Origin of the sequence: Hymenobacter artigasi (assembly GCF_012275535.1) — a bacterium.
Lineage (GTDB): Bacteria > Bacteroidota > Bacteroidia > Cytophagales > Hymenobacteraceae > Hymenobacter > Hymenobacter artigasi.
Genome location: NZ_JAAVTK010000026.1, coordinates 1 through 45935, shown reverse-complemented (window position 1 = coordinate 45935; position 45935 = coordinate 1). Strand labels below are relative to the sequence as shown.

Annotated in this window: 44 protein-coding genes and 1 pseudogene; 14 read left to right on the top strand and 31 right to left on the bottom strand. The window is 62.7% G+C overall.

The window, feature by feature from the left end:
* Positions 1–3091, top strand: a 3091-nt coding sequence (locus HBN54_RS22495; RefSeq protein ID WP_210428155.1) for an FG-GAP-like repeat-containing protein, incomplete at its 5' end; no start/stop codon positions are given.
* An 824-nt stretch (positions 3092–3915) separates the two neighbouring features.
* On the opposite strand, the gene HBN54_RS22490 is transcribed toward HBN54_RS22495, so the two are convergent.
* On the bottom strand, positions 3916–5187 hold the full coding sequence (locus HBN54_RS22490; RefSeq protein WP_168675488.1) for a DUF418 domain-containing protein: 1272 nt from the start codon (positions 5185–5187) through the stop codon (positions 3916–3918).
* A 270-nt stretch (positions 5188–5457) separates the two neighbouring features.
* Here HBN54_RS22490 and HBN54_RS24165 point away from each other — a divergent pair, with 270 nt between their 5' ends.
* Positions 5458–5787: an erythromycin esterase family protein gene (locus tag HBN54_RS24165; protein WP_168675487.1), complete on the top strand. Its 330-nt coding sequence runs from the start codon at positions 5458–5460 to the stop codon at positions 5785–5787.
* Positions 5788–5841: 54 nt separating this feature from the next.
* Here HBN54_RS24165 and HBN54_RS22480 read toward each other — a convergent pair whose 3' ends face one another.
* Entirely contained in the window at positions 5842–6108 is a 267-nt protein-coding gene (locus HBN54_RS22480; RefSeq protein WP_168675486.1) for a hypothetical protein, read from the bottom strand.
* Positions 6109–6322: 214 nt separating this feature from the next.
* Here HBN54_RS22480 and HBN54_RS22475 point away from each other — a divergent pair, with 214 nt between their 5' ends.
* Positions 6323–6892, top strand: a complete 570-nt coding sequence (locus HBN54_RS22475; protein WP_168675494.1) for a DUF547 domain-containing protein — start codon at positions 6323–6325, stop codon at positions 6890–6892.
* Positions 6893–6908: 16 nt separating this feature from the next.
* Here the strand turns inward: HBN54_RS22475 and HBN54_RS22470 are convergent, their stop codons facing one another.
* Complete coding sequence (locus tag HBN54_RS22470; protein ID WP_168675485.1) at positions 6909–7754, bottom strand: sterol desaturase family protein; 846 nt, start codon at positions 7752–7754, stop codon at positions 6909–6911.
* Between the two features lie 309 nt (positions 7755–8063).
* Complete coding sequence (locus HBN54_RS22465; RefSeq protein WP_317170268.1) at positions 8064–8645, bottom strand: TlpA family protein disulfide reductase; 582 nt, start codon at positions 8643–8645, stop codon at positions 8064–8066.
* A gap of 285 nt (positions 8646–8930) precedes the next feature.
* Between HBN54_RS22465 and HBN54_RS22460 the strand changes: the two genes are divergently transcribed.
* Complete coding sequence (locus tag HBN54_RS22460) at positions 8931–9683, top strand: TIGR04283 family arsenosugar biosynthesis glycosyltransferase (RefSeq protein ID WP_317170267.1); 753 nt, start codon at positions 8931–8933, stop codon at positions 9681–9683.
* Positions 9684–9826: 143 nt separating this feature from the next.
* Here the strand turns inward: HBN54_RS22460 and HBN54_RS22455 are convergent, their stop codons facing one another.
* Positions 9827–11182, bottom strand: coding sequence for a dihydrolipoyl dehydrogenase family protein (locus HBN54_RS22455; protein ID WP_235955669.1), 1356 nt, complete (start codon positions 11180–11182; stop codon positions 9827–9829).
* Positions 11183–11603: 421 nt separating this feature from the next.
* Here HBN54_RS22455 and HBN54_RS22450 point away from each other — a divergent pair, with 421 nt between their 5' ends.
* Together HBN54_RS22450 and HBN54_RS22445 are read left to right on the top strand one after the other, a co-directional pair.
* On the top strand, positions 11604–12203 hold the full coding sequence (locus tag HBN54_RS22450; protein ID WP_168675483.1) for a sigma-70 family RNA polymerase sigma factor: 600 nt from the start codon (positions 11604–11606) through the stop codon (positions 12201–12203).
* 25 nt (positions 12204–12228) lie between these two features.
* Positions 12229–12510, top strand: coding sequence for an anti-sigma factor family protein (locus HBN54_RS22445; protein ID WP_168675482.1), 282 nt, complete (start codon positions 12229–12231; stop codon positions 12508–12510).
* A 195-nt stretch (positions 12511–12705) separates the two neighbouring features.
* Here HBN54_RS22445 and HBN54_RS22440 read toward each other — a convergent pair whose 3' ends face one another.
* A complete protein-coding gene (locus HBN54_RS22440; RefSeq protein WP_168675481.1) occupies positions 12706–13263 on the bottom strand; it encodes a carboxymuconolactone decarboxylase family protein in 558 nt (185 codons plus the stop codon).
* A 211-nt stretch (positions 13264–13474) separates the two neighbouring features.
* Positions 13475–14419, bottom strand: a complete 945-nt coding sequence (locus HBN54_RS22435; RefSeq protein WP_210428154.1) for a helix-turn-helix domain-containing protein — start codon at positions 14417–14419, stop codon at positions 13475–13477.
* A 289-nt stretch (positions 14420–14708) separates the two neighbouring features.
* Between HBN54_RS22435 and HBN54_RS22425 the strand changes: the two genes are divergently transcribed.
* A complete protein-coding gene (locus HBN54_RS22425) occupies positions 14709–15392 on the top strand; it encodes a haloacid dehalogenase type II (RefSeq protein WP_168675479.1) in 684 nt (227 codons plus the stop codon).
* A gap of 142 nt (positions 15393–15534) precedes the next feature.
* On the opposite strand, the gene HBN54_RS22420 is transcribed toward HBN54_RS22425, so the two are convergent.
* Positions 15535–15978, bottom strand: a complete 444-nt coding sequence (locus HBN54_RS22420) for a DUF6789 family protein (protein WP_168675478.1) — start codon at positions 15976–15978, stop codon at positions 15535–15537.
* Positions 15979–16235: 257 nt separating this feature from the next.
* Positions 16236–17681 (bottom strand): dihydrolipoyl dehydrogenase family protein, encoded by a 1446-nt coding sequence (locus HBN54_RS22415; protein ID WP_168675477.1) that lies wholly within the window; start codon positions 17679–17681, stop codon positions 16236–16238.
* A gap of 361 nt (positions 17682–18042) precedes the next feature.
* On the opposite strand from HBN54_RS22415, the gene HBN54_RS22410 reads away from it, so the two are divergent.
* Positions 18043–18189, top strand: a complete 147-nt coding sequence (locus HBN54_RS22410) for a hypothetical protein (protein WP_168675476.1) — start codon at positions 18043–18045, stop codon at positions 18187–18189.
* A gap of 57 nt (positions 18190–18246) precedes the next feature.
* Here HBN54_RS22410 and HBN54_RS22405 read toward each other — a convergent pair whose 3' ends face one another.
* The 12 genes from HBN54_RS22405 to HBN54_RS22350 all read right to left on the bottom strand — a co-directional run bounded on the left by HBN54_RS22405 (position 18247) and on the right by HBN54_RS22350 (position 31019).
* On the bottom strand, positions 18247–18693 hold the full coding sequence (locus HBN54_RS22405; RefSeq protein ID WP_210428153.1) for a DUF6122 family protein: 447 nt from the start codon (positions 18691–18693) through the stop codon (positions 18247–18249).
* A gap of 611 nt (positions 18694–19304) precedes the next feature.
* A complete protein-coding gene (locus tag HBN54_RS22400) occupies positions 19305–21689 on the bottom strand; it encodes a multicopper oxidase domain-containing protein (RefSeq protein WP_168675475.1) in 2385 nt (794 codons plus the stop codon).
* Positions 21690–21695: 6 nt separating this feature from the next.
* Positions 21696–22793, bottom strand: a complete 1098-nt coding sequence (locus tag HBN54_RS22395) for a DUF2231 domain-containing protein (RefSeq protein WP_168675474.1) — start codon at positions 22791–22793, stop codon at positions 21696–21698.
* Positions 22794–23109: 316 nt separating this feature from the next.
* Positions 23110–23304: a hypothetical protein gene (locus tag HBN54_RS22390; protein ID WP_168675452.1), complete on the bottom strand. Its 195-nt coding sequence runs from the start codon at positions 23302–23304 to the stop codon at positions 23110–23112.
* Between the two features lie 265 nt (positions 23305–23569).
* Positions 23570–24697 carry a multicopper oxidase domain-containing protein gene (locus tag HBN54_RS22385; RefSeq protein ID WP_168675473.1) on the bottom strand — a complete coding sequence of 376 codons (1128 nt, stop codon included), beginning with the start codon at positions 24695–24697 and terminating at the stop codon, positions 23570–23572.
* A gap of 412 nt (positions 24698–25109) precedes the next feature.
* Positions 25110–25448, bottom strand: coding sequence for a VOC family protein (locus HBN54_RS22380; RefSeq protein ID WP_168675472.1), 339 nt, complete (start codon positions 25446–25448; stop codon positions 25110–25112).
* Between the two features lie 20 nt (positions 25449–25468).
* Positions 25469–27451, bottom strand: a complete 1983-nt coding sequence (locus HBN54_RS22375) for a heavy metal translocating P-type ATPase (protein ID WP_235955670.1) — start codon at positions 27449–27451, stop codon at positions 25469–25471.
* 321 nt (positions 27452–27772) lie between these two features.
* The gene (locus tag HBN54_RS22370; protein WP_168675471.1) at positions 27773–28123 is read right to left on the bottom strand and encodes a DUF6799 domain-containing protein; all 351 of its coding nucleotides are present in this window, start codon (positions 28121–28123) and stop codon (positions 27773–27775) included.
* A 338-nt stretch (positions 28124–28461) separates the two neighbouring features.
* Positions 28462–28671 carry a heavy-metal-associated domain-containing protein gene (locus HBN54_RS22365; protein ID WP_168675470.1) on the bottom strand — a complete coding sequence of 70 codons (210 nt, stop codon included), beginning with the start codon at positions 28669–28671 and terminating at the stop codon, positions 28462–28464.
* A 141-nt stretch (positions 28672–28812) separates the two neighbouring features.
* Positions 28813–29379 (bottom strand): hypothetical protein, encoded by a 567-nt coding sequence (locus HBN54_RS22360; protein ID WP_168675469.1) that lies wholly within the window; start codon positions 29377–29379, stop codon positions 28813–28815.
* 162 nt (positions 29380–29541) lie between these two features.
* Positions 29542–30282: a cupin domain-containing protein gene (locus HBN54_RS22355; RefSeq protein ID WP_235955668.1), complete on the bottom strand. Its 741-nt coding sequence runs from the start codon at positions 30280–30282 to the stop codon at positions 29542–29544.
* Between the two features lie 404 nt (positions 30283–30686).
* Complete coding sequence (locus HBN54_RS22350; RefSeq protein ID WP_168675468.1) at positions 30687–31019, bottom strand: four-helix bundle copper-binding protein; 333 nt, start codon at positions 31017–31019, stop codon at positions 30687–30689.
* A gap of 243 nt (positions 31020–31262) precedes the next feature.
* Between HBN54_RS22350 and HBN54_RS22345 the strand changes: the two genes are divergently transcribed.
* Positions 31263–31610, top strand: coding sequence for a hypothetical protein (locus HBN54_RS22345; protein ID WP_168675467.1), 348 nt, complete (start codon positions 31263–31265; stop codon positions 31608–31610).
* 103 nt (positions 31611–31713) lie between these two features.
* Here the strand turns inward: HBN54_RS22345 and HBN54_RS22340 are convergent, their stop codons facing one another.
* From HBN54_RS22340 to HBN54_RS22295, 10 genes are all read right to left on the bottom strand, one after another.
* Positions 31714–32307, bottom strand: coding sequence for a helix-turn-helix transcriptional regulator (locus HBN54_RS22340; protein WP_168675466.1), 594 nt, complete (start codon positions 32305–32307; stop codon positions 31714–31716).
* Between the two features lie 11 nt (positions 32308–32318).
* Entirely contained in the window at positions 32319–35615 is a 3297-nt protein-coding gene (locus tag HBN54_RS22335; protein ID WP_168675465.1) for an efflux RND transporter permease subunit, read from the bottom strand.
* A gap of 92 nt (positions 35616–35707) precedes the next feature.
* Complete coding sequence (locus HBN54_RS22330) at positions 35708–36199, bottom strand: YybH family protein (RefSeq protein WP_168675464.1); 492 nt, start codon at positions 36197–36199, stop codon at positions 35708–35710.
* Positions 36200–36220: 21 nt separating this feature from the next.
* Positions 36221–37369, bottom strand: a complete 1149-nt coding sequence (locus tag HBN54_RS22325; protein ID WP_168675463.1) for an efflux RND transporter periplasmic adaptor subunit — start codon at positions 37367–37369, stop codon at positions 36221–36223.
* On the bottom strand, positions 37353–37961 hold the full coding sequence (locus tag HBN54_RS22320; protein ID WP_168675462.1) for a hypothetical protein: 609 nt from the start codon (positions 37959–37961) through the stop codon (positions 37353–37355). Before HBN54_RS22320 ends, HBN54_RS22325 begins: the two co-directional genes overlap by 17 nt.
* Positions 37961–39202: a TolC family protein gene (locus HBN54_RS22315; protein WP_168675461.1), complete on the bottom strand. Its 1242-nt coding sequence runs from the start codon at positions 39200–39202 to the stop codon at positions 37961–37963. Before HBN54_RS22315 ends, HBN54_RS22320 begins: the two co-directional genes overlap by 1 nt.
* 102 nt (positions 39203–39304) lie before the next feature.
* Entirely contained in the window at positions 39305–39859 is a 555-nt protein-coding gene (locus HBN54_RS22310) for a heavy metal-binding domain-containing protein (RefSeq protein ID WP_168675460.1), read from the bottom strand.
* Between the two features lie 70 nt (positions 39860–39929).
* Positions 39930–40643 carry a DUF305 domain-containing protein gene (locus HBN54_RS22305; RefSeq protein WP_168675459.1) on the bottom strand — a complete coding sequence of 238 codons (714 nt, stop codon included), beginning with the start codon at positions 40641–40643 and terminating at the stop codon, positions 39930–39932.
* A 48-nt stretch (positions 40644–40691) separates the two neighbouring features.
* Positions 40692–41639, bottom strand: a complete 948-nt coding sequence (locus HBN54_RS22300) for a heavy metal-binding domain-containing protein (protein WP_168675458.1) — start codon at positions 41637–41639, stop codon at positions 40692–40694.
* A 311-nt stretch (positions 41640–41950) separates the two neighbouring features.
* Complete coding sequence (locus tag HBN54_RS22295; RefSeq protein WP_168675457.1) at positions 41951–42424, bottom strand: hypothetical protein; 474 nt, start codon at positions 42422–42424, stop codon at positions 41951–41953.
* A 342-nt stretch (positions 42425–42766) separates the two neighbouring features.
* Between HBN54_RS22295 and HBN54_RS24095 the strand changes: the two genes are divergently transcribed.
* From HBN54_RS24095 to HBN54_RS22270, 5 genes and pseudogenes are all read left to right on the top strand, one after another.
* Entirely contained in the window at positions 42767–42994 is a 228-nt protein-coding gene (locus tag HBN54_RS24095) for a P-type ATPase (protein ID WP_168675456.1), read from the top strand.
* On the top strand, positions 42948–43121 hold the full coding sequence (locus tag HBN54_RS22285; RefSeq protein WP_168675451.1) for a hypothetical protein: 174 nt from the start codon (positions 42948–42950) through the stop codon (positions 43119–43121). Before HBN54_RS24095 ends, HBN54_RS22285 begins: the two co-directional genes overlap by 47 nt.
* 91 nt (positions 43122–43212) lie before the next feature.
* Complete coding sequence (locus HBN54_RS22280) at positions 43213–43821, top strand: DUF305 domain-containing protein (RefSeq protein ID WP_168675455.1); 609 nt, start codon at positions 43213–43215, stop codon at positions 43819–43821.
* A 195-nt stretch (positions 43822–44016) separates the two neighbouring features.
* Entirely contained in the window at positions 44017–44652 is a 636-nt protein-coding gene (locus HBN54_RS22275; RefSeq protein WP_168675454.1) for a DUF305 domain-containing protein, read from the top strand.
* 178 nt (positions 44653–44830) lie between these two features.
* Positions 44831–45604: pseudogene (locus HBN54_RS22270) on the top strand (sigma-70 family RNA polymerase sigma factor); the annotation flags it as partial.
* Positions 45605–45935 lie beyond the last annotated feature (331 nt).

Here is a 45935-nt window from a genome sequence, read left to right as displayed (position 1 = left end):
CCCCGCTGCCACCGCCAATGACCAATTTGGCTTCAGCGTGGCGGGGGCGGGGGACGTGAACGGCGACGGCTACGCCGATGTGCTCGTCGGGGCCTTCGGCACGAGTAGCGGCAAGGGCAAGGCCTACCTCTACCTGGGCGGCAGCGCCGGGCTCGCCACCACCCCCGCCACCACCCTGACCGACCCCGCTGCCACCAACTATGACTACTTTGGCGCCAGCGTGGCGGGGGCGGGGGACGTGAACGGCGACGGCTACGCCGACGTGCTCGTCGGGGCCTACGGCACGAATAACAGCCAGGGCAAGGCCTACCTCTACCTGGGTGGCCGCGCCGGGCTCACCACCACGGCCGCCACCACCCTGACCGACCCCGCTGCCACCGCCAATGACCAATTTGGCCGCAGCGTGGCGGGGGCGGGGGACGTGAACGGCGACGGCTACGCCGATGTGCTCGTCGGGGCCTTCGGCACGAGTAGCGGCAAGGGCCAGGCCTACCTCTACCTGGGTGGCAGCGCCGGGCTCGCCACCACGGCCACCACCACCCTGACCGACCCCGCTGCCACCGCCAATGACCAATTTGGCTTCAGCGTGGCGGGGGCGGGGGACGTGAACGGCGACGGCTACGCCGATGTGCTCGTCGGGGCCTCCGGCACGAATAACAGCCAGGGCCAGGCCTACCTCTACCTGGGCGGCAGCGCCGGGCTCGCCACCACCCCCGCCACCACCCTGACCGACCCCGCTGCCACCGCCAATGACTACTTTGGCTTCAGCGTGGCGGGGGCGGGGGACGTGAACGGCGACGGCTACGCCGACGTGCTCGTCGGGGCCTTCGGCACGAATAACAGCCAGGGCAAGGCCTACCTCTACCTGGGCGGTACCGATGTGCTGCTGACCACGGCCACCACCACCCGCAGCGACCCCGCTGCCACCGCCAATGACCAATTTGGCCTCAGCGTGGCGGGGGCGGGGGACGTGAACGGCGACGGCTACGCCGATGTGCTCGTCGGGGCCAACGGCACGAGTAGCTACCAGGGCCAGGCCTACCTCTACCTGGGTGGCAGCGCCGGGCTCGCCACTACCCCCGCCACTACCCTGACCGACCCCGCTGCCACCGCCAATGACTACTTTGGCGGCAGCGTGGCGGGGGCGGGGGACGTGAACGGCGACGGCTACGCCGACGTGCTCGTCGGGGCCTTCGGCACGAATAACAACCAGGGCCAGGCCTACCTCTACCTGGGCGGCCGCGCCGGGCTCGCCACCACCCCCACCACCCTGACCGACCCCGCTGCCACCACCTATGACCAATTTGGCGCCAGCGTGGTGGGGGCGGGGGACGTGAACGGCGACGGCTACGCCGATGTGCTCGTCGGGGCCTTCGGCACGAGTAGCGGCCAGGGCCAGGCCTACCTCTACCTGGGCGGCAGCGCCGGGCTCACCACTACCCCCGCCACCACCCTGACCGACCCCGCTGCCACCGCCTATGACCTATTTGGCCTCAGCGTGGCGGGGGCGGGGGACGTGAACGGCGACGGCTACGCCGATGTGCTCGTCGGGGCCAGAGAAACGAATAACAGCCAGGGCCAGGCCTACCTCTACCTGGGCGGCCGCGCCGGGCTCGCCACCACCCCCGCCACCACCCTGACCGCCCCCGCTGCCACCGTCTTTAATCGCCTATTTGGCTCCAGCGTGGCGGGGGCGGGGGACGTGAACGGCGACGGCTACGCCGATGTGCTCGTCGGGGCCTACGGCACGAATAACGGCCGGGGCAAGGCCTACCTCTACCTGGGCGGCAGCGCCGGGCTCACCACCACCCCCGCCGCCACCCTGACCGACCCCGCTGACACCGCCAGTGACATATTTGGCTCCAGCGTGGCGGGGGCGGGGGACGTGAACGGCGACGGCTACGCCGACGTGCTCGTCGGGGCCGCCGGCACGAGTAGCTTCAAGGGCAAGGCCTACCTCTACCTGGGTGGCAGCGCCGGGCTCGCCACCACCCCCGCCACCCTGACCGCCCCCGCTGCCACCGTCGATGACTACTTTGGCTACAGCGTGGCGGGGGCGGGGGACGTGAACGGCGACGGCTACGCCGATGTGCTCGTCGGGGCCTTCCGCACGAATAACAGCCAGGGCCAGGCCTACCTCGCCCTGGGCAACCTGGGGGCGGCCCGGCCCGGCCGGCTGCGGCTTTACAATACCGACCTGGCCACCCCGCTCAGCATTGCCAACCGGCCGCTCACGCAGTTCGGCATCGGGCTGGTGGCGCGCTCGGCCTTCGGGCGGGTGCAGGCCCGCCTGGTGTGGGAGACCGCAGCCAACGGCACGAGCTTCTCGCACCACTCCCCCATCACCAACTCCACGGCTTACACCGGACGCGGGGCCTTCACCACCATTCCCGTGGCCGGCACCGAGCTCATGGCCCTGGTCAGCAAGGCGGGCTACGCCACCCGCGTGCGTGCCCGCCTCGAATACGCCGCCAGCGGCGTGGGCGGCGTGCCCCGCTACGGCCCCTGGACCTACGTGACGGCCCAACAGCTGGGCCAGAGCGCCAACAGCGCCACCCCGCTGCCCGTGGAGCTGACCACCTTCACGGCCACTGCCGAAGGGACCGCCGCCGTGCGCCTGGCCTGGGCCACCGCCTCCGAGAAGAACAGCGCCTACTTTGGGGTGGAGCGCAGCGCCGACGGCCACGTCTTTGCGGTCCTGGGCACCGTGACCGCCGCCGGCAGCAGCAACAGCACACGTAGCTACGGTTTCGTCGATGCCAAGCTACCCGGAGCGGCCCGGCTCTACTACCGCCTGCGGCAAGTGGACGTGGACGGCACGGTGACCTACTCACCCGTGCGGGCGGTGACCCCGGCTCCGACCGGGGCCGGGCTGGCGCTGTTTCCCAACCCGGCCCACCCTGGTCTGACCATCCTCACGGGTGCGGTGCCCGGCACGGTGGTCACGGTGTTCGACGCGCTGGGCCGCCACGTCGCCACGGCCCCGGCTGATGCGGCCGGCACGGCCGCGCTGGCGCTGCCGGACGGGCTGCCGGCCGGCATCTACCTGGTGCGGGCCGGTCGCAAAACCCTGCGCCTGACGGTGGAATAGCACCCCGCCCGCCGCAAACCCGCGCCCGTTGGGAGCTCCCTGGTGAGCCGTAAACGACAAACGGCCCCGGCGTTCAACGTCGGGGCCGTTTGTCGTTTATGTCGGTTTGCCGGGTAGTGGGGTTCTCGTTACAACGGGATACTGTTGGCGAATTCGTTTTGGGGCAAAATGCTGTTTTTAGAGGCCCGTTAACCGATTCCGCTGATGCGCCTGCACCCCCACTCATCCCCCAGCAATGGACCCAAAACGACCTTCTTATAGCAGCGAGGGGGTAAAATTGGCCTTGGTTAAAAGTTTGGTACGAAGGTTAAACGACCGACCATTAGACGGGTGGGTCAACGCCCGCTAACTGCGGCTGCAAGAGGCCAGAAAGGTGCGGTGGCTGTTGCAGAAGCCTCCACCAGGCGCAAAAACCAGCAGCGTTCGCCGCACGGACGTGAAAAAAGGGCTTTTACAGTCCGTTTCCAGAATAATTCAGGCTCTGTCGGCACCGCACGGGCCTGGGTGCGGAGTTCTGCAACAGCCACGGTGATTTAAACAGCCACCGTCTGTATGAGCAACAGGTAACGCCTCAGACTTGAACGCCTTGTCGTATTTGCGCCGTTTAGCCGGCGTGGTCTTGCTCTTTTTTGCGGTCATGACTCAGGAAATAGACGTCCTGCTTCTGTGCGTCTCGATTAGACGACTTCACTTAATGTGCTTCGACCTCGACAACCTCCTCCTCCGCTGCGCCGGAGCCAGTAGCGCCCAAGGAACGGCGGGCCGGGCAGGAACCCGCGTTCGACGGCAAGGGGATGCAAGTGCTGGCCGTAAGCTAGGGCAAATCAGCCAAACGCTACCACTGCGGGTATGGGCCGGCGCAGGGGTTGCCAGTGCCCATAGCTGAGCGAGCGCCACAACCACTCGGCCGGGCCAAAGCGGAAGCGCCGCATCCACCAGTGACTAAACGCCAGTTGGGCCAGCACCTCGGCGGCACACACGCCCACGCTGGCAAAGGGCCCGATGTGGCCAATCAGCCCCAGCCCCAAGCCGTAGCCGTAGCACAGCCACAGGCCCACCAGGGTTTGCATCAGGTAGTTGGTGAGTGCCATTTGCCCCATCGGGGCCAGCACCCCAAGGGCGGCTGCCCAGCGGGCGCGCAGGGCCAACAGGCCAAACCCCGCGGCGTACGCGACCGACAGGGCCAGGTCCGCGGGGTCGCGCAACACTTCGCGTATCAAGACAAGATAGCCGTCCGGGCTGAGGCGGTGGGCCAGCAGCAGCACGCTCACGGCCCGCAGCAGGAGCCCGCCACCTAGCCCCACCACCAGCGTCCAGCCAAAAAGCCGACGCAAGGGTCGTGCGTAAGCGGCCGGATTCTGAAAGAAGCCGGTACGCATGGCCCAGCGCCCGAAGCAGTACCCCAGCAGCAGCCGGGCGAGTATCCAGCACCCGGCCACCGGCGGCCCCCAGCTGAGCACTTGGTCTTCCCAAATCATACCCAGGTTGGCCGCCAGCGTGGCGCCGTACGAGGGGCCCGCGAAGGTGCGAACGGCGTGGTCCAGATGGGCCTCGTAGGTGGCCGCGGGCAGCGCGGGCACCAGCTGATGCCACCCAAGGTTCACCAGAAAGCCCATCAAGGATAGCCCCACGCCCCAGCGCAGCAGCGCCCGGTCGGAATAATGGCGGAAGAGCAGCAGGGCAAACCCCACCAGCGCGTACGACTGCAGGATGTCGCCGTACCACAGCAGCAGGGCGTGCACGGCCCCAAACAGGAGCAGAATGCCCAGGCGACGGGCAAAAAAGCGGGCCCCGTCGGTGCCCCGCGCTTCGGCCCGGTGCAGCTGCACAGCAAAGCCCACCCCAAACAAGAGCGAGAACAAGCCAAAAGCCTTGCCGTCGATGAACAGCTGCGAGAGCTGCATCGTCACCTTATCGACCAGCGGCCAGTGTTCGACCGAGGCCATTGGCACTAAGCGGTAGCCGGTGAACCATTCCAGATTGGCAAAGCACACGCCCACCAGGGCCAGGGCCCGCAAGGCATCGAGCAGCACAAACCGGTCGGAGGTGGTCACGGGGGCGAAGCCGCTGGCTATCTGAGGCGATGGCGTATTCATAAGAAAACAATTGACGGTATGAAAGAGCAAAGAAGCCCATGGACAAGCTGCCTGTGACAAAGACAGGCTTGTGCAGTCTCCGTCCTAACTACCACAAAGATGAAAATATATTATTAATAAAATTTGAATAAACGGAGTAGCTCATGAGCCAACTCAAGCAGTTTCGCCACTTGGCTACGCGCTACGACTAAACCGCCAGCGGCTACCTCCGCTTTATGCAATTGAGTACTTGGCCTACGCTATGAACTTGACGCATTCCATCCATAACGAATGGCACTACCGGCTCGAAATAGAAGCCGAGCGACCCCGCCCAATTATTTCCTCCATCTGCGCAGTGCGGCCAAGGCTGATAAGTGGCTGACCAAGAACTTAAAGTTTCGGCAGATTGGCGCAACGGAACTGCCCCGCGGCGGGGAATACCAGTTTAGGTGGTACGCGCCCCTGTCCAACGCGTTTGATGCCCTGTTTTATTTGCCCGAAACGTCCGCTTCGCAGCCTTACCGGGTGGCGCACCCAGCCCGGTACGGCTGCGCGGCAGCCTGGAGCACTACTGCCGTTTTACGCGCTTGCTACAAACGAGCAGTTGGTTTCCTTGGCTAATTTTTCAGCGCCCCCTGCGCCCGGCGTGCGGGAGTGGCCCTGCGGCACCGGCCGCTACCGGACGAGCCGGTTGGTCGCCGAGGGCGGGAGGTAATGGAGGCGGACGGCATACGCGAGCACGGCTTCTGCCTCGTTCTCCACCAGGGCGTAGGCGTCGGGTAGCTGCTTGCGCAGGTCCAGCAACACACCGCAGGAGGACTGCAGGACCTCTCCCAGCGTACCCAGGGCCAGGTGGCAATCTTCTAACGCGTGCGCACTGGCCGGGTGGCCCGCTTGGGCCAAGACCGTGCTAATGCGAACCAGCTGCGCTATAAAGTCCATGGGAAAGGCGAAAACAGAATGGGGAGGCCGGAAGGTAAGATGAGTTCAGCCAAACGGTGGTTCAAGTAAGACATAAGCTCTTTTACGTATTGTGAACGACGTTCGCAGATTGTAAATCGCGTTCACGAAAGGCGCTTGTAAGCCTTAACGTGCTATATTTTCCGTTTTCTGAGAGCAGCCCTTTAAGGCCGACGAGAAGGAATTCAACCACTACCTGGCACTGCTGAGCAAAAACCCGCCGGCGGCCAGCTGGAGCAGGAACGAGCAGCTGGCGTACTGGATAAACGCCTACAATGCCTACACCATCCGGTTGATTTTGAATTACTACCCCGTCAAGAGCATCAAGGAAATCGGCTCCTCCATTCAAATTCCCTTCGTGACGACGCCCTGGGCCGCGAAGTTTTTCAGCATCGGGGGCGAGAAAATGAGCCTCGACAACATCGAGCACGGCACGCTGCGTAAGCAGTACGACGACCCGCGCATTCACTTCGCGCTGGTGTGCGCTTCCATGTCCTGCGCCCGGCTGCGCAACGAGGCCTACACTGCCGCCCGCCTCGATGCCCAGTTCGATGACCAGGGCCGTGACTTTCTGAACGACCCGGCTAAAAACAGCATCAGCCCCGGCAAGGCACAGCTCTCCAACTACTTTGGCTGGTACAAGAGCGACTGGACCAGCAACGGCCAGTCGGTGGCAAAGTGGGTAAATCGGTATTCGAAAACCAAAATCGACGAACAGACCCCACTTACCTTCCTGGACTATAACTGGCAGCTCAACGAGCAGTAATCGGCCTCGGCCAGCCTTACGGCACCAGCACGTGCAGAGGACCAGCCAATTCTGCCCGGGCCGGTACCGAGCCGTCGGGGCGGGCCCAGGGCTGTAGCGGCTCCAGCGGCAGGGCCAGCAGGCGCGCCACCGGCATCTGTGCCGGTTCCGGGTAGGCGGGCACGCCGATGGTGAGGGCCTGCTGGGGCACGTTCAGGCGCAGGGTGCGGTGCAGCCGGTCCCAAAGCGTGAGCACGACGCCAAAGTTGCTGTCGGTTTCGCGCTGCACCTGCGAGTGGTGGATGCCATGCGTGCGCGGTGTGACCACGACGCGCACCAGCCGCTGCTCCACGGCAAAGGGCAGCCGCCAGTTGCTGTGGTGAAAGGCCGTGCAGGCCTCAAACACGGCTTCGAAGCCCAGCACCGTGGCCGGCCGCACGCCCAGCAGCGCGGGCAGGCCGGCGCGCCAGGGAATGCTGGCCAGCATCTCGCCAAAGTGGAAGCGCCAGGCCGTGGTCAGGTCCATGTCCAGGTCGTTGTGGTGCACGCGGTGCAGCCGCCAGAGCAGGGGCGCGTGCAGCAGGCGGTGCCAGGTATAGCCCAGGTAGTCGAGCAGCAGCACTTCGGCGGCCAGGCGCAGGGGCGCGGGCAGGCGGGCCAGCACCGGCCGGCCGGGGGCCCAGGACTGGGCCAGGCCCACCATGGCCGGCAGCAGCGTGAGGCGCATGGCGGGCAGGGCGGGCGCGGCCACCAGGGCATTGCGCAGCCACCGCTCGGGCCGGGGCCGGGTGCGGCGGCGTAGGGGGTGGCGGGTTTCGAGCAGCAGCAGGCCCATGGCGGCTACAGCCAGCGCCGGGCCGGCCCAGCGGTCGAAACGGCGCAACAAGGGAGCGGAAAAGGGAAGTAGCGCCACGGCAACAGGGACTAAGTGAGCGAAAAACAGGAGCAGTAATGAGTGGTAATACTGTGCTGGTATCGGCGGGGTTGCCCGGTGCGACTGCCTGTGGGAGGGCGTGCCGGGCAGCCATTCGGCAGCGTTGTGCCGGAATACTGAATTCGGGGCGTGTGGCTTGCCTGGCCGGTGCTCCCAAAGCCCAATCGGCTAAGGCCACCCTTTTCCTGTCCTGCATCCGGCTTCCCGGCACTGAAAGTACAGGCTGAAAAAAACGTCCTGTCGTATTTGAGAACGGCGTTAGTAAGCCCCTGCCGAAGGGCTGGCAGCACCGGCCAGCTGCTCCAGAGCGGCTTTAAATTCCGGCGTGTTGTACCGGGCCATGCCATCGTAGCGGGCGGCAACCTGCCCATCGGGCCCGAGAATAATGGTAGACGGAATAGCGCTGGAATCGAACGGCGCGGGCAGCGGGTGGTTGTTGGTAGGGAAATAGACCGGAAAGGTGTAGCCCCGCCGCCTGAGCAGGGCCTTCGCCTTCGCCGGGTTCTCATCAAGTGAAATCAGAACAAAGGCAACCTTTTTCGGGTCCATCTTTTTATAGAGCGCTTCGATGCCCGGCAGCTCGACTACGCAGGGCAGGCACCAGCTGGCCCATAGGTTCACGAACACCACTTTGCCTTCCAGGTCGCTCAGGTTCACGGCCTGGCCGTCGAGCGTGACCAGGGGCAGGTTGTGGGGGTAGTTTGCGTGCTTGGTGAGTGCCACCGGCATGGCCGAAGTAGGCCGGGCGGGTATCTCGGCCTGCCAGCGGCCGGTAGCCAGCTGGCTGTGCTGCCCGCCGCTGCGCCCCATGGGATGCAGGCCGGTAAGCGGCGCGAGCACCAGCAGGGCCAGGGGAAGCCACGACCGGCGACTTTTACAATTCAACATCCGCAGTTTTAAAAAGAATTATTGACAAAAGGAGCGTCGACCCGCCCCGAACCCGTCTGCAGACGGGTGGTCGGAAACAGGGAAAAGTCCTTACAATTAGAATGCCTTTTATTTGCCCGGCCCGGCAACACCCCGCACCAGGCGGGCGTACTCGGAGTAAAATCAATGGGCTGAAATGCCTCTGGTCGCCTCTTTCAGCTTAGTACTTAACGCATGCCAACTGCCGCCTCCCCCCCCGTGCTTTTACCTAGTGTTCCGGCGGGTTGCGGAGCCGGGGGCATCGCGGTGGCAACGGTCAGCATCATCATTCCGACTTACAACGAAGCCCCCGGTATCGGGGCGCTGCTGGCCCACCTGCGCCAGGCCACGGCCGATGAGCCGGACCTGGAAATCATTGTGGTCGACGGGGGCAGCACCGACGACACCCGGGGGCTGGCCCGGCGGGCGGGCGCGGCCGTGGTGCGCAGCCCGCGCAAAGGCCGCGCCGCCCAGCTCAACTACGGGGCCAGCCAGGCCAGCGGCGACATCCTCTATTTCCTGCACGCCGACTCTTACCCCCCGCCCGGCTTTTTGGCCGACTTGCGGCGGGCCCGGCGGCAGGGCTACGGCAGCGGCTGCTACCGCCTGGCCTTCGACCACGGGCACTGGTTTCTGGGCTTCAGCGCCTGGTGCACGCGCCTGCCGCTGCTGCTGGTGCGCTTCGGCGACCAAAGCCTGTTCGTGCAGCGCGAGTTGTTTGCGCAGATATGCGGCTTTCGCGAGGACCTGATACTGATGGAGGACCAGGAAATTGTGCAGCGGCTGCAGGCGCATGGGCCGTTTCAAATAATGCCGCGCGCCGTTATCACCTCCGCCCGTAAGTACCTCGATAACGGGGTGTACCGCCTGCAGGCGGCCTTTACCCTGCTGGCCGGGCTGTACTGGCTGGGGGTATCGCAGCCCCGGCTGGTAGGACTCTACCGGCGGCTTGTTCGGCAGGACAAGCTGTAGGCTATTATGGCCGGCGGCCGCAGCGGCAGCACGCAACTGCTTAAACACCAGTATTTGGGCTAAATAGGCTGTGCTGCAACCGAGCTGCGCCCAGATGCTTTACTCAAATACACAACCGCTCCGAACGTAGAACAAACGATGCCTCATAGCATGTAAATAATGTCCGAAGAAGCGGTTGGGTAGGCGAATATCAGCTGCTTCACCTCGCTGGCCGGCAGCTTGGCGTGCATGGCCAGCATGAACAGGTTGATAACTTCCTCGGCGTTGGGGCTCAACAGGTGGGCGCCCAGAATCTGGTCGGTATCCTCATCCACCAGCACCTTGAAGGCCGAAACCGGCGTGCTCAGGCGCTTGGAGGTAAACCAGCCGGTGGTCACGTCGGTCTTTACCCGGAACTTCAGGCCCTGTTTGGTGGCCTCCGCCTCGGTGAGGCCCACGCTGGCCAGCACCGGGTGGGTGAATACTGCTGAGGGAACGACGCCGTACTCGATGGTTTTATGGTTGCCTTCGAGCAGGTTAGCGGCCACTACATGCGAGGCTTTGCCGGCTACCGGCGTCAGGGGCAGTCCGGAGGCCGCCGCGTCGCCGGCGGCGTACACGTCGGGGTGGGTGGTGCTCTGCAGGTACTCGTTCACCGTTACGCCGTGGCGGGTGCAGGCCACCCCGGCGGCTTCCAGGTTCAGCTCGGCCAGGGCCGGCTCGCGGCCGGCCGCGTGGATGGCCAGGCTGACCGTCAGCTCCCTGGCCTGGCCCTGGGCGGTGGTGCGCAGCCGCAGGCGGCCATCGGGCAGGCGCTCCACGCCCGCTACTTCGGTGTTGAGCACCACCTCGATGCCCGCCCCCCGGGTGGCCGTGAGCAGGTGGCCGACCAGGTCGGCATCGAAGTTTTCGAGCGGCCGCGGCCCCCGGTGAATGATGCGCGCCTGCACCCCGCAGCGGGCCACGAGGTGGGCAAACTCGAAGGCGATGTAGCCGCCCCCCACAAAGGTCATGTCGGCGGGCAGCTCCGGCAGCTCCATGAAGTCGCTGCTGTCGAGCAGCAGCTCCTCGCCCGGAATGCTCAGCGGCCGTGGCCGCGCCCCGGTGGCAATCACAAACTGCTTCGCTTCGAGCACATCATCGCCAATCTGCACGGTATGCGGGCCGGTGAAACGGGCTACGCCGTGGAACGTGCGAATGCCGGCCTGCTCGAAGCTGGCTTCCTTTTTAGCCGGCACCGGCTCGGTGAACGTGCGCTTGAAGGCTACCAGCTCGGGCCAGCTGATAACGGCTTCCTGCTGCAGGCCGTGGCCCAGCAGCTGCCGCGAGCGGGCCACGGCCTCGGCCGCGCCGAGCAACACCTTCTTGGGGTCGCAGCCCCGCAGGGCGCAGGTGCCGCCAAAGGGCAGCGCATCCACGATGGCCACGCGCTTGCCGGCGGCCGCGCATTTGCGGGCGGCCACGCTGCCGCCGCCGCCAGTACCAATTACCAGGATATCAAAGGTGTGTTGCGTCATCATTCGGGAGAACAGGGAAGGTGGGAAACAAGAGAAACAAACCGAATATTTCTCGCTACAATGCCAGTTTATAGCTTTACTAAACGGTTGATTATGGGAAATATATGTATCAAATGGCCAGGGCTTAATGCCCTGCAAGCAGCAGCCTCAGTGCCGGTCCGATATTACTGGCAGTCGCACCACCCAGGCTGCACCTTACAGCGGCTACCAAGAAATCAGCTGGCTTTTCAATTCCGAAGAAAAAATGCCCGGTCCTGTAAGGCCGCCCCCGGGCCAACGACTGCCGCCGCAAAGTGCAGGCGGCAGGACCAACGGCGACCTTACCGGGGCTTATCCATCCGGCCGGGAGCTACCGGGCTGCTTTCGTTACCTTCGGCCCCGGCCGCAGGGGCGGCACCGCTTTCGCTTAGATATTATACGCCTTATGCTTCCTGCCCCCGCTCCTATTGCTGCGACCACGCCCGAGCCCCACTTGTGGCTGAGCCGCTACGGCAACGAAATGTTCCGCTTTGTGCGCCGCCGGGTGGCCACGGTGGCCGCCGCCGAAGAGCTGGTGCAGGAAACCATTGTGAGTGCGCTTGGCACGCTGGCCTCGTTCCGGCAGGAGTCGTCGGAGCGCACGTGGCTGTTCGTGATTCTGCGCCGCAAGCTCATCGACTACTACCGCCAGCAGGCCCGCTCGCCGCTGGTGCCGCTGCCCGGCGCGGCCGATGAGGCCGGCAACGGTACCTACTTCGAAACCGGAGCCCGCACGCAGTGGCGCAAGGGCGAAGAGCCCCGCGAGTGGGCCGCCGCCGACACCCAGCTCGAACAGCGCGAGCTGGCCGAGCAGCTGCTCGGCTGCCAGGGCCGGCTGCCCGCCCAGCACCAGGCCGTGTTCAGCCTGCGCTTCGTGGAAGAAATGTCGGGCGAGGAAATCTGTCAGCAGCTCAATCTTACGCCGGCCAACTACTGGGTTATCATCCACCGGGCCAAGCTGCAGCTGCGCAAGTGCCTGGAAAAGCACTGGTTTTCGGGCTCCTAATACCTCCCTATCGTTCCTTATCGCTATGTCAGCCTTATTCAACTGCAACGAAGCCACCCTGCTCATCGAGAAGCGGGCCGAGCTGCCCCTCTCCCCCACCGAGCGGGCCAGCGTGTGGGCCCACCTCAGCATGTGCGTGCTGTGCCGCCGCTATGCCCGGCAAACGCAGGTAGTGGCGCGGCTGGCCCGGCGCCTGGGGCAACCCGATGCAACCGGTGGCCCCGACGAAACCCTCTCGCCCGAACTGGCGCAGCAGCTGGACCAGCTCATTCGCCAGGCCGGCCATTCCGGCCCGGCGGCGGGCTAGGCAGCTTACGAGGCCGGTGGCGGGCCGGAATTTCCGGTCCCTGTATCCGGAAGGCGCTCGCGTACCCGCCGCCAATAAGCGTCGTAAAAACGGCTGTACGCATCAAAAGCCGGCAAGCCGGCTTTTGAGGTCAGTCGTAGCATAGCCAGGTGTTGAGCAAGAGAGAAGGAATATTCTCCCTTGTTCAACGCACCATTAAACCGTTGCCGGCTGCCAGGCAAATTTCTGGAAAGCGGCATCCACCGGCGTTTCCGCAACGTGGTTGGTGTAGTTGCTAATCACCTTCTGGGACAAGCCCAGGATAATGTCCAGCACCTGGCGCTGGGTGTAGCCGGCGGCGTAGAAAGCCTCCTGCTCCTGCTCGGAAACACGGCCCCGGTTCCGGACCATCGACAGCGTGAAATCGTGCAAGGCCTGCAGCTTTTCGGTGGGCAGCGCCGTTTTGTTGCGCAGCGCCTCAGTAATAGCCGGGTCCACCTTCATCATGTGGGCAATGCCGGTGTGGGCCGGAACACAGTAGTGGCACTCGTGCTCCACGTTGATGGTCTGCCACACCACCGTCTGCTCGTCGTTGTTGAACGACGACTCGGTGAACAGCTTGTGCAGCATCTGGTAGGCTTCCAGCAGCCCGGGCGATTCGGCCAGCACGCCGTGCAGGCCGGGAATCATGCCAAACGACTTCAGGGAGTTTTCCAGAAATGGCTTGCTTTTTTCGGGGGCCGTTTCGAGGGTATGAATGGGGAAAGTGCTCATGAGATTCTGATTTAAAAGTGAATAAGCGGTGCTCAAAGGCGAGGCCTTCTTGGTGGCCGTTTGCTTATCACAAAGGTATCGGCCGCCCCAAGCGGCCAAATGGACAATACGTTCTACGTTATGGACATTTGGGCCACGGCTGGTGTTGCCGGGGCTTGCGGGAAGAACCGGCATGCCTGACGCAGCCGGGCGGCCCGCACCACCAGCGGCGTTAGGCTACCCGGGCGTCATTGCCCTCCGGCGAATGCAGGGCGTGCGTGGCCCGGTAATTACTGGGCGTGACGCCTTCTTTTTTGCCAAACAACCGGGTGAAATACAGCGGGTCGTTAAAACCGGATTCGTAAGCAATTTCCCCAATCGATAAATCGGAAATGGTAAGCAGCTCCTTGGCTTTCCGCAGCTTTTCATTAATGAAATAGTGCGTCGGATTATCGTTGTATATTTTCTTAAATGCCCGTTTAAATGCCGATAAGCTCAGGCTGCATAGCGCGGCCAGCTCCTCAATGCTCAGATTGGAGTGCTTATGCAGGTCGATAATATTTTTAATATTGATGTTTCGCGAAGAATATAAGTCGGTTACTAATTCCAGAATAGAGGCTGCATTTTTAGTCTGCACCAATAGCAGAACCAGCTCCTTTATCTTTAATTCCAGCAAGTCATCGTTGACCAGCGCGGGGTTCTGGAAATAAAATTCCAAAGATTCGATATACCGGGAAATCACGCTCTCATTGGCAATAACGGTGCTTTTGCCGGCGTAGGCGCGCTTCTCAATCAGGGCCGGCAGCTCGGTGCTGTATATCTGCTTCAGAATATCGGGGTATAAATGAATGGCCAGAACTTCAACCGTGTCGCCCGCTATTTTATTAATAAAATCCAGGAAATAAGTCCCGCATTTCATCAGCACCGCTTCCTGGTTCTCTATTAGCAGGCTGTCTTCCACCGACAGCAGCTTGGTGCCGGCTCCCCTAATCTGGATAAAGCAGCCTTCGTTATGAAAAATAGCTTCGTACCGATAAGGGGCACTAATCAGCACCTTTTCAATGATGACTTTTTCCTTGTATGAAAAAGTTTTGCGTTCGATAATCATAAGGAAATGGAATGGTAGCCGGGTATTTTTTGGTACCCCTGACTTGTTTAGGACCCGCGCCGGCGGCAAAGTAGTGGCGGCCCGCCGGGCTGGCCGGGCTGGCGAGGCGGCCGCCCGCTACAAGCCGTGCAGGCGGACCGCCGCGAGCAGCTGAATTAGCAGAAACTGCGGGGCACGGCATAAGGTTGTCGGGCCGTGGCCCTTGGTCAGCGAAAGCAGGCTTTTGCAAAAAAAGGCGCTTTTAACCAGCCCGATGCTGCCGGGCTGCGTAAGCAGGGCCATGGTTACCCGACGTTTTGTTTTATCCTCCCTCGCCCTGGCCACTGCTGCCGCGGCCCTGCCCATTTCCCTGTCCGCCATGGCTGAAGCCCCCAACCGCCCCAAGCTGCTGATTTTCGACGTCAACGAAACCATGCTCGACCTGGGCAAGCTGCAGCGGGCCGTCAATCAGGAATTCAAGTCTGAAACGGCCTTCAAGCAGTGGTTTTCGCTGCTGTTGCAATACTCCCTGGTCGATACCGTGACCGGCAACTACCACAACTTCGGGCAGATTGGCGATGCCGCCCTCGACATGCTGGCCCAAGCCCTGGGCCAGCCGGCGCGCCCGGCCGGCCGCAAAAAGGAGCTGCTCACGCTCATCACCGAACTGCCCCCGCACCCCGACATTATTCCCGGTCTCACGGCGCTGCAAAAGGCGGGCTTCCGCATGGTCACGCTCACCAACTCGCCCGATGCCACGGTGCAGAAGCAGATGGCCTACGCCGGCCTCACCGGCTTCTTCGAGCAGCTGCTCAGCATCGACGCGCTCAAGCGCTACAAGCCCCACCCCGACACTTACCACAGCACCTGCGAGAAATTGAAAGTGGCTCCCGCCCAGGCCATGCTGGTGGCCGCCCACGGCTGGGACACGGCCGGGGCGCAGCTGGCCGGTCTGCAGGCGGCTTTTATTGCCCGCCCCGGCCAGCAAATCTACCCGCTGGCCCCCGCGCCCACCCTCACCGGCCCCACCCTGCCCGACATAGCCCGGCAGCTGCTGAGCTAAGCCCGGCGCTGGTTGCGGTTCAACCACCAAAGCCGCTGGGCCGCCCGGATACACTGAGTGTATCCGGGCGGCCCAGCGGTATTTTTTTAGGCGTGGCTTAGGATGCCAACGCCAACGGGCAAGCCTGGCGAGGCAAAACCGGCTAGGCCAACGGGTGCGCGACGGTAGCGCGCTGGGTGCTAAAAAAGCCGCCCAGCACGGCCCCAAACACCAGGTGGCCCAGCAGGCTGCCCATCATGCCCAGCAGCATGCCTTCGCCGGCGGGGGGCATCAGGCCCATGGTCCGCATGAGGGTAAACATCACCTGGGCCATTGCAAATACCAGCACGCCGTAGGCCATGCCACGCCCTACGGGGCTGCTGATGGGCAAACGCTGGTTGAAGAAAAAGGCGTAGGCAGCGGTGAAGACCACCCCAATCATAAAATGCATCATCCAGCCCACCAGGTCCGAGGTGCCCAGCATGCCGCCGAGCATGGCTCCGATGTTCATGGGCGGCATGCCCATCATCGGGGCCATCAGCATCAGCAGGGTTATGGCGCCAGTGGCCACCAGGCCGGCTACGAGAATTTTTATGGGAGTAGTCATGGCAATAATTGAAGAAGGTTGGAATGTGTATGGCCCCGGCCGTTCCGGAGACAGGGCAGTAGTCCAACCCCTTTGCTCTAACCTTACAATTGTGCGCAAACTTTTTCCATCGATTCCGCTCCTGGCCGGTCATGCCTTGCCGCCGGCTCCTTTTTCTGCGCTTACCACCTGTACTGAAACGGAGAATGCACCATCCCCAGCCAGTGCCGGCGTGTATCGGTGCGCGGCCGCACAATTGCCCCACTCTGGCAAGGGCCTTATTGCAGCTTAAACGCCACATCGAGCGCCGTTTGCAGCAGCGACGATACTTCCTGGTTCTCCACGATGAGCTTCTGGTTGATGCGGGCCGCCACCGGGTACGGGTACACTTTGTCGAAAATCTCGCTGATGCCCAGCCCGCTGGCATTGGCCAGAATCAGCTCCTGAATAAGCTCGCCCGCGCCAGGGGCCACCATGGCCCCGCCCAGAATGCGGCGCTTGCGGCCGGGCAGCGGCAGGGCATTCTTCTCGATGAAGAGCAGCAGGCGGCCGTCGCGGTAGCTGTCCACCACGGCCCGGTCGTCGTCGGCAAAGTCAGTTTCCCAGCGCTCGTAGGCCGTGCCGCGCTTGTCGAGCTCGGCGGCATCGAGGCCGAAGTGCGCCACCTCGGGGTCGGTGAAAGTGACCCAGGAAAAATGGTCGTAGCTCAGCTTTTTCTTCAGGGGCGAGAAGAAGTTGAACAGCAGCAGGCGCACGTGCAATTCGGCCCCGTGGCTGAACTTAAGCGAGTTGGCCGCATCGCCGGCCACAAAAATATCGGGATTAGTGGTTTGCAGGTGCTCGTTGAGTCGGATGTGGCCCTTCTCATCCACTTCCACCCCGGCCTGCTCCAGCTGCAGCCCCTCAAAGCTCACGTGGCGCCCAATGGCCACGTACACCACGTCGAAATCCACCGAAAAAGAATCACCGGTTTCGGGCTTCACGCGGGCCTGCGAGGCCGACGTGAAAGCCTCCACTTCGGCCTCCAGGTGAATGGTAAGGCCCTCGGCCCGCAGCCGCTCGGCCAGCACGGCCCGGATGGCGGGGTCCTCCTTTTCGAGGATGCTGGCCCCGTGGTTCACGATGGTCACCTGCGACCCCAGCCGCTGCATGGCCTGGCCCAGCTCCACGCCGTTGGGGCCGCCGCCCACCACCAGCAGGCGCCGGGGCAACTCGCGCAGGTCCCACACGCGCTGGTTGTCGTAGAGGCGTACCAGCTCGGCGCCGGGCACCTGCAGCTGCTGCGGGCGCGAGCCGGTGGCCACCACCAGCTTGCGCCCGGTGTAGGCGTGGCCGTTGATTTCCACGGCGTGGTCGCCCACAAACCGGGGCGTGCCGATTTCGACGGTGATGCCCAATCCGCGCAAATAGTCCGGGTTTTCGTGGTGCCGGATGATATCCTGGCGGCCCTGCACGTAGGCCATTACTTTTTCCATGTCGGCCGGGCCGCTCACCTGCAGGCCAAACTGGGTGGCCTGCCGGGCCTGGTGCACCTGCCGCGCGGCGTGAATAAGGGCCTTGCTGGGCACGCAGCCGTGGTTCAGGCAGTCGCCACCCACATCTTCGGGGGTCAGGTCGATGAGCAGCACCCGCAGCTTGATGCGGGCCATAAACAGGGCCAGCCCCAGCCCGGCCGAACCGGCCCCGAGCACAATCAGGTCAAAATCAGCAGCATCTTCAGCCATAATATCTCTAGAAATGAAGGCCGGCAAAACGGTAGCCGCCCACCCGCTATACGGCCCACCGGCTCCGTGCGCTGCCCCGAGAGCTGGGTTTCCGCTTTATCCGCTGAACGTGCCGGCCGGCCGGCACGAGCTCATCAACAGCCGCTTTTGGCCCGAAGGACTACCGGCGTAGTTTCACGGCTTGTCAGCGCGTCGATTCGTGCAGCGGGCTCAGGCGCAGCACCGCACCGGAATCTGGTTCGGTCCCCGAGCGGCCGCATTACCCGCAGGCGGTGGCCTGGTCATTCCTGCTGCTGCCCATCCCGCCGGAGGCTACAGGCTTAGCGCCGGCTGCACGAGCAACTTCGCTTCGGCGGCCTCGATGCCTGAGGCTGCCGGCTTGCTGGCCCTGCGCGGATTGAAGGCCAGTAGCCAGCGGACCGGAATTGGCCAAGCGGAAGAAACCCGGCCCATTACCTTGCCCCTGGGCACGCGCCAGCTTTTCGTGTGCGTCAACAACGACAACTAGACCACCGATGCCAGGCCACGCTGAGCGTGACGGCGCTGGTGCAGGCGTGCCAGTAGGCTAATCCAGTACCTCGTGGCCTAGCAGCTTCCGCACCCAGTTGCGCACGGCATAGATACGGGAGTTGAGGTAGCACTCGTGGCAGTGGCGGAAGCTCCACAGGCAATCCACCGTATCAGTGAACAGGTGAAACAGGATGCCCACGGCGACAATTTGCGTCGCTGGCAGCAGCAGCAGGAAGGCGTACACCGGAACGGCGTAAAAAGAGTGCAGCGGATGGTACCCGATGCTGCAGCGGCGCGGTTCGAAAATGGGTTTGGCCAGCAGGTGGTCCAGGTCAATGAACATCGTGGCCATCAAAATCAGGTAAGCCGTTTGCCACATCAAGGGAAAAAACACCAGCGCCAACACGGCTGGGAAGGCAAAGTGCAGGCTGTAGTGCACCAGCTTTTGGGCGCTAAAGAATTTGAATGGCTTGCGTGGCTGGCGTGACTGACGCAGGAGCACCGGCCGGGTGAAGCTGGTCGCGGTATCGCTGCTTGCTGCTCTGACGAACCTGCGGCCTGGCTTGCCCGCCGGCTCCGGTTGCTCCCGCTGAGTGTGGTCCCGTGTGTGCCCGACCCGGGGCAACCCTTCCGGATTTATTGGCCCCGGCGGGGTGGTTGGACAATTGGGGGCGCTAATAGCCGTCGCCGTATCGAAGCGCTGTGCCGGCAGCGGGTGGCGATACCCGGCAGCCACGGTAAACCGAGGGACTGTAGCGGACGGCCGGCACCCGGTCAGTGCCAGGACCAGGCCGGTGGCGGTGCAAGTGATGACGCAGAAGGCCGGCAAACGCAGCATGGATTGTAGTGTGGCAAGCACCGGGTTGCGGACTAAATAATTAGTAATGAATCTGATTCGATAAGCCCGGACACGATGACACCATCGTCAAGGCCTGCGTTCAGGGGGCGGGCAATGCACCCCGGGTCTCCCGGCCCATTACCCTGCTGGCCGGCAGGAGGCGGCAGTTTCCCCACTACGTTCGCTCCTTTACCCGTGAATGAACGGGCCGGAAGCTGACCGCCAGAAAACGACGCTCGGGGGCACCTGTTTTGTGAAAAATACGCTGGCGGCCGTTAGTAGTGAAAAGTGAGGCCCGCGCCCCAGCCGTACTGGTTGTCGTAGTTGGTGCTGAGGGAGGCGTATTTGCCGACCATGTAGCGGAAGCCGAGCGTGAACTCACGGTCCGTGTTGCCCCGCAGGTCCATAAAAACGTTGTTGCTTAGAGGTATGTCGCGGCGCTCCAGCTGCGCCCGCAGCTGGCCGGTGAGGTCGGTGCGCAGCTCGGCGCGGACCAGCAGGGGCAGCAGGTAATACACGCCAACTTCGGCCTGCCGGCGGAAGTTGCGGTTGTTTTCCGGCGTCCGGCGGTTGCCGCCTTCGGTGTCGGAGGCCGAGCGCAGGGTTTTGTTGTCGCGCAGGTCGTAGCCCACGAAGGCGGCCAGAAACTGCCGCTTGTCGAGGTAGCGCAGCAGGTGGGTTTCGGTTTCGTAGTTGCCCTGGTAGTTCACCCGGCCCTCAAATTCGAGCGCGTTCCGGTTGTTGGAGAGGTTGGCTTCCAGAAAGCTGCCCTGCGAATGCACGGCCAGGTCGGCCCAGGGGTAGAGCTTGTTGTCCTCGCGCTTGAGGTGGCGGTAATTGGTGCGGGCGTACTCGTTCTGGGGGCTGCCCTCGTAGCTGATGACCCGGGCCATGCCCGACATCATGTGGTAGAGGGTGTGGCAGTGGAAAAACCAGTCCTGGTCCTCGTTGGCGTCGAACTCGATGGTGACCTTGCCCATCGACTGAATATCAAACGTGTGCTTCATGGGCGAATACGCGCCCTGGGCGTTCACGAGGCGAAAAAAGTGCCCGTGCAGGTGCAGCGGGTGGCGCATCATGGTCAGGTTCTGAAAGACCATGCGCACGTTTTCGCCCTTGCGGATGGGAATGTTGTCGGCCTCGGACAAGGTTTTATTATCGAACGACCACACGTAGCGCAGCATGTTGCCGGTAAGGGAGAGGTGGATTTCGCGCCACTGCTTCGTCGAGTCCAGCGTGGTGGGGTGCAGGGCGCGCAGCTGGTTGTAGTTGAAGTCGCCGCTCATGCCGCCCATGGCCATCCCGCCCATCTCCATGCCGCCCATGTTGTCCGAATCCTGCAAGCTGCCCATGCCCATGCCGCCCTTCTCCTGCTGGTTCATCGGCCGGTTGCGGGGCGGGGCGGTGGTGGTGGCCGGCGCGGTGCCCTGCCGCATGTCCATGCCTTTCATGGCGCCGTCGGCCGGGGCTGCCGCGCCTTGCGGGCTCATCTGGCCGGCCCCGCCCATGCGCATGCCACTCATGTTGCCCATGCTGTTCATCTCCCGCGTCATCTGGAAGTAGTTGAGCCTGGGCAGGTCGGGGGTGCGCATCGGCTCGCCCTGCCCGAAGTAGCCGGAGGTGTGGCCCGTTACGTCGGAGGAGGTGGCCCGCAGCTCGGCCGCGCCCATCGCGGGCACGGTGATGAGCAGGTCGTAGGTTTCGGCGGTGGCAATTTCAAGCTTGCTGGTCGGGAAGGGCTCCACGTTGATGCCATCGGCGGCGATGACCTGTATGGGCCCGCCGGCGTACTGCAGCTGGAAGTAGGACGAGGCGCTGCCGTTGATGATGCGCAGGCGCACCACCTCGCCGGGCCGGGCATCGCGGAAGTTGTTGAGCTCCTGTCCGTTCATCAGGAACTTGTTGTAAAACACGTCCGCCACGTCCATGGCCGGCATGCGCTGCCACTCCTGCTTGAGCTTGTCCTTGAAATAGCCGGCCGCCAGCGCCTCGCCATAGCTCTGGGTCGCGCCTTTCTGCACGGCAAACCACTCCCCCGCCCGCTTGAGGTAGCGCAGCACTTCCGTGGGCCGGTGGTCGGTCCAGTCGGAGAGCACGAGCACGTACTCTTTCAATTGATACTGAATTTCTTTGGGCTGCACCACGATGGAGCCGTAGAGCCCCGACTGCTCCTGCACCATGGTGTGCGAATGGTACCAGTAGGTGCCGCTCTGGCGCAGTGGAAACGTGTAGGTGTGCACCGTGCCGGGCACGATGGGAGCCGTGTTCAGGTAGGGCACTCCGTCGTATTTATTGGGCACCAATAGGCCGTGCCAGTGCACGGAGGTCTCCACCGCCATCTGGTTGTGCACCCGGATAATGGCGGTATCGCCTTCGTTGAAGCGCAGTGTGGGGGCCGGAATCTGGCCATTGATGCCGATGGCGTGGCGCATTTTGCCGGTGAAGTTGACCATCCGGTCTTCCACGAACAGGTCGTATTCAACCCGCTTACCCACGTAGCCGGCGCGGGGCAGCACGACGGTGCCCTGCATCTGCTTATCCGGCGGGGCCGACTGCGTTAGGTAAGGCTCCGCCGGCCTGGGCGTGGCCATGCCGGGCATCGACTGCGCCCCGGCCCCGAGGGAAACAACCAGCAGCGTAAGTAAAATCAGAAATCTCATGAGGGGCTATTGCTTGGGCGTGGATTGGCTGCGGGCCGGGTTGTTGTCCTTGAAGCGGAACTTGTCCAAGGGGTTGGGCATGGCCATGCCGGGCATCGACTGCCCTTTATCCATGCCCGGCATGTCGGGCATGGTGCCCTGGGCCGGCGCGGGCGCGGCGGCGGGAGAAGCCGGCATACCGGGCATGTCTTTCATCCCGCTAATGGCCTCCATGCCCGCCGGGCTGGCTGGCGCGGCGCCCGCTTTTTTTGCCTTGGCGGGCGCGGGGCTCATTCCCGGCATATCGGCCATATCATTCCGCTGCGCCGGGCTGGCCGGACGGCTCATCTCCATGCCTTTGGGCATCGGGGGCGAGGAGATAGCGGCGGGGGACTTCATGCCGGGCATGTCGGCCATGGCCCCCAATTTGGGGGCCGGGCGCGCCGGTTTCGAGCCGGTCATATCCATTTCGCTCATCTCGCCCGAAGTCGCCCTGGCCGGAGCTTTGGGCGTAGCGGCCGGCGCGCTCATGTCCATGCCCGGCATGTCGGCCGCAGAGGATTGCGGGCCGATGGTGGCCGGCGCGGGGTGGTCGCCGGAGCCAACCGGCTCGTCGTGGCTGCCGGTTTCCATCTCCGGGTGAGACGGGGCGGCTTCCTCGTGGCCGTGGCCATGGTTTTTGTCGAGCAGGTGCCCCTGCGGGCCCACGCCCTCCACGTACACGAGTTGGGCACCCCGGTGGCCGGCTACCGACAGCACGCCGGCCGCCGCCAGGGCAAACACGAGCACCAGGATTTCATAGGCCCGGCGCTGGATTTTAAAAAAGTCGCCGACGCCGCGCAGCAGCAGCGTGATACCAGACAGCCACAGCGTGTAGCTCGCGTACTGTTCGTGGGCCGCAAATACGGCCGCTGCCTGGGTCCCCAGCCCCGCCGGCTCGGCGTGAAAGACCGTGCTGGCCGCCAGCGCCCCTGCAAAGCCGCCGGCCATCACCACCAGGGTAATCCACCGCACCGGGGGCCAGTCCCGGAACACCAGCGCCGCCTGGAGGGCAGCGGCCAGCAGAATGAGGACGATGGGAAAATGCACCACCAGGGGATGCAGGTTGGGAAAATCTGAAAACATAGGCGGCGTTAAAAGCACGGCAAGCTGGTGTTCGGGAGCCGTTTGCCCGGCAATGGCGGCGTTGGAGGCTGGTAGGCAGATACATCCGCCGCCAGCCCCCAACGCCGCCATTACCGGCCAACTCCCTTACGCTGACGGGCCGGTTATTGCCGTATCTGCGAACCCGCTGTGCTTTACGTTGGCGCCGCCCCCTAATGTTTGCAGTGGTGGGAGGGAGAGTTGCATAATTTCTGTGGTTTTTGGTGGGCAAGCTGGGCCTGCCAACTGGTCGCCACCAATGATTGGGAGTTTATCAATTGCGCATACTCTCTACTAACTACTTCAGCGAGCGGCGCAGGAGCGGCGCGTTCAGGGCCACGATGACGGTGCTCGCGCTCATAAGCACCGCGCCGATGGCCGGGCTTAGTACGAAGTGCGGTTCCAGGAGCGTAAGCGCCTTGCTGGCGGGGTCGATGAGGGAGAGATGGTTCGGGCCAGCAGCTACTAGTCCGCCCTGGTTTTCGCCCGGCACCAGCGGGCGGTGCTCAACCTGCGGCCGGGCGGCTCCGTTCGCACAGCTTCAGCCGATGGGGAGGTACCCAGCATCAGAAAAAAGCGGACGTAAGGCTTTTTGTGCTCCATGAAAAAGGGGAGAAATAGAGCGGCTAAAAAAGGGCTTTTGCGGGCCGGGTTTTGCGGCTGTTCCCCGGCAAAAGCCGAGTTGACTTTCCCCTCGCTGCCACAGGCTAGGGGGGGGGAAGTCAACTCGGCATCTGACCAGGGCGACGTTACTAGGACTAGGGGGTTATCGTGTAAAACGTGTCCATCCCGGCGGCGGCGTGGTTACTCACGTGGCAGTGGTAGGCCCATTGGCCGGGGTCGTCGGGCGTCATGTCGGCCACCACGGCCACGGCCGGGAGCACCTCAATCACATCGGTGGTGCGCTCGCTCATGATGCTGACGTTGCCGTGCCAGTGCGCCGTATGCACCCCTTGCACGTCGCCGAAGCCCATCACGTACCAGCGCACCTTCTCGCCCTTTTTCATGGTGAGGGCCGCGTTGTGGCTGGCCATGATGTAACCGTTGATGCTGTGCATCTTGTTGCTCATCATGAAATCATCGGTCATGGGCTTGGTGACGCCCGGCAGGTAGGTCGCAATGTTGCGCGCCAGGTAGGGGCTCATGTTCTCGTCGAATATATTGTAGAGCGTCACGATTTCACGGTCCACGTCGGTCGGCGTCGCATCGGCGTTGGCCATGCTACGCTTCGTGACCACAATGGCCCCCACCATGCCGGCGTTCAGGTCGGTCTGGGTGGTGTTTACGCCGGAGTGGTACACCCACACCGCCGAACTGCCCTGGGCCGGCCCCGGTCCCGAGCTTTCGCGGGCGAAGTAGCGGTAGCGGTGCGTGCCGCCGGGCTGCACCACCCCGCGCGGGTCGGTCGACGAGTTCATGGAGCCTTCCGACTCCTTGCCGTAGAGCAAACCGTGGACGTGGATGCTGGTGGCAATGGACGTCTTGTTCTTCAACACGACATGCACCGAATCGCCCACCACGGCCCGGATAACCGGCCCCAATATCCCCAGGTGGGCCCACTGCGGCAGCACGGCCTTGGGGGTGGTGAAGCTGGCGTCGGTGTACTCCACAAAGCGGGCTTTCAGGTACCGCCGGCCGATGCGCGGGGTGGGCCCGCTAGGTATGTTGACGGCAAACACCGAGTCCATTTTTTCAAAGGGCCGGCCCAGAAACACGTTGCGGCCTTCGGAAACGTAGTCCCACACCACTTCTTCCGAAGCAATGTAGTAGGTCCGGGTTTGCACCGGCGGGCCAGAATTGGGGGTCACGGCGTCGTCTTTTTTGCAGCCGGCCAGGGCCAGTAGCAAGGTGAAAAAGAGCGCCGATAGGCGGAAAGATATTTTCATGAAAATGGATATGGTTGTAAAAAATGAGTTAACAATCAGTTTTTAGTGCTCACCTAGCTGAAATACTGCGGGATTGCCTGACTTTGGTCGTTTACTGCCAGCACCCCAGCCAGTTTTGCATAAGCCGTCCATTTGCTGGCATGATTTGGAGTCCGACCTGTCGTATTCAGCACCGAACAAATTCATCGGCTGTGCTGATAATGGTGGCGGGCCGGTAGTCGAGAATGGAATTATCAGCGTTTCGCAACGCCCTAATCCGCCCGTGCCTCGTGCTGCCGCCGCAGTGGCACGTCCAGCAGCATGGCACGCCCTGAAGCAGGGCCAGCAGAATGAACTCGTACCCTTTCAGCAATTCGTGATTGCCCCCCATCAGCCCTGCCCCGACTAGGTTGAGCACCGCGGCCTTATAAATTCAGGAGGGCTCTCCGCAGGTCGTTTCGAGGAGCGTGAGGTCATTATTAGCCGGGTCAATCAGGGATATGTGACCGGGGCCGGACGCCACTATCCGCCCCTGGTTTTCGCCCGGCACCAAGGGGCGGTGCTCAAATCGCTGCCGGACGGCGGCAATGGACGCAACCGGGAGTAGGTGCGCCCCCAGGCAGGCCTGTTCGGAAAAGACCAGGCTATCTGTATCGGACAAGCGAAGGGTTGGTGGGTCAGCCTGCATGGCCTCCACGGGTAGGCCAAGTATATCGGCGTACCAACGAAGGGAAGCCAGCAAGTCGGGGGCGAAGATGGAACGAATAGTCATGAGGGAAAAAGAATGATGGATTACTTCAGGGACCGGCGCAGCAGTTGCGCATTCAACGCCACGATGACGGTGCTCGCGCTCATGAGCACGGCGCCCATGGCGGGCGTTAGCACAAAGTGCGGGTAGAGCACCCCTGCCGCCAGCGGCAGGGCAATCACGTTGTAGCCCGTGGCCCAGAACAGGTTCTGTATCATTTTGCGGTAAGTCGCTTTGCCGAATTCCACCAGGTTGGTGATGTCGGTGGGCTTGCTATTGACGAGGATGATGTCGGCGGTTTCGGCCGCGATGTCGGTGCCCGAGCCCACGGCGATGCCCACGTTGGCCTGGGCCAGGGCGGGGGCGTCGTTCACGCCGTCGCCGGTCATGGCCACGAACTGGCCCTGGGCCTGCAGGTCTTTGATGATGTTGACTTTCTGGTCGGGCAGCACTTCGGCGAACACGCCGTCGAGGCCCAACTCCTGGGCCACGGCATCGGCCACCTGCTGGTTGTCGCCGGTGGCCATGTACACTTTGATGCCCTGCTGTTGCAGGCGCTGCACGGCTTCTTTGGAATCGTCGCGGATGCGGTCGGCCAGGGCCACATAGCCGGCCAGCTGGCCATCGAGCAGCACGAAGACCACCGTTTCGGCCCCGTTGCTGACGGCGTCGGCGGGCGGCGTGATGTCCTTTTCTTTGAGGTAGCCGGGACTGGCTACTACCACGGCCTGACCGGCCACGGTGGCGGTTACGCCCTTGCCCGTCAGGGATTGAAAGTCCTCAATGGCAGGCAGCGTCAGGTCACGCTTGTGGGCCTCGCGCACGATGCCCTGGGCAATGGGGTGCTGCGACTGCTGCTCCAGCGCCGCCACCGTGCCCAGCAAAGTTGCCTCATCTAGGTCAGCGGCCAGCACTTTCACGCGGGTCACACCGAACGCGCCTTCGGTAAGGGTGCCGGTTTTGTCGAACACCATGGCCGTAATCTTGCGGGCTTCCTCGAAGGCCGTGCGGTTGCGAATCAGCAGGCCCTTACTGGCCGAAATCGACGTGGAAATGGCTACCACCAGCGGAATGGCCACGCCCAGCGCGTGCGGGCAGGCCGTGACCATCACCGTCACCATCCGCTCGATGGCAAAGGCCACGTCCTTGCCCTGCCACAGCCACACGGCCAGTGTGCCGAGGCCGCCCGCCAGCGAGATGCCCGTGAGCCAGCCGGCGGCGCGGTCGGCCAGCGTCTGGGTCTGCGACTTGGTGTTTTGCGCCTCGCTCACCATTTTCACCACCTTGCTCAGGTAGCTGTCCGCGCCCTGGTGCGTGACGCGCACGGTGAGCGCACCCTCGCCATTCACGGCCCCGGCGATGACTTTGCCGCCGACCTCCTTTTGCACCGGCACGCTCTCGCCCGTAAGCATGCTCTCGTTCACGGCACTGCTGCCGTCGGTCACCTCGCCATCGGTGGGAATCCGCTCGCCGGGCCGCACCAGCACCACATCGCCGACCACCAGGGCCGTGACCTGGACGTCGCTGATTTTATCGCCCTCCTGCTTGTGCGCTTCGGCCGGCAGCAGCTGCACCAGCAGCTCCAGCGCGTGCGAGGCTCCGGCTACCGACTTCATTTCCAGGTAATGGCCCAGCAGCATGATATCAATCAGCGTGGCCAACTCCATAAACAGGTCCATGCCGCGCAGCCAGCCCACCGTCACGGCCACGCTGTAGGCGTAGGCCACCGTGATGCCCACGGCCACCAGCGTCATCATGCCCGGCTGCCGGCGGCGCAGTTCCCCCACCGTGCCGCTCAGGAAGGGCCAGCCGCCGTACCCGTAAATCAGCGATGCCAGCGCAAGAAGCACCCAGGTGCTGTACGGAAAGGAAAAGTTGTACCCGACCAGGTTCTGAAACATCATCGACAAGGCGACGATGGGCACCGACAGCGCCAGGCACACCCAGAACCGGCGCAGGAAGTCGGCAATCATGGCCCCGTGGTCGTGGCCGCCCGCCGGGCTGTGGTTCATTTTGCCGTGGTTCATTTTACTATGGTCCATCTGGCTGTGGTCCATCGGCTTGGGAGTCGCGCCCGTCGTTTCGGATGGCGGCGTGGCGGCGGCCGGCCCGTGGTGCCCGGTGTGGTCCGGCACCGGCGATTTATCCCCGGGAGCAACGGGGGGCGGAGTAGTCGTGGCCGGCTCAGATGGGGGCTTATTCATGCGAAGGGTTTGGGTAAATAGGAACGAATAGCGCCCAGGCGGCTGACCGCATGGGCGCTAAACGGGGCACGGGTTGCACCCCGTGACCGGTAAATCTGATTAGCTCACTCCGTACCGGCTTGGGGTCATCCTGGGCCGGGATGGCTACCTTTTTTGTTGATTCATGTGACCCGTTTGGCCGTCATTCATCATCTCGCCGTTCATCATGCCATTCTGCATCATGTTGCCATCCAGCATCATGCGCTGGCCTTCTTTTAGTTGCATAGTGGTGCCGTCTTTCAGGCGGTACGTGCCATTAGTCATGCCCATCGAACCGTTGCCCATCATCATATTCGAGGTCATGGGCATCATTTTGCCACCTTGGAACAGCATCATGTGGCCATTCTGCATCATGATGTAGTCCGTGGAGGCCTGGTCACGGTTGGTTTGGTCCTGATTGTGGTCGGTACAACCAGTGAGGAGAAGGAGGAACAGCAGTACGAGAATGTTTTTCATGATGGAAGCCCGAAGGCCGTGCGTGAACGCACGCCAACAGGGCGGCATGCAAATCAATTGTAAGACAAATTTCGGCCTTGCTCAACGCGGCTGGCATGACTTGACGCGCTTGATTGGATGACGTTTATCAGGCCGCCCCGGCAGACATTGCTATCCAGGTTGGCGCGTTACCCGACGACCTTTTCCACCTGACCAACCGGGCTGGTCATAATCGCCGCCCGGTTGCTGGCCTCGTGCTCCAGCAGCGCCCACTCGGCGGCCGCTACGTTGGCCGCATCGCCGTGCCAGGCTTCCGGGGCCAGCTGTTGCCAGGCGCTTTTGAAGGGTAGTGCCAGGCGTTAGGCCACCTGAATCCTAAAACCAGCCTGCTCCACGGCCTGCACCACCTGCTCAGCAGTGAGCTTATCGGAGTTGACGGTGAGAATTTTATCGGGGTTGGCCGTGTCGACCTGCCAGTTGCCGGCCCCGGCTTCCTGGTTGAGGGCAGGCGTCACGGATTTAATGCAGCCGCCGCAGTTGATGTTGGTTTTGAATTGGAGGGTTTTCATGATGATTAGAGCTAAGGGACCAACGATGGTCCGTGTGAATAAAACGTACAAAGTGGCCGCCAGGTGCGACCAATGGGGTACAGCATTGCGCCTACAGCTTGCAGGATTACCCGGCTTGGGCGCTTGCCTTGGCTGGGTTTCCTAAGTTGCTTCCGGGTGGGCAGCGCGGGCAGCAGTTGGGCTTCTGGATACCGTGAGGTAGAAACTCAGGCTGTAAATCAATAACGGCAGGACCGCGAATTGCAACACGGGGGAAAGGCCAACCCCGAGGCCCGGAATAAGGGGCATCCGGTCGGTGTACACCCAGTTTCCCGCCGCCAGGTGCACCACCTCGGTGAGCGCGGCTCCCGCGCCCCCTATCATCACGAGCCAGACAGCCCGTACCCACGTCATTTGCCGCACCCAGAGGCCGTCCTGGTACACGAGTGCCAAGGCCAGGTACAGCAACGCCGCCATGATAGCATCTGCCGCTGAGGCCAGGGCTAGAAAACCAACGTGCAGCGGGTCATAGCCGCAGCCTTCGTACAAGAGGCAGTGGCTCAGCTCCCAAATGAAATTCAGCGCAAAAGCCAGCCCCAGGGCCAGGCCGATAAACCGCTTGAATGCGCGCCGGTCCGGCGCTTTCCTGGCAAAGTAGGCGGAGAGCACCCCTGTGACGGTTAGGGCTATCGTCGGCACCACGAACATGCCAAGAGTTAAATTCGTCATTGGGAAGCCGTTGGTAGGGAATAGGCGGAAAAAACCAGCCTGTCACAAAGGTCCCTGCCGCTCGCGACCCTGGCCATGACAAGAATCACCGCATTGCCTGACCTTCGCCAAGGGCAAGCCCGGGTTGTTGCGCAGCCTACAAAGTCCGTGCAACCTTAGCCGCTACTGTTCTGCCGCCGGGTTGGCCATGGTGAGCAAAAACACCGATTCCTGCCGGGCCACCACGCGGTGCGGCCGGCCGGTCTGCAGCGTCAGCAGCAGGCCGGGTTTCAGCTCTGTTGTCTGCCCTTCGGCCTCGAAGCCAAGGTGGCCTTCGAGTACCTGCACGCTGATAATGCCGGGGGCCGTGTGCGTTTTCATCGCCGCGCCTTGGTGCAGGGCGATGAGCACCAGGCGCATGCCATCGGCCTGGAGCAGCGTCAGGGCGTTGCGGTCGCTGCGGTGCCAGGCCGGCTCCTGCCTGATTTGCGCCTGGGCCTGGAGCAGGTCAACCACGAGCAGGGGCGCATTCAGCGGGCGGGTGCCGGCCGGGCGCTGCGGCGTGGCTTCGTTCGCTTTTCCCACGGAGTCTGCAGTTTCCTCGGGTGAGGGGTAGAACGCCGGGTTCTCCTGCAATGCTTTCATCATCTCCGCGCTCAGGGCCTCGCTGGAAATTCCGTAGCCGTTGACCAGTGTGCCTTTCAAGGCGTGCCGAGGCGAGGATATGGCGTACACCACCGCCTCGTCGCCGGGGTCCGACATGCCTTCGAAGCGGTAGTGCTTATCGACCAGAAACTCGTTCGGGTAAAGCTGCAGGGCGTCGCCGGGACCCATCAGGCAGTCGCCCCGCAAGTTGAAATCAATGGTGTAGCCCTCTTCCTTCAGGTGGGTTAACACCTCCGAAACAGTGGTCATGGGTATCATAGCAATTGGGCAGTAAGGGTGAAAGCGGGTCAGGACGGCGGCCGCGGCGGCTTGCATGTTTCAGCACCAGGCCAGCTGGTTGGCCGTAACTCCACCATCGCCCCCGGAACCTGTCGGTTTTTCTGCCGCCAGATGCGGTCCGTGAGGCGCAGCCGGGTGTTGTTGGTAGCAGCCCTTTGGTCGTCCAATTAAATGGCGAACGCAGACGGTGGAAAGGCCAGCCTGGCATGCCCACCGATAGTGCATCCTGCAAATTTCCGGCGCTGGAAGGGGCGGCACCATGACATCCAGCAGGCAAACGCACGACTTTCGTCATGGAAGGCAAACGCCAGTGCACCGTTAAAAACAACAAGGCCCGGTCGCGGCACGACCAGGCTTTGCTAAGAACGAAGGCGGAGTAGTGGTTAGGCGGCCATGCTGGCGCGGCAGGCTTCTTCGCAGCGGCGGCAGGCTTCGGCGCACTCCTTACAATGCTGCATGTGGGTATGCTGGCCGCACTCGTCGCCGCAGGCTTTGCACACTTCAGCACACTCGCGCAGCAAATGCTGGCCGTGCTCCGAGCCGCGGGCAATCAGGCGGGCCGTCAGGGCGCAGATATCGGCGCAGTCGCGGTCGAGGCTAATGCAGTGGGCCATCATTTTGACATCTTCTTCCTGCAGGCAGGCGGTGGCGCAGTGCTCGCAGGCGGCAATGCAGGCGTTGAGGGCATCGAGCAGGGATTGGTTTTGAGCGTGCATAGTTCAGCAGGTCAGGAGTGGATAAACTGGTTTACTACCCTTTGTATACCCCCCAAATCCGCCGCTGGTTTTGCATCAATTACCCCGAGGCTTGCATCATTTGGCACTGCTTGGGGAATAAACACGCGCTTATCTCTACCCATCATTTCCAGACTAGTTCAGTAGCACAAACAAACAGTGGCACCGAGTATCTTGCACGCTCCGCCGGTCTGCTTCGGGCCAAACACACATAATATTCCCTTTATGAAAGCTGTGTTACCCATCGTACTTGCTGGTTTTATGGCTTTAGCTGCCACCAGCTGCAAAAAATGCAAGGATGAGGACCCTCGCGCCCGCATCACAAACAACGGGACTCAAAAAGCGAGTGTGCAAGTGAAAACCTCGGGGGGGAGTACCATTAATATCAATAATGTAGACCCCGGGGCCTCATCGGACTACGCTAACTATGCGGCCGGCAGCACGACGTTCACCCTCAAAGTCAACAACGTCGACTATACCAAAACCATCGATGCCAGCAAGTGCCACGAATACACCGTGGCCATCGACCGCAACAACGTCATCACGGTAACCGACACTGACCGCAACGACTAACTAAGTACCGGGGTCGTGTAGAACCGAGCGAAAAAGCATTGAATAATGCTTTTTCGCTCGGTTCTTTTTCTGAAGGGCGACCACTCCAGCGGGGGGGCCGGCGCTATGATTTACTCACTCTCCTCTCCTGCTGCTGCCGGTAGGCCGAGGGGGAGCACTGCGCAAACCGTCGGAACTGACCAGAGAAGTGCGACAGGCTGCCGTAGCCCAGCTGTCGGGCAATGCGCCCGATGTCGAGCGTAGAGGTCAGTAGCAGCTTTTGGGCGTAGGCAAGCCGGCAGCGCGTGATGTAGCTGAGCAGGCTCTCGGAGCCGGGCAGCTGGGCAAACAGGCTGTGCAGCTGACGCACATTCAGGCCCACCTCCTGCGCCAGGGCAGGAATGAAGTCACGATGCCGGAGCATAACGGGGCGGTGCAGCAGCTCGTCGACCAGCTGCTTCACCTGCGCGGCCAGTACGTGCTGCGGGTTTTCCAGCAGGGCAAAGCCCGCCGCGGCCAGTACTTCCCGGATGCGGGCCCAGTCCAGCTGCTCCCCCGCGTCGGCCACGGTGGCGGCCCCCAACCGCACGTCGAGCACCCGCAGGCCCAGGCTTTCCAGCTCCTGCCGCACTACGCGAATGCCACGCGGGCATACCATGTGCTTGATGTAGAGCACACAGCTGGCAGCATCGGGCGAAAGGGAGACAGGGAGAGACATAACCGGGAGCTTTAGACGGCAGGCTGCACCGGGTTCTGGTCGGCGGGGGGCGTGAGGGGCTGGGCGTCCAGCTTCTGTGGCGGGTGGGCGTCGAGGCTGACTTCGCCGTGGCCGCGCCGGTACTGGGCCAGGGCTTTTTCGCCGAAGAGCCAGAACACGACCGGCGTCACCACGATGTCGAGGAAGGTGGACGAGAGCAGGCCGCCCAGAATCACGGTAGCCACCGGATACAGGATTTCCTTGCCCGGCGCGTCCTTGGCCAGCGTGAGCGGTACCAGGGCCAGCGCCGCCACCAGGGCCGTCATCAGCACGGGCACCAGGCGTTCGAGCGAGCCCCGAATAATCATCTCCTTGCCGAAGGTTTCGCCCTCGTGCTCCACGAGGTGGATGTAGTGCGAAATCATCATGATGCCGTTGCGCGAGGCAATGCCGGTGAGCGTGATGAAGCCCACCAGCGAAGCAATGCTGAACGTGCCGCCCGTGAGCAGCACCGCCACCACCGAGCCGATGAGGGCCAGCGGAATGTTGAGCATAATCTGCCCCACCAGCAGCCCCGACTTGAAGTGGGAGTACAGCACCAGGAAGATACCGGCCAGCGAAAACAGGCTCAGCCACAGAATCTTCTGGGAGGCCGACTGCTGGCTTTCGAACTGCCCGCCGTAGGTGAGGTAGTAGCCCGGCGGCAGCTTCACCTGCTGCGCAATGCGGGCCTGCACCTCTTTCACGGTGGAGCCCAGGTCGCGCCCGGCTACGTTCATCGAGACGCTGATGCGGCGCTGGGTGTTTTCGTGGTTCACGGTATTGGGGCCGGGCTCGTAGCTCACGTCGGCCACCTCACTCACCGGAATCAGGGCCCCGGCGGGGGTTTCGATGCGGGTCTGGGCGATGGAGGCCACGTCGTTGCGCTGGGCTTCGGGCAGCTTCACAATCAGGTCGAAGCGCTTCTGCCCGTCGAGCATCTGCGACACCACCTCGCCCTGAAACAGGGTCTGCAGCGTGGCCACCACCTGCCCGCGCTCCAGGCCGTAGGCGCGCAGAGCCGCGTCGCGGGGGCGCACCAGCAGCTGCGGAATCTGCACCTGCTTTTCCACCTGCAAGTCCACCACGCCGAGCACCGTGCCGGCCGCCGCGCGGATTTCGTTGGCGTAGCGGCGCAGCTCCAGCAGGTCGTTGCCGAAGACTTTAATGGCCACCTGCGCCCGCACCCCGCTCAGCAGGTGGTCGAGGCGGTGGCTGATGGGCTGGCCGATGTTCACGTTCACGCCCGTAATCAGGCCCAGGCGCTGGCGCAGGTCGGCCAGAATTTCCTCCCGGCTGCGCATGGTTTTGTCTTCCTTTTTCAGCTCGGCCTCGGTTTTGAAAGCCACCTCGATTTCGGAGTTGTTCACCGACTCGGCGTGCTCGTCCAGCTCGGCGCGGCCGGTGCGGCGGGCGGTGTAGGCCACTTCGGGCAGCTGCAGCATCTGCTCCTCGCCCAGGGTGCCCAGCTTGTTCGATTCGGTGAGCGAGGTGCCGGCCGGGGCCGAGAAGTTCACCGTCAGCGAGCCTTCGTTGAAGGGCGGCAGAAACTCAGTACCGAAAAAGGGCACCAGCGACACCGCCAGCGCAAACAGCAGCCCGGTTACCGAAAGCACCACCTTGGGGTGAGCCAGGCCCCAGTGCAGCAGGCCGGTATCCTTGCGCTTGAGCCAGCGCACCAGCCCCCCCTCCTGCTCGGCTTCCCGAATCTGCTTCATGCCCGGCAGCAGGTAGTAGCAGAGCACCGGCGTCACAGTCAGCGACACGAACAGCGAGGCCACGATGCTGGTGATGTAGGCAATGCCCAGCGGCGCGAAAATGCGGCCCTCCATGCCCTCGAGCGCGAACAGCGGCAGAAACACCAGCACCACGATGATGGTGGCGTACACAATGGAGTTCCGCACTTCCGACGAAGCGGCATATACCACCTGCAGGGCCGGTTTGGGGTTGAGCAGGTGCTGGTTTTCGCGCAGCCGCCGGAACACGTTTTCCACGTCCACAATGGCATCGTCCACCAGCTCGCCGATGGCAATGGCCAGTCCGCCCAGGGTCATGGTGTTGATGGAAATGCCCGCAAAGCGAAACACCAGCGCCGTCACCAGCAGCGACAACGGAATGGCCACCAGCGAGATAAAGGTGGTGCGCACGTTCAGCAAAAAGGCAAACAGCACGATGACCACCAGAATGGCCCCGTCGCGCAGCGCGTCCTCCACGTTGCTAATCGACGACTCAATGAAATCGGCCTGCTTGAACAGGCGCGTGTTCACCCGCACGTCCTTGGGCAGCGAGGGCTGTAGCTCAACCAGCGCCTTTTCCACAGCCTGGGTCAGGCCAACCGTAGCCGTGCCGGGCTGCTTCTCAATGCTCAGAATAACGGCGGGCTGGCCGTTCACGCTGCCGTCGCCGCGCTTGAAGCGGGCCCCGAAAGCCACCCGGGCCACCTGCTTCACGCTGATGGGCGAGTTCTGCCGGTAGCCCACGATGATGTTCTCGATATCCTCCACTGAGCGCAGCCGGCCCAGGTTGCGAATGAGCACTTCCGAGCCGTTGCGGTCGAAGAAGTTGCCGGTGGTGTTCAGGTTGGAGCGGCGCAGCGCCTCCTCCACCTGCGTCACGGTCAGGCCGGCGGCATTGAGCCGGGGCATGTCGAGCAGCACCTGGTATTGCAGGTTGTCGCCGCCGATGGGAATGACCTGGGCCACGCCGGGGATGCTGAGCAGGCGCTGGCGCACGGTGTAGTTGGCGAGGGTGCGGAGGTCGGCGGCGGTCGTCACCTCACCCCCCGGCCCCCTCTCCCGCGGAGAGGGGGAGCCTGACGAAACCTTATTTTTAATTCTTAATTCTTCATTTTTAATTGATAACCCTACCAGCATAATCTGGCCCATCACCGAGGAAATGGGCCCCAGCACCGGCGTGATGCCGGTAGGCAACTGCCCGCTCACGGTTTGCAGCTTTTCGGCCACAATCTGGCGGGCGGTAAAGATGTCGGTGCCGTAGTCGAACTCCACGAACACCATGCCCAGGCCGATGGCCGAGTTGGAGCGCACGGCGGCCACGCCGGTGGCGCCGTTCAGGGCCGTTTCTACGGGCAGCGTCACCAGGGCCTCCACTTCTTCGGGGGCCATGCCGGCGGCTTCCAGAAACACGGTTACACGGGGGCGGTCCAGGTCGGGCAGCACGTCCACGGGCAGCTGGCGGGCCGTGTAGGTGCCGGCAATGAGCAGGCCCACGGCAAAGGCCAGCAGCAGCAGGCGGTTTTGCAGGGCAAAACGAATGATTTTATCAAGCATCGGTCAACAACAGAAGGTAATAGCCACCGAATCAGCTGTTCGGCATTGAGGGACGGCACCCGGTTTTCTGCCCGCCAGCGGAGGGCACCGATTTATTTTTTGGGCCGGGGAGTGCGGGCGGAGGTGTGCGTACTGAGAATCTGCCATTGCCCGGCGGCATTTTTGCGCAGCACCGAGGTGGCCACGCCCCGGCGCACGATGGGCGTCTTGGCGTCTTTCTTCAGCTTAATGGTGTAGGTGTAGGTTTCGGTGGCGAAGGCGTAGGGGCTATCTACCTGCACCGTGGCCTTGTAGTCGCTGAAGGTGAAGGCGCTGAACTCGCCAAGCTCGGGCGCAAGGTGGTGGGCGGCGTAGTGGTTGTAGTTGCCTTCCACCCCACTCGACTCAAATACCTGCGAGTTGGCCAGAAACAACCGGCTGGTGCCGGTGGTATCCAGCTTCTCGACGGCCTCCTGGTACTGGCGCAGCACGTTTTTCACGGCAGCTTCCTCGGCCGAAGAAGCGGCGGGGGCCTGCGCCCGGGCGATGGTCGAATTCAGGCCCAGCACGGTGGCCAGAACGGCAAAAGCAGCAAAGGTTTTCATGGGAGATAGCCGTTGAGTGGGTTATTGGTTGAGGTAGATGGATTTGAGCTGGTAGGTGCCCACGCTCACCACCCGGTCGTTTTCGTTCACGTCGCCACCCAGCAGCACCGTTTGGGTGCCGTTGGCAGAGCCGGGCTGCACGTAATGGATTTTGAAGGTTTCAGGGTCGGTGTGCACGAAGACCACCGGCTTGCCGTTGAGGTCGGTAAGGGCCGAGGTGGGCACCACCAGCTGCTTTTTGCCGCCGCCGCTGCGGCCCAGCACCTGCACGTTCACGGCCTGCCCGGCGCGGAACAGGTTGGTGCCGGTGGGGTCGAGCTCCAGCACCAGTTGGCGGGCCTGGTTCACCGGGTTCACCACGTTGCTGAACACTACCAGCAGGGCCGGGGCGCTGCCGTTTTGCCCCTGCAGGCCTTCCACCTGAAACTGGGCCCCGGCGGGAATCTTGTCCAAATCCTGGGCAAACACCTGGGCTTCCACCCGTAGTTTACCAGGGTTGAATACCCGAAACAGCTCATCGCCCTGCGTCACCTGCTGGCCCACGGCCAGGGTAAACACGTCCACCGTGCCGCTGATGGGCGAGGTGATGGTGACGCGGCGGTTGCTGGCCTGCCCGTTGAAGATGGCCGCGTTCTGGCGGGCCTGGCGCAGGCGCAGCTCGGCGGCCACCACATCCTTGCGGGCGGCGATGTCGGCGATGGTTTGCAGGCGGGCGTAGTCCTGCTGGGCGGCGCGCAGCTCGGCCTGAGCATTGGCCCGCTCGGTGCTGAGGCCGATTTGCTGGGTGGCGTCGAGGGTTTGGTCGACCACCGCCAGCACCTGCCCGGCGCGCACCGGCTGGCCTACTTTGGCCGAAAGGCTGACGATGCGCCCGGTCTGGGGCACCACCACCCGCCCTTCGCCCCCGGCGGCCGAGGCCACGGTACCGTAGAGGGTGAGGCGGTTATACGTGTCAGAGTAGCCGGCCAGGGCCGTGCGCACCCCAAACAGGAACTGGCTTTCCTTGGGCAGGGCCACGGCATCGGTCAGGGCCACGCCGGTGGATGCGTGAGCGGCATCGCCGTGGTCTTCGCCGCCGTGCGCCCACAGGGCGGCGGGCGGGGGCAGCAGCACCGTCAGGGTGAGGCCCAGGGCGGCCGTGACCGCGAGAAACTTATGCGTGGTTTTCATAAACAGCGGGCGTTGAAGTGGGAACGGCGGCGGCCTTCCGGCGGCGCATAACCAGGGCAGTGGCGGCAATGCCCAGCGCGAACGCGCCGAAGAGCAGCAGCACCGTTTTCCAGGAGCCGATGAGGGGCACGGCGGCAGCAGCTGGAGCGGCGGCCACCGGCAGCAGCTTGCCGACTTCGATGCCTGAAAGCAGCATCAAATCGGCCTTATCGCCGGCCACGATGTTCACGGCCAGGCTGTATTTCTTATTGGCCGGGAACACGCCCTCGACTAGGTAAGCCCCCGGCGACTTTTCGGAGACGGTGAACTTTAGCGCGGCCGCTTCCGGGCAGGTCACCGTCAGCTTGGCCCCTTTGATGGGCGCATTGGTGGCGTAGTCCGAGATGAACAGGCGCATATCCGCGTCCTCGCCCTTTTTCAGGGGCTCGAAGCGCAGCAGCAGCTCGAAGCTCTCGGACAGCGCGGCCACCGAGAAGGTAGTGGCCACCGCCCCGGCCGAGGGCTTGGCCGCGTCGCCGTGGTCTTCGCCGCCGTGGGCGCGGGCCCCGGTGGCCAGCAGCAGGGCCAGCAAAAGCAGGAGTAGGTTCTTCATTAGTATCCCCGCAGGTAGTTAAGTGCAACGATGGCCTGACGGTAGTCGCGGATGGTGGTCAGGTAGGTATTCTGAATGGTGAAGGCCTGGTTCAGGCTCTGAATCAGGACCAGGTAGCTGATTTCGCCGGCCCGGAACAGGCGCTGCGACTGGCTGATGATGGCCCGCGACTGCGGCAGGCCGGTCTCCTCGTAGTAAGTGAGTGAGGCGGCAAACTTGCGCGTGTCGGCCACCGCCTGCTGGTACTGGGTGCCCAAGTCGAGGCGCTGCACCTGCAGCTGGGACTGCGCGGCCTTGCTGCGAGCCGTAGCCGCCTGCAATTGAGCGCGGTAAGTCCAGAACCAGATGGGCACCGAGGCACCGAACTGAAAGCGGTAGCGCGTCGGCGAATCGCTAAGCCCCTGGTTCTGGTAGCCTACCGTGAGGGCCGGCGTGCGCCGGGCGCGCACCAGGCTGATGCCCGACTGGCTCAGGGCCACGTTCTGGCCGTAATAGGCCAGCGTGGGGCTCTGGGCCACGGCGGCGCTGTCCTGCAGGGGCAGGGTGCTCAGCAGCTCCGCGCCGGCGCGGGCCAGCTCGGGGCCGGTTTCGCGCAGGTCGGTTTCGGCGGTCAGGTTGGCTTCGGGCTGGCCGAGCAGCAGGCCCAGCCGCCGTTGCGCCGAGCGCTGGTCTACCAGGGCCTGCTCCAGCTGGTTGTGCACCTGCCGGGCTTCGGCCTCGGTGCTCACCCGCTGCAAAGCCGTCACCTCACCGGCCTTGAACAGGCGGTCAGTGGCGAGCTGCAAGGTCCGGAACAGGCTGTCCTGGTAGGTGAGCTGCCGCACCTGGGCCTCGGCAAACTGCAGGTTCAGATAAGCCCCACGCACGTCGCGGCGCACGGTGGCACGGTTCACGTCGAGGCCCCGCTCGGCCAGGGTGATGCCCGCCTGGGCGGCCTGGGCCTGCCGGCGGTACACCGTGGGGAAGTCAATGGTCTGCACCACGCCGGGGGCCCATTGGTAGCCCGTGGGCGAGGAAAACAGAAAATCAGGATTAGCGGGCGAAAAGCTGCCGCGCTTCAGGGCGCGCTGCTCCGCAATTTCCTCGGCCGACTGGCGCAGGCGCGGGTGCCGGCGCAGGGCCTGCCGCTCGGCGCTGTCGAGGCGCACCACGACCTGCTGGGCCCACGCCGGCCCGGCCAGCAGCAAAAGCAGCAGCAGCAGGAGCCCGGGGCGGCCGTTGCGAAGGGGAAGTTTATTCATGAGCGTTTATTGGACCGCCAGCCCATCCGCCGACGAGACGCCGACGGATGGGGAAGGGATACGAAGGGGGACTGGCAACCACTGGTCGCCAGCCACCGACCACTAGGATTTTTTAACCAGCGCCATGCCGCATTTCGAGCATTTGCCCGGTGCGCTGGCAGTTACGTCCGAGTGCATGGGGCAGATGTAGGCCGCGCCCACAGCTTTGGACGCGTGGGTTTCGTCCAGCTTATCGAAGCGCACGGTCAGGGCTTTGCCGTCGGCCGTGTTCAGCGTCACGATGGCGGTGCGCACCTTGGCTCCGGCGGGCAGCTTGGCCACCAGGTGGTCATCGCCAGCCGGCGTCAGGGCCACGGTCACGGTGGCATTGGTGCTCAGCTGCACCAGCACCGAGCCGCTCATGCCCTTGTTGGGTACGGCGCTCATTTTGGCTCCCAATAGGTAGAACGCCAGCTCGGTAGGCTGGGCCACCAGCTCCAGATGGTAGGGACTGGCCGAGCGCACCACGCCGCCGTGGGGAGATACGTGGGCGTGGGTTTCACCGGGGGCCGTGTGGGCATCGGCCTTGCCATTGGCGTGGGAGTGCTGGGCGTAGGAGGCCATTGGGGCCAGGGCGAAGAGAGCGGCCGCAGCCAGAGAGATTCCAAAAAGCTTCATGGGGGAAAATAAAAAGTGGTGGTGGGAAAAGTGGCTGCCGGCCGCCGCGCGGGGTGGCCGCCAGCCTGGCTTACATCTTGTCGGCATTCCGGGCGTGCCAGGCTTTGAACTGCTCGATTTCCTTTTTCTGCGCGTTCACCATCTGCTGCGCCAAGTCCTTGAGCTTGGTGTCTTTGCCGTGGGCCAGCTCCGCTTCGGCCATGTCCATGGCGCTTTGGTGGTGCACCGTCATCATCATGTTGAAGTTCATGTCCGGGTCGGCCACTGGCGTGGGCATGTTATCCATCATGTGGGTCATGCTCGTTTTCAGCTGCGCCGTGAAGGGGTCATTCGGGTCCGTGGGCTTGTAGTTGGTCGGGGCCGAGTCGAGGCGCTCCGCGATGGGCTCCATCTCGCCGAGCTCCTTCTGCTGGTCGGCCTTAATTTTTTCGGCCATCTGGCGCATGGTGGCGTCTTTGCCGTCGCGCAGCTCGATTTCGGCCATGGCCACGGCCCCCTTGTGGTGCTCCATCATCATGTGGGCGAAGTCGTGGTCGGTGTTGCCCTTCATCTTCATGGCGTCCATTTTGGCCATCATGTCGTTCATTGAGGCCACTAGGGGCGACGCGCCATCCGCCATTTTCGAGTGGTCCATGCCGGCCATATCACCCGCGGCAGCAGTCGTATCGGCCGTGGCCGACGTCGTTTCAGTAACCGTGGTATCAGCCGACTTATCGGAGCTGCAGCTGCCGAGCAGCAGGGTGCCCGAACACAGGGCGGCGAGGAAAAACGCGGACTTTTTCATGGGAATTGGTTTGGGAGGGGAAGTAAAAAGGACGAGTGCCTGAAAGCGTTAGGCCTTCACGTTGATGGTAAAATTGCCGGTGTGAATCTGGCCGCCGTGGTTGAATTGCAGGAATACGCGGTACAGGCCGGGGGCTTCGAAGCTGGTGTTGAAGCCAATGACCGGGCCCTTGTCGGCCTGGTCGTTCGGGTGCACGTGCAGGTAGCGCTCCGTGTCTTCGCTGATGACCACGACGTGGCCCAGGGCCCCGAGGTACTTGTCGAGGTCGGTCACGGGCTGGCCGTTCTTGCTCAGGGTAATCTTCATGCCCAGCAGCTGGCCTACTTTCAGCTCCTTATCGAAGGCCAGCGTAGCCTGGTAGCCATCCTGCTGCCACTGCATCTGGTCCTTGCTGAACTTGACGGGCGTGTACTTCGGGCCCTGCACGCTCACTACCTGGCGGCCCAGCTGGTGGCCGCTGCCGGCTGGCGAGTAGTCCTGAAACAGCACGTAGTCGCCACCCTTGGGGAAGGTGAAGGGCACCTTATAGTTGGCGTCGGCCGTGAATTCGGGGTGCTCATGGTAGAACACCGATAGGTCTTTGCGGACGATGATGAGGTGGATTTTCTTATCGTGCACCACTGCCAGCGGCACCGGAGCCGCTTCGTTGCCAACTTCCTGCGGGGTATAGGTGAGCGTGGTGGCTTGGCCGGCCACCAGCTGCATGGGCTTGGGCTCAAACTTCATCTGGTAGCTTTTGCCGTTCGAGACCTGGTCGTTGTGCACCAGTTCCATGCCGCACTTGGGGCACTTCTGGCCGGGCTGGGTGCTGGTCACCTCCGGGTGCATGGGGCAGGCGTAGGTGTGGCCCCCGGCGTGGCCGGCGGTGCTGTCGGGCGCGGTGCCCGTAGGCGTGGTAACGGTGTTGGTGGCGCTGCTGCTGGACGAGTCCGAAGAGCAGCTGGCCACGGTAAAAATGCTGGCAGCGGCCAGCAGCGGAACAAGAAAGCGGTTCATAAAAACGGGGAATGGATATGAGAAATGGCCCTGAACGGGCCGAAGGCTTACGCCTGCCCCTGCTGCCCGAGCACAAAGCCCAAGGCGTCAGCCAGCCCGGCGTAGCGCAGGCAGGACAGCCAGCGACGGCCCGGCCTAATAGAGGAGGCAGCGCACCGGCCTCCTGACAGCAACGCTGCATTGCGGGGGCGGAAAAACCAGGAAAATGGGGAGGGAGAGGGCGCGGCCTAGCCACGCCAGCGAGCAAACGAAAAGGCCCGCCCCGGACATAGCGTAGCTATGCCGGCGCGAGCCTTAGCGCGTCGAAAGAATCAGACAGTCAGCGACTGGATGAAAATACGGATGTCGGGTATTTTGGGCTTAAGGTGCCGGGGCGGGACCAGGGCCACGGTAGCCGTACGGTCCCACTGGCCAGCCAGGGGCCGGGAGTGAAACGCGATGGCCGTCGGCAGCACGGCCGGGGCCTGAATAAACAGATACTTCTGAGCGGGTGTCGTCAGCGACGAGAGCAGCGAGGCCGACTTGTCCTTGCAGCAGTCGTGGTTGGTAGCCGGCTTGGCCGGATGACTGTCGTGCTTTTTTTGATTTTTGGCCTCAGCCCCGTGGCCGTGGCAGCCCGGATGCGCGGGCTTCTCAACATCGTGGTGGCTCATAGCCACCTTCGGCGTCGCCGCCGGCACCGGGTTCAACGTTGCGCACCAGCACTGACCCACAAACACGTTGATGAAGACGAGCAGGAAGCTCGTCGCCAGCAAACGGCGGAAAGGGAACAGGCTACGGAACATAACGGGCGCTAGGCAACGGCAAAAATAGGCTTATTTGGTTGAATGCCTTCAGAAGCTGTTTTACCCCGTGCAGCACAGAAGGGTTCCGGCTCTGGTATCAGAATGGCCAGAACAAGACAAAAACAGCACTGGTAAGCTTATAAGCAGCTTTTGCTTCAGTACTGGCAGGCATTAGCCGAAGCCACAGCACAGAATTGTGCAAGTATCCCGCGTAATTTAATTAATGATATCAGCTACCCCAAGTCAGTAAGCGACTATCCGCATGGGGCCTCTCAGGCTTATCTGGCATCGCGGAGCATCCTGTCAGGGTGGAACAACCCATGTTCACCGGCGAATACCCCCGTGGCAAAGCAATCCGGCGACCCCGTATTCGGGGCCACGCTCAACAAAACCGGCTCCTTCCGTTTTGCGGTAACCAACGTTGGGTTCAACACCCTGCTTTCGCAGCTGGTGCAGCTGGTGGAGAATGCCCGGCAAAGCCGCCCCCTTCAACGGCTGAGCCGACCAGGTCAGCACCCTTTTCATGCCCACGGTAGTGGTTATCATTCTCACGCTCGTGCTCTGGTTTAACCTGGCCCCGCTGGATACGCGCCTGCCGCTGCCGCTGGCAAATTGCATGGCCGTGCTCATCATTGTCTGCCCCTGCGCCCCAGGCCTGGCCAGCCATGCTCGCCGCCACCTGGATTTGCTGATTTGAACCGGAAATTATGCAAGCAAACGGTACGGAATTGTAAAATCTAACGGCCGGGCTGGGTGTTATTCGTGTTCACTAAATCTTCATCTTGACTATGTCCCGTTTTCGTTTACCCCTGCTTGCCTTTGCCCTGCTGGGGCTGTTCTTCTCGTCCTGCATGAAAGGCCATGACATGGACCCGGCCCACCAAAGCGTGTACATGTCCATTATGATGGACATGATGACGAAAATGGACGCCCAGGCCAAAACCCAGGACCCCGACCACGACTATGCTTCCCAAATGGTACTGCACCACGAGGCGGCCATTAAAATGGCTCAGGAAGAGCTGAAAAGCGGCACGAACCAGGAAATGAAAACGACGGCTCAAACCATCATTACCAACCAGCAGGCCGAAATCACGCAGTTCAACGCCTTCCTTAGCGGCCATCAGCCCCGGCAGCCCCTGGTGCCGCAGTTCAGCCAGCTCCAGAAAACCAACATGGACAAGATGATGGCCAGCAGCGATAAACGCACCATCACGGGCCGGGCCGACTACGACTTTGCCCAGCTGATGGTGGACCACCACCAAGCCGCTATTGACAACTCCGAAGCCCTGCTGGTGCACGGCCGCGAAACCACGACCCGCACCCTGGCCCAGGCCATTATTGCCGACCAGCGCCAGGAGATTAAAGAGCTACAGGATTGGCTCACGCGCAACAAGTAGCCGCTCATGGCAGCGCTGGTGCACCAAAAAAGGCAGTCCGGGTCGGGCTGCCTTTTTTGGTTTAGGTCCAACCAGCGGAATAGCGCACGGAGTGGGTACGCTAAAAATTATGCAAGTCAAAGGCGGATTGGTATAAATCCGGGGTCGAGGCTGGCCGTTTCAGCACTCAGTAAAACCTTATCACAATCCGATTTTATGAAAAAGTTATTCCGCCTTCCCCTCCTGGCCCTGGCGCTGGCCTCCGTATCGCTCGCCTCTACCTCGTGCAGCAAGGATGCTTCGGATAGCCTGGCAGTGCAGGCCCACGACCAGAACACGATGATGAGCATCATGCACGATATGATGAAGATGATGGACGCGATGCCCAAAACGCAGGACCCCGACCAGGATTACTCCATGATGATGGTAATGCACCACAAAGGGGCCATCGACATGTCGCAGGAAGAGCTCAAAAACGGCAAGGATACGCAGATGCGCGACCTCGCCACCCGCATTATTGCCGCCCAGCAAGCCGAAATTGCCCGCTTCAACACTTTCCTGGCCGGGCATAAGGTTGAAGCGCCGCTCGTGCCGGCCTTCAACACGCGTCAGCAGATGGCAATGGACAAGATGATGCGCGCCAACGACCTGCGGGTAATTACCGGCAACACCGACCGCGACTTTGCCCAACTGATGCAGGACCACCACCAGAGCGCCATCGAAACCTCGCAGGCCATTCTGGACCTGGGCCGACACGCGGAAACCAAGGCCCTGGGCCAGCAGATTATCGACTCCCAGATGATGGAAATTAAGGAAATGCAGGAATGGCTGCTCAAGAACAAGGGCTACTAAGCCCCGCTGTTTCCTCCACCTAGCACAAGCAGCGGGCCCGACGACCCGCTGCTTTTTGTTTTTCCGGCTTTGCTACGCCTGCCATATGCACGTCCCACGGGCGCTCCGAACGGCTGGCCGTGGGAGTTGGCCCCGCTTATTGGCCGCCCCCGGGATTCTGCGCATCTTCGTGCTTCCAATGGTGTCGATAGACGAGGAAGTAGAGCTCGTCCAGCGCATTCGCGAGGGCGACCAGATGGCCCTCGGAAAGCTGACCAAAGCCAACCTGCGTTTAGTGGTCTCGGTGTCCAAGCAATACCAGAACCAGGGCCTGACCCTGGGTGACCTCATTAACGAAGTCAACCTGGGGCTGATTAAAGCGGCCAAGCGCTTCGATGAGACAAAGGGCTTCAAGTTCATCTCCTACGCCGTGTGGTGGATTCGCCAGAGCATCCTGCAAGCCCTGGCCGAGCAGAGCCGCATGTTGCGCCTGCCCCTGAATTGGGTGGGCTCGCTGAATAAAATCAGCCGCTCGTTCTCGGAGCTGGAGCAGAAGTTCGAGCGGGAACCCTCGCCCGACGAGATTGCCGAGCTGCTGGAACTGAGTACCTCCGAGGTGGCGGAAACGCTCAAAATCGGGGGCCGCCACGTCTCGATGGATGCGCCCTTCGTGCAGGGCGAGGAAAACCGCCTGCTCGACGTGATGCAAGATGAGGGCGCAGAAAGCCCCGATGCCGGCTTGCTGGACGACTCCCTGCGCCGAGAGGTTCAGCGGGCCCTCTCGACCCTGACCCTGCGCGAGGCGGACGTCGTGACGCTCCACTTCGGGCTGAATGGTCACGCGGCGCGGACGTTGGAAGAGATTGGCGAGCAGTTCAGCCTGACCCGCGAGCGGGTGCGGCAGATAAAGGAAAAGGCCATTCGTCGCCTTAAGCACACTACGCGCTCGAAGGCACTGAAACCTTACCTATAGCAGCGGTCTATTTAATGGCCCAACGTGTGAGCGAGCCTTCGGTCAGCAAGTAGTCTTTGGTGCTCTGCTCGGCCTTTTGCTTGCACTTGTAGATGTAGAAGCCGTAGGCCGATACCCCAACCAACCATACAAAAAAACCAACAAGTCCAACGTATTAAGATTATTCCGTCTAAGGTGGGATTAGGTGGAAATGCTTGGATTTTATTTAGAGCAGATTTAGGGTTTAGGTACAGCTCAGGAGGCCAGCAGGCAGTAGCGCGAACTTTGTAGTTCGCGTCCCCGCGCCGTTAGAACTACGCTGACGGCGCGGGGACGCGAACTACAAAGTTCG

Coding starts and splice junctions, on each gene's coding strand:
- HBN54_RS22335 (WP_168675465.1), bottom strand. CDS start 35,615: ATGCTTGATAAAATCATTCGTTTTGCCCTGCAAAACCGCCTGCTGCTG.
- HBN54_RS22365 (WP_168675470.1), bottom strand. CDS start 28,671: ATGAAAACCCTCCAATTCAAAACCAACATCAACTGCGGCGGCTGCATT.
- HBN54_RS22455 (WP_235955669.1), bottom strand. CDS start 11,182: ATGATGACGCAACACACCTTTGATATCCTGGTAATTGGTACTGGCGGC.
- HBN54_RS22360 (WP_168675469.1), bottom strand. CDS start 29,379: ATGACGAATTTAACTCTTGGCATGTTCGTGGTGCCGACGATAGCCCTA.
- HBN54_RS22380 (WP_168675472.1), bottom strand. CDS start 25,448: ATGACTATTCGTTCCATCTTCGCCCCCGACTTGCTGGCTTCCCTTCGT.
- HBN54_RS22320 (WP_168675462.1), bottom strand. CDS start 37,961: ATGAAGAACCTACTCCTGCTTTTGCTGGCCCTGCTGCTGGCCACCGGG.
- HBN54_RS22400 (WP_168675475.1), bottom strand. CDS start 21,689: ATGAGATTTCTGATTTTACTTACGCTGCTGGTTGTTTCCCTCGGGGCC.
- HBN54_RS22415 (WP_168675477.1), bottom strand. CDS start 17,681: ATGGCTGAAGATGCTGCTGATTTTGACCTGATTGTGCTCGGGGCCGGT.
- HBN54_RS22425 (WP_168675479.1), top strand. CDS start 14,709: ATGGCTGAAGCCCCCAACCGCCCCAAGCTGCTGATTTTCGACGTCAAC.
- HBN54_RS22375 (WP_235955670.1), bottom strand. CDS start 27,451: ATGAACCACGGCAAAATGAACCACAGCCCGGCGGGCGGCCACGACCAC.
- HBN54_RS22395 (WP_168675474.1), bottom strand. CDS start 22,793: ATGTTTTCAGATTTTCCCAACCTGCATCCCCTGGTGGTGCATTTTCCC.
- HBN54_RS22490 (WP_168675488.1), bottom strand. CDS start 5,187: ATGAATACGCCATCGCCTCAGATAGCCAGCGGCTTCGCCCCCGTGACC.
- HBN54_RS22310 (WP_168675460.1), bottom strand. CDS start 39,859: ATGAAGCTTTTTGGAATCTCTCTGGCTGCGGCCGCTCTCTTCGCCCTG.
- HBN54_RS22305 (WP_168675459.1), bottom strand. CDS start 40,643: ATGAAAAAGTCCGCGTTTTTCCTCGCCGCCCTGTGTTCGGGCACCCTG.
- HBN54_RS22295 (WP_168675457.1), bottom strand. CDS start 42,424: ATGTTCCGTAGCCTGTTCCCTTTCCGCCGTTTGCTGGCGACGAGCTTC.
- HBN54_RS22370 (WP_168675471.1), bottom strand. CDS start 28,123: ATGAAAAACATTCTCGTACTGCTGTTCCTCCTTCTCCTCACTGGTTGT.
- HBN54_RS22385 (WP_168675473.1), bottom strand. CDS start 24,697: ATGAAAATATCTTTCCGCCTATCGGCGCTCTTTTTCACCTTGCTACTG.
- HBN54_RS22300 (WP_168675458.1), bottom strand. CDS start 41,639: ATGAACCGCTTTCTTGTTCCGCTGCTGGCCGCTGCCAGCATTTTTACC.
- HBN54_RS22420 (WP_168675478.1), bottom strand. CDS start 15,978: ATGACTACTCCCATAAAAATTCTCGTAGCCGGCCTGGTGGCCACTGGC.
- HBN54_RS24165 (WP_168675487.1), top strand. CDS start 5,458: ATGGCACTACCGGCTCGAAATAGAAGCCGAGCGACCCCGCCCAATTAT.
- HBN54_RS22280 (WP_168675455.1), top strand. CDS start 43,213: ATGTCCCGTTTTCGTTTACCCCTGCTTGCCTTTGCCCTGCTGGGGCTG.
- HBN54_RS22275 (WP_168675454.1), top strand. CDS start 44,017: ATGAAAAAGTTATTCCGCCTTCCCCTCCTGGCCCTGGCGCTGGCCTCC.
- HBN54_RS22345 (WP_168675467.1), top strand. CDS start 31,263: ATGAAAGCTGTGTTACCCATCGTACTTGCTGGTTTTATGGCTTTAGCT.
- HBN54_RS22450 (WP_168675483.1), top strand. CDS start 11,604: ATGCTTCCTGCCCCCGCTCCTATTGCTGCGACCACGCCCGAGCCCCAC.
- HBN54_RS22340 (WP_168675466.1), bottom strand. CDS start 32,307: ATGTCTCTCCCTGTCTCCCTTTCGCCCGATGCTGCCAGCTGTGTGCTC.
- HBN54_RS22315 (WP_168675461.1), bottom strand. CDS start 39,202: ATGAATAAACTTCCCCTTCGCAACGGCCGCCCCGGGCTCCTGCTGCTG.
- HBN54_RS22440 (WP_168675481.1), bottom strand. CDS start 13,263: ATGAGCACTTTCCCCATTCATACCCTCGAAACGGCCCCCGAAAAAAGC.
- HBN54_RS22325 (WP_168675463.1), bottom strand. CDS start 37,369: ATGAAAACCACGCATAAGTTTCTCGCGGTCACGGCCGCCCTGGGCCTC.
- HBN54_RS22350 (WP_168675468.1), bottom strand. CDS start 31,019: ATGCACGCTCAAAACCAATCCCTGCTCGATGCCCTCAACGCCTGCATT.
- HBN54_RS22445 (WP_168675482.1), top strand. CDS start 12,229: ATGTCAGCCTTATTCAACTGCAACGAAGCCACCCTGCTCATCGAGAAG.
- HBN54_RS22330 (WP_168675464.1), bottom strand. CDS start 36,199: ATGAAAACCTTTGCTGCTTTTGCCGTTCTGGCCACCGTGCTGGGCCTG.
- HBN54_RS22480 (WP_168675486.1), bottom strand. CDS start 6,108: ATGGACTTTATAGCGCAGCTGGTTCGCATTAGCACGGTCTTGGCCCAA.
- HBN54_RS22285 (WP_168675451.1), top strand. CDS start 42,948: ATGCCCACGGTAGTGGTTATCATTCTCACGCTCGTGCTCTGGTTTAAC.
- HBN54_RS22355 (WP_235955668.1), bottom strand. CDS start 30,282: ATGATACCCATGACCACTGTTTCGGAGGTGTTAACCCACCTGAAGGAA.
- HBN54_RS22410 (WP_168675476.1), top strand. CDS start 18,043: ATGCCTGAGGCTGCCGGCTTGCTGGCCCTGCGCGGATTGAAGGCCAGT.